This window comes from Rhizobium sp. BT03 (assembly GCF_030053155.1).
Classification (GTDB): Bacteria; Pseudomonadota; Alphaproteobacteria; order Rhizobiales; family Rhizobiaceae; genus Rhizobium.
In genome coordinates, this window is sequence record NZ_CP125640.1 from 3180001 (window position 1) to 3237671 (window position 57671).

A 57671-nucleotide genomic window follows, 5' to 3' on the forward strand; every position below is an offset into this window, starting at 1 on the left:
TCAAAAACACAGGGCTCTGCGAAGTCGCAAGACGACGTATAGGGTCTGACGCCTGCCCGGTGCTGGAAGGTTAAGAGGAGAGGTGCAAGCTTTGAATCGAAGCCCCAGTAAACGGCGGCCGTAACTATAACGGTCCTAAGGTAGCGAAATTCCTTGTCGGGTAAGTTCCGACCTGCACGAATGGCGTAACGACTTCCCCGCTGTCTCCAACATAGACTCAGTGAAATTGAATTCCCCGTGAAGATGCGGGGTTCCTGCGGTCAGACGGAAAGACCCCGTGCACCTTTACTATAGCTTTACACTGGCATTCGTGTCGGCATGTGTAGGATAGGTGGTAGGCTTTGAAGCGGGGACGCCAGTTTCCGTGGAGCCATCCTTGAAATACCACCCTTATCGTCATGGATGTCTAACCGCGGCCCGTCATCCGGGTCCGGGACAGTGTATGGTGGGTAGTTTGACTGGGGCGGTCGCCTCCGAAAGAGTAACGGAGGCGCGCGATGGTGGGCTCAGACCGGTCGGAAATCGGTCGTCGAGTGCAATGGCATAAGCCCGCCTGACTGCGAGACTGACAAGTCGAGCAGAGACGAAAGTCGGTCATAGTGATCCGGTGGTCCCGCGTGGAAGGGCCATCGCTCAACGGATAAAAGGTACGCCGGGGATAACAGGCTGATGACCCCCAAGAGTCCATATCGACGGGGTTGTTTGGCACCTCGATGTCGGCTCATCGCATCCTGGGGCTGGAGCAGGTCCCAAGGGTTTGGCTGTTCGCCAATTAAAGCGGTACGTGAGCTGGGTTCAGAACGTCGTGAGACAGTTCGGTCCCTATCTGCCGTGGGTGTAGGAATATTGACAGGATCTGTCCCTAGTACGAGAGGACCGGGATGGACATATCTCTGGTGGACCTGTTGTCCTGCCAAGGGCATAGCAGGGTAGCTATATATGGACGGGATAACCGCTGAAGGCATCTAAGCGGGAAACCCACCTGAAAACGAGTATTCCCTATCAGAGCCGTGGAAGACGACCACGTTGATAGGCCGGGTGTGGAAGTGCGGCAACGCATGAAGCTTACCGGTACTAATAGCTCGATCGGCTTGATCGTTCTCATTGACTGTGCTCATCTCAAGGCGACCGCAAAGCGGTCGTCCTGACAAGGCGAAGGCGCCAGCCTTTGCCCGGTCCCGGCGAACACGAAGTGTTCGTCCGGTTGGAGCTCTAAAACGTGTTCAAAACGAAGTCATAGGACTTCACCAGCTTCTCAAACATAAAGTTGCGCTTTGCCGACCTGGTGGTTATGGCGGGGTGGCTGCACCCGTTCCCTTTCCGAACACGGCCGTGAAACGCCCCTGCGCCCATGGTACTTCGTCTTAAGACGCGGGAGAGTAGGTCGCTGCCAGGTCTGCAAAACGCAACTTTAAATCTTCTCACAATGAAACTGACTAACGGCAAACGCCGGAACAAAAGGCCGCTCACAAAGCGGCCTTTCGTGTTATAATACTCAGCAAGTCAATCAGACTTGCCATGGCGCGGGGTGGAGCAGCCCGGTAGCTCGTCAGGCTCATAACCTGAAGGCCGCAGGTTCAAATCCTGCCCCCGCAACCAAACAAATAGCCCGCCTCAGCGCGGGCTTTTTGTTTGGTAACGGGTCGAGGATTTAACGCCTAATCAGGGGCCCGCAAGCAGGCAAAGCCGACGCAGCGGGACAGAAAAATCACAAAGCCTGCCCCCGAAACCAAATTCCATAAACACAACTCGCAAAAACCCGCCTCTCGGCGGGTTTTTGCGTTTGGGTGGTGATTATCGCCGTCATGCACGCGCAAGCGATGGCCATCGCAGTTCTAGTCCGCAAGGGAGGCGCTCATGGCTCCATCGATTTTCGAGCGATGACTAGATAGTTGCTAAAGAGATAATATTCTAATATACGTAGTTCAGGCGCCTCTTATATTTCCATGACAGTAAGCAACGTCCGTCCATTCGGCGGCGCCTATTATTCTATTCAGAGGGCAGTTCGATTTCATGAAGTAGATCAGAGATTTATAGGGGGGAATCATGCGAAAATGGGGAGCTTCTCTATTGGCGTCTTCGGATCGGAGGCGTCGTCTTCTGCCTGCAATTTCCACATTATCGGCGTTCTGCGCGGTGATGTTCTTCGCCGGCATTGCGTCTGCGCAGGCGCCGACCGAAGAGCAGCGCGAGGCGATCAGGGCGGAGTGCCGTTCCGATTTCATGGCCAAATGCTCCGGGGTGACGCCGGGTGGGATCGAGGCGCTGACCTGCCTGCAGCAGCATAGCGCTGCGCTTTCGGAAGGCTGCCGGAAGGCGGTTTCTGCGGTGAACGTCAAACCCAAATCGACATCCGCGGAACCAACGCCGGCGGCACCTGCAAATGCCGCGACGGCCACCCCGGCGCCTGCGACCGGCGCGCCGGCCCATCAGCCGACGCAGGCGCAGCGCAATGCGGTCAAATCGGCCTGTCAGCGCGATTTCATGGCGCAATGTTCCGGCGTCACGCCGGGCGGTGCGGCGGCCCTCAACTGTCTGCAGCAGCATAATGCCGCTCTATCGGCGCCATGTCAGCAAGCCGTCGCGGCATTGGGGGGATCGGGGGCACCGCCGGCCGCCGGCGATGCGGCGGCCACCGGTGCGGTCACGCCGGCCCCTCCGGCAATGATGCCGGCCTTTTCCCCGCGTGAGGAAGTGATGATCCTGCGGGAAACCTGCGGAGCGGACTTCCGGGCCTTGTGCCGCATGGTGCCTTTGGGAGGAGGTCGGGGCATTGCCTGTCTGCGCGACAATCTGCAGCGCGTATCTCCGGCGTGCCATCGCGTGCTGACCTCGGGATTGTAGCGCCCGTTCGAAACTTGCTCTCAGAAATAAGGTCGTCGCGCACCAGCCAGAAATTCGGTGCGCGGTCCCGCAGAGGCCGGCAGCACACATTGCCCGCCCGCATGCATTGCATCTTTCACATTATATGTCCGGCTGCGGCGGGTCCGTCAGCTGCCATCTGCAATTCGATGAAATCAATGACGACACGAACGAAAGGCATTGCCATGTCATCGACTTTCCCTTTCCCGCGATTGAAGCGGATCCTCCTCTATGCCTCGCTTGCCGTCAGCCTCGCACCGCCGACGAGCGCGTGGGCGGACGATGCGAAGGCCCTTTTAAAGACGATGTCCGATTTTCTGGCGGCGCAGAAGACGATATCCTTCACCTACCAATCGTCGCTCGAAGCGGTAACGCCCGACTTCGAGAAGCTCCAGTTCGTAAGCTCGGGAACAGCCAACCTGACCCGCCCCGACAAGCTGCGCGTCACCAGGACCGGCGGTTTCGCCGACCTCGACGTGAGTTTCGATGGCTCGTCGCTGACGGTTCACGGCAAGAATCTCGACGCCTATGCCAAGATCGACGGCAAGGGTTCGCTCGACGAGCTGATCGACAGGCTGATGACCGCGGGCGTCGAAGCGCCGGGCGCCGATCTCCTATCCTCCAACGTCTATGACGTGCTGATGTCCGATGTGACGGAGGCCAAGCATATTTCCAGCGCCTTCGTCGATGGCGTCGAATGCGAATATCTGGCCTTCCGGACGCCTGACATCGACTGGCAGATCTGGATACAGAGCGGCCCGCAGCCGATACCCCGCCGTTACGTCATCACCAGCAAGCATGTCGTCCAGGCGCCACAATACATGCTCGAAATCAGCGATTTCAAAAGCGGGGCGGATGTCGCGGCCGTTTCCTACACCATCGAAGTTCCAGCCAGTGCGAAGACGGTCGATCTCAGCGAGATGCAATCGCTTGACGAACTGCCCGAGGCCGCCGCTGTGGGAGAGGTAAAATGACCTATAAGAAGCTGTTCTTCGCCCTCGGCCTGGCCGGCGTTCTGACATTCACCGGCTTTCACATCGAGGAGCAGGGATCCATGCCGTTGTCGGTCGGCCTAGCCACGCCGGCGGGCGCCGTCATCGGCAGGCCGTTGACGCCGCTCTCTTATGCTGGTGTGGCACGCCGGACGACGCGGCGGGTCGTCACACGCACGACGACGACCATCGCCGTGCTTCCGGCAGGCTGCCGTTACGGTCCCTATTACGGCGGCTATTATTATCGATGCGGCGGGTATTATTACGCCAAGAGCGGCAACGTCTATGTGCAGGTGATCGTGCAATAATTGCTGCGATCGCCTTACCTGATGTTCGATATCTCCGCTTCCGCCACTGGTGCGGCCGTGCTTACGGTCGCGCCGCGCCGCTTCCAGTGCTCCTCGAGGCGCTGCAGCAGCACATAGAAGGACGGAACAAAGAGGATGGCGAGGCAGGTCGAGGCGATCATGCCGCTGAAAACCGATATGCCGATCGACTTGCGGGCCGATGCGCCGGCGCCCGTTGCCAGCACCAGCGGCAGGACACCGAGGATAAAGGCGAAGGATGTCATCAGGATCGGCCGGAAACGCAGGCGAGCGGCCTCGACGGCGGCGTCGAGAATTTCCATGCCCTCCGCCCGTTTTTCCCTGGCATATTCGACGATGAGGATGGCATTCTTGGCTGCGAGCGCAATCAACAGAATAAGGCCGATCTGCGTATAGAGATTGTTGGCGACGCCGGCTGCCATGAGTGCCGCCACCGTGCCGAGCAGGGCGAGCGGCACGGCTGATATGACCGCCAACGGCAGGATCCAGCTTTCATATTGGCCGGCGAGCACGAAATAGACGAGCAGCATGGCGAGTGCGAAGATGAAGTAGATCTGCCCGCCGACGGCCTTCTCCTGATAGGAGAGCGCCGTCCATTCGAAGCCGGCACCCGCCGGCAATGTGTGGTCGGCGATCTGCTCCATGACCTCGAGCGACTGGCCGGAGCTGAAGCCGGCGGCCGGTCCGCCGACGATGGTCGCGGTGGGATAGAGATTGTAGAGGCTGATCAGCGAGGGCCCTTGCGTCATGGTGACATCGACGACCGTGCCGAGCGGCACCATCGTCCCGTCGCCGGCCTTGACCTTCAGGTTGCGGATATCGTCGGGGCTGACGCGGAAATCGGAAGCGGCCTGCGCATAGACCTGGAAGGTGCGGCCGAATTTGTTGAACTGGGTGACATAGCTCGATCCGACATAGCCGGAGAGAGCCGAGAAGACCTGCCCCACGGTAATTCCCAGCGTCTCCGCCTTGATGCGGTCGACGGAGACCGCAAGCTGCGGCACATTCGAGCGGAAAGGCGTGCTCAGCCTCTGCAGCGATGATTGCGCATTGCCGTTCCTGACGATCGTATCGGCAAGCGATTGCAGCAGCGGATAGTCGGATACGCCATTGCGGAGCTCGACCTGCATGGTAAAGCCGTTGGCGTTGCCGACGCCCTGGATCGGCGGCGGCACGACCACCAGCGTTTTGGCGCTCAGCACATGCTGCAGCGCGTCGTTCAGATGCTGATAGATCGACAGCAGGTCCTGCCCCTTCTGCTTGCCGCGCTCGTCCCAATCCTTGAGAACGACATAGGCGACGCCGGCATTCTGCAGGCTGGCATTGTTGTCGAGAACGGAAAGACCGCTGATGGTCAGCACCTGATCGACACCAGGAGTGGCTTCGGCGATCTTGCCGACCTCTTCCATGACGGCATCGGTTCGCTCCTTCGATGCGCCGTCGGGCAATTGCGTACTGATCAGCACATAGCCCTGATCCTCGATGGGCAGGAATGCGGTCGGCAGGCGCGTAAGCCCCCAGACGGCGAGGCCGATCAGCGCGAGCGCCGCGATGGCCATGATGCCGCTGTGACGGGTCATCGATCCGATCAGTCCGGCATAGTGGCGCTCGCCCCAATCATAGCACCTGTTGAAGCCGCGATAGAAGACGTTGCGCTTCTCAAAGGGCACCGGCGCGCGCAGCCAGAGGGCGCATTGCGTCGGTTTCAGCGTCACGGCGTTGATGGCGCTGATCAGCGCTGTCGCGGCGATGACGAGCGCGAACTGCCGGTAGAGCTGGCCGGTCAGGCCGGGCAGGAAGGCGGCCGGAATGAAAACCGCCATCAGCACCAGCGTGATGCCGATGACGGGGCCGAGCAGTTCCTCCATGGCCCTCTCGGCCGCCTTTCGGCCCGACATGCCGGCCTCGATGTGCCGGGCGACACCTTCGACGATGACGATGGCATCATCGACGACGATGCCGATCGCGAGAACGATGGCAAAGAGCGTCGACAGGTTGACGGTGAATCCCAAGGCCGCCATGGCGGCGAAGGCGCCGATGATGGTGACGGGAACGGTTGTCGCCGGCACCAGCATTGCCCGCCAATCCTGCAGGAAAACCAGAATGACGATGAGAACGAGCACACCCGCTTCGATCAGGGTGACGTAAACCTCGTCGATGGAGGCCTTGACGAATTTCGTCGTGTCGAACGGCAGATGATATTCGAGGCCCGGCGGGAAGCTTTTCGAGAGCGCCTCCATCTTTGCGTTCACCGCCTGCGCCACCGCAATGGCGTTCGCCTCAGGCAGCTGGAAAATGCCGATGCCGGCCGCCGGCCGGCCGTTCTGCGTGAAGGACTGGCTGTAGGTCTGGGCGCCGAGTTCGACACGGCCGATATCGCGGACGCGCGTGATGCGGCCGCCCTGTCCGCTTTCGACCTTGACGATGATGTTCTCGTAGTCGGCGGCCTCGTTCAGCCGGCCATTGACGTTCAGCGTGTATTGGAAGACCTGCCCTTGCGGCACCGGCGGAATGCCGATCTGGCCGGCGGCGACCTCCTGGCTCTGCTGCTGCACGACGCTGACGACATCCTGCGGCGTCAGGCCGCGTGCCTGCAGCAGGTTCGGATCCATCCAGATCCGCATTGCATATTGGCCGGCGCCGAACACCGTCACGTTGCCGACTCCAGGCAGGCGGGCGAGTTCGTTCTGCAGATTGATGACGGCGTAGTTCGACAGGAACAGGCTGTCATAGCGGCTGTCTGACGAGGTCAGGCTGACGAAGCCGAGGATCGCCGTCGATTTCTTCTGCGTCGTCACGCCCTGAAGCTGCACCGCTTCGGGAAGCGACGACATCGCAATGGCGACGCGGTTCTGCACCAGAACCTGGGCCTGATCCGGATCCGTTCCGATGGCAAAGGTTACGATCAGCGAATAGGTGCCGTCGCTGGCGCTGGTCGACTGCATGTAGAGCATGTCCTGCACGCCGTTGACCTGCTGCTCGATCGGCAGCGCGACGGTGTCGACGAGGGTCTGGGCGCTGGCGCCGGGGAAGCGCGTCGTCACCTGCACCGTCGGCGGGACGACATTCGGATATTGCGCCACAGGCAGCTGGAACAGGGCGACCGCGCCGACCAGCACGAAGACCAATGCCAGGACGTTGGCAAGTACCGGTCGCTCGATGAAGAAACGCGAGATCATGCTGTTGCCTCAGACGTTCAGAGGAAGCGTGGTGGCGAATTCATTGCGTGGTGGTATTGGCCTTGGCATCGCCGGCGGCATTGGCCGTCGGGTTCATGTCGATCTTGTCGGGCGTGACCTTGCTGCCGGGAATGGCCTGCTGAATCCCTTGAGTCACCACCCAGTCGGCCGGATCGAGACCGGATTGAATGACCCGCAGCGCACCTTCCCGCTGGCCGGTCTTGACCTGCTTCTGCTCGACGACATCGTCCTTGCCGAGAACAAGCAGGTAGCTGCCCAGCTGGTTCGTTCCGATCGTATCGTCGCGCACCAGCAGCGCCTTGTCGTTATGGCCGACCGGCACCCGAACGCGCACGAAGAGGCCGGGCAGCATGGCGTGATCCTTGTTGTCGAACAGGGCACGGACCTGGAGCGTGCCCGTGGAGGCATCGAGCTGAGGTGATACGTAATCGAGATGTCCCTTGTGCGGGTAGCCTTCTTCCGTCTGCAGACCGATCTCCGCCGGTATGCTCGGAAGCTCCGTCTGCCTGAAGGTATGTCCCTGCTTTGCCAGGGTTTCCTTGATCATCAGCACCTGCGTTTCGCTGACGTTGAAATAGGCATATAGCGGATCGGTCTGGACGATGCTGGCGAGTTTGGTGGGGCCGGACACGCCGACCAGCGTGCCGATATCGACGAGGTGATCCGTGACGATCCCGTCGAAGGGAGCGAGCACCTCGGTATAGCCGAGATTGATCGTCGCGAGTTCGACATTGGCCTGGGCGTTGAGGATGGCCGCATTCGCCTCGTCGAGCGTCGCCTTGGCGCTGTCGACCGCGGTCTGGGTGGTCACCTGCTGCTTCATGAGATTGAGCTGCCGGTCATATTCCTGCTTTGCGCCGACCTGGGAGGCCTGCTGCGAGGCAAGCGATGCCTTCGCCTGATCCAGCTGCGCCTGGTAGGTATCGCGCTCGATGCCGAAGAGCTTGGTGCCCTTCTTCACCATCATGCCGTCCTGGTAGTCGATGGATTGGATATAGCCCTGGACGCGCGCCTCGATATCGACGGCATTCAGCGGCGCGGTATTGCCGGTGAGTTCGAAATAGAGCGTGACCGGTTGCTGAACCGGCTGCGCGACACGAACCGGCGGCGGAGGAGGGGGAACATAGGTGTTGCCGCTCTCCTCGCAGCCGGCGAGCATTGCCATGCCGGCAAATGTCAGAAAAAATCGCAGACCCTGATGCAATCTCCCACGCATTGCCGCCGCCCCGACATTGTACGAGCCCAGTCCTCATGCGTGCCTCGACGTCGACCCCCACCTGTCTGCCGAAGGTTCAAGGCATGCGATATTATGTCGCGGCATTGCTAAAAATTGCAATAGCCCTTGGTGCACAATTGAACCCTGGTGAAGCGGGAAGCCCGATAATGGGGCGCCTGCCGGGTTTCGACGACTGCCGTGAGCCGGCTACGGCTTTCCAAGCCGCTCGATGGCGGATTGTAAGGGTGCATCGGAAACGCGCACCAGCCCGATATAGGGATTGGCCATATCCGAGATCAGGAAGACCGCCCCGGCGACGGAAAGCGCGCAGACAAAGAGAATGGACAGCACCGTCGGGTTGGCCGGCGCCTGCAGCCCGAAGGTCGCAAAAAGCAGCGACAGCCAACAGACGAGAACGGCGAGGAAGGCCCAGGGCAGGCCCTCGCTGCCGGATTCGACTAGCAGCCAGTGGGTTTCCGCCACCATGCCGCTGACATCAAGAGCGCGCGTCTGGAGAGAATGCTGGACGGCATCCTTCGGCGACAGGGATCGAAGGTCGCCCTGAACCGCCTCGATATCCTGATATTCTCCAAGCGCCTTGCCGGATGCCGCGTCGGTGGTCTCGGCAGTCCAGCCGCGGCTCAGCCGTTTTTCGATGAGTTGGCGCAGCAGTCGACGCGCATCGCCGGTTTCCGGGCCGTATTGCGCCATGACGCGGTCCAGCAGAAGGACTCGAGCCGCCGCCGTTCGCATTTCAACCTCGGCATTGTCATAGGTCGATTTGGCGGATGCAATCAGCAGGCCGAGCGCCAAGGCCGAGAGCGTCCCCACCACCGCGGTTGCAAGCCTGATGACATCCTTGGACTCCGAACTGAGATGATGGTCCGGCAAGCGGCCGCGCACCATCATTCCTATCGATGTTGCCGCCGACAGAAAAACAAATACAAGTCCGCCAAGCAACAGTGAGATCAAGTCCGGTCTCCCTATCGTCACGTGCATGCCGAAAGTGCTGCGATGCTTGCAAACTGTGCAATATATGCCGTTATCATAGCGGAAGACAGGCGGAGCGTGGAACTCTTTACTTTACTATTCTCGTGCGGATCATTGCTGGAAAATGAGCAGCACGTAAGCCAGGAAAAGCACCAGATGGACCGCACCTTGCATGAGATGCGTGCGGCCGCTGGCGAAGGTGATGATGCTGACGGCAAGAGTGAGCAGGAGCATCACCAGATCGCCGCGTTCCAGGCCGAGTGTCACGGGGTGTCCGTAGAGCTGGCTGACAACAAGCATCGCCGGCACCGTCAGCCCGATCGTCGACAATACCGAACCAAGGAAGATGTTGACGGAGCGCTGAAGATTATTGGCGACAGACGCGCGCACAGCGCTGATCGCCTCAGGCGTCGCGACAAGGATGGCCATGACAACACCGCCAAATGCGGTTGGCGCATGCAGGGTTTCGATAATGTAATCGATCGGCCGTGCAAGCTGTTCGACCAGGAAGACGACGGGAGCCATATAGGCGACCAGCAAGATGGCGTGAGGCCAGACGGGTCCGTGGCGAGGGATATGTTCGCCGCGAGGTTCCTGACGGTTGCCGTCGTCCGCGAAATAGTCCCGATGACGGCCGGCCTGAAGAAACAGAAACGTGGAATAAAGGCCGACCGATATGATGCCCAGTATCAGCTGTCTCGGTGCCGATGGATGCTGTCCGTCGGGGCCTGCCAGAAATGTCGGCATAACCAGGCTCAAGGTCGCCAGCGGCACGATCACCCCGAGATAGGCGTTGGCACCCTGCAGGTTATGCTGCTGTTCCGGCCGCCGCCACGCGCCGAGCAGCAATGACAGGCCGACCATGCCGTTCAGGATGATCATGACGACTGCAAACAGCGTGTCGCGGGCAAGCGTGGGATTGTTTTCGCCGTGAAGCATGACGGCCGATATCGCCATCACCTCGATCGAAGTGATGGCAAGCGTTAGAATGAGTGTGCCGTAAGGCTCCTTCAGCCGCTCGGCCAGGTGGTCCGCGTGCCGCACGACCGACAGAGCGGAGCCGAGCACGACGGCAAACAGCCACCCGAAAATGACCGTGAACCAAAGCAGGTCGGAAAGCTGCCCGAAGAGCTGCTCCTGGAAAGCAAGAAATGCCAGGCTCGTCGCGACGCTGACGCCGAGGAACCATTCCTCGCGCAGCAGGCCGGTAGCGCCGACGGCGCGCAATGCGGGACCCTCCGTCATCGAAACCACCCGCCTTCTGGCAAATGCCGCCGCAATGCGATCATCAACACCATCGCGCCCCGCCCGCTACCCGCGCACCCTATGAGGAGGAATCGTACCTCAAGCCGAGCGGCATGCAACCGTCTAAAGCGGAGTAGCCCTGGTCTTATTCGCGGCCGGTGGCCGGGATTGCTGCGCCGGTAACGACGGCTGCGGCCGGTGAAATCAGGAAGGCGATGAGGCGGGCGATCGATTGCGGCGATACCCAGCCGTCCGTTTTCGCATTGGGCATGGCGGCGCGGTTCTCGGGTGTGTCGATCGTCCCGGGCAGAATGCAGTTGGCGGTAATGCGGTGGTCGCGGTTTTCCGCAGCGATCGCCTCGGTCAGGCGGATGACGGCGGCTTTCGAAGCGGCGTAAGCGGCCTGGTTGGCGCCGGCCTTCAGGCCGGGTGCGGCAGCGATATGAACGATGCGGCCGTAGCCCGCGGCCTTCATCGCTGGAAGAACCGCGGCGCTGATCGTCAGCGCCGTGCGGGCGTTGGTGTTCATCATCGTCTCCCATTGCGCAGGCGCATCCGGACCTACCGGCCCCATCTGGAAGCCGCCGACCGTATTGATCAGGGCACTGACGCCGCCGAAGCGCTTGACGGCTCGGGCGACTGCGGCGGCGCAGGAGGCATAATCGGTGAGATCCGTTCCGGCGATCGACAGAAACTCGGTGGAGGCTGGAAGCTCGCCGGCCAAGGCCTCCAGCTCCTGGCTCGAACGGTTCATGCAGACGAGTTTTGCACCGCCGCCGGCGAGCTCACGGACAACGGCGCTGCCGAGGTTGCCGCCGGCTCCCGTAACGATCACGGCTTTCTGGTCGTTCATGGCAATCGATCTCCTGGCTGTGCCCCTATTGGACAATGTCGCGCATTGATGATCCAGGTTGCACGGCAAGGCAAGCACAGGCAGAAGCGATCGGGGAAGTGCAGGCGAAATCCTTGTCCTAAATCACCCGCCTGCCGCTCACATCGGGGACGACGCAGGCCTCGCCACCGCCAAAGAGACGCGAGCGAGTGAGGAAGCGTTTCTCACGGCCGTTATCCAGCGAGAACATGCCGCCGCGGCCGGGCACGACATCGATAATGAGCTGCGTATGTTTCCACGCCTCGAACTGGCTGGCGCTGATATAAACCGGCACGCCGCCGATCTCGCCAAGTTTGACGTCGCTGTCACCGGTCATGAATTCATTGGCGGGATAACACATCGGCGAGGAGCCGTCGCAGCAGCCGCCGGACTGGTGGAAGAGGATATCGGGATGATCACGCTTGATCTCGGCGATCAGGTCGAGGGCCGCATCCGTTGCGAGCACACGCGGTTCGCCGTTGACGGTGGTTTCCATCGGTCTTCCTCCAAGGTTTCGGGAGGAAGAAGTCCCCTCCCCAACCCCTCCCCACAAGGGGAGGGGCTTAACTTGTTGAACTGCTTCACCCTAAGACCAACGCATCTTCCTGCTGAGGCCTTGGCGAGGAACATGGTCGGGGCGGCATTCTAAGCCCCTCCCCCTTGTGGGGAGGGGTTGGGGAGGGGTTTTTCCCTCCTCATACCTCAGAAGAAGCCGAGCGCTTTCGGGCTGTAGCTCACCAGCATGTTCTTGGTCTGCTGGTAGTGTTCGAGCATCATCTTGTGGGTTTCACGTCCGATGCCGGACTGCTTGTAGCCGCCGAAGGCGGCATGGGCGGGGTAGGCGTGGTAGCAGTTGGTCCAGACGCGGCCGGCCTGGATCTCGCGGCCGAAACGGTAGCAGCGATTGGCGTCGCGGCTCCAGACACCGGCGCCGAGACCGTAGAGCGTGTCATTGGCGATTTCGAGCGCTTCCTTTTCGGTCTTGAAGGTCGTGACCGCAACAACCGGCCCGAAGATCTCCTCCTGGAACACCCGCATCTTGTTGTGACCCTTGAAGATCGTCGGCTTGACGTAATAGCCGTTCGCCAGCTCGCCGCCGAGATCGTTGCGGGAGCCGCCAGCCAGGACCTCGGCGCCTTCCTGCTTGCCGATGTCGAGATAGGCGAGGATCTTTTCCAACTGCTCGGTCGAGGCCTGGGCGCCGATCATCGTCGCGCTGTCGAGCGGGTTGCCCTGCTTGATCGCCTCGACGCGCTTGACCGCCTTTTCCATGAAGCGGTCATAGATCGATTCCTGGACGAGGGCGCGGCTCGGGCAGGTGCAGACTTCGCCCTGATTGAGGGCAAACATCGCAAAGCCTTCGAGCGCCTTGTCGAGGAAATCGTCGTCCTCGGCCATCACATCGGCGAAGAAGATATTGGGCGACTTGCCGCCGAGCTCCAGCGTCACCGGAATGAGGTTCTGGCTGGCATATTGCATGATCAGCCGGCCGGTCGTCGTCTCGCCGGTGAAGGCGATCTTAGCGATACGGGGGCTGGTCGCCAGCGGCTTGCCGGCTTCGATGCCGAAGCCGTTGACGATGTTGAGCACGCCGGGCGGCAAGAGATCGCCGACCAGTTCGGCCCAGAGCAGGATCGAGGCCGGCGTCTGCTCGGCAGGTTTCAAGACGACGCAGTTGCCGGCGGCAAGCGCCGGAGCGAGTTTCCACGTGGCCATCAGGATCGGGAAGTTCCAGGGAATGATCTGGCCCACGACGCCGAGCGGCTCGTGGAAGTGGTAGGCGATGGTATCGTTGTCGATCTCGCCGATCGAACCTTCCTGGGCGCGGATGCAGGAGGCGAAATAGCGGAAGTGGTCGATCGCCAGCGGAATGTCGGCCGCCATCGTCTCGCGGATCGGTTTGCCATTGTCCCAGGTCTCGGCCTGGGCGAGCAATTCCAGCTTGTCTTCCATGCGCTGGGCGATCTTCATGAGGATATTGGAGCGCTCGGCAGCGGAGGTGCGGCCCCATTTTTCCTTGGCCGCGTGAGCGGCGTCGAGCGCGAGATTGATGTCCTTTTCATCGGAGCGGGGAATGTCGCAAAGCTTGCCGCCGGTGACGGGTGTCAGGTTTTCGAAATATTTGCCTGCGACCGGCTCGCGCCATTCGCCGCCGATATAGTTGCCGTATTTCAGCTTGAACGGCGACTCGACGATTTTCTGATGAAGCATGTCATCCTCCCGTGATGAGCCAGGTTCCCAAGTGAACCAGTGGAGGCAAAATGGGCGTGTTTTGATGAACGGAACAGGGGAGGGCTTCGATACCGCAGTGCACACTGTCGCAGGCATGCGACAGGGCAGCGTCACGATAAGCCGTGTTTGAGATATATTCGGGATGGGCCTAATGCAGGTCGAACTTCTTCATCTTCCGGTGCAGCGTGGCGCGGCTGATACCGAGCGCGATTGCCGCCTGCGAGACGTTGCCGCTGGTGCGCGACAGCGCCCGTAGCAAGGCCGCCTTTTCCGCCTCGACTATCTCTTCCTGCTGCGAGACGCTCGCCTCGCGCAGAGCATCGGCGGCCGGAATGCCGGCCGCAATTCGCCTGTCGTCCAGCTGCAGCGCGATGCGGGCGGCGCGGGTTGCGCCAAGCACCAGATCATGCCTGTCGACGGCAAGCAGGGCGGCAGCCGAATTGGCGCCGGCCGGGACCATCAGGAAGCGGGCGCTGGGAAAGGCCGAACGGAAGAGGTTGAGCTCGATGCGCATCGCCGCATCGCGCACAGTCTGCGTCAGGATCGCCAGGGTCATCTCGTTGACGTCTTCGCGGCAGGTGGAGATGTCGAGGGCCGCAGCCAGCCGGCCACGGTGATCGCGGATCGGCGCCGTCGTGCAGCTGAGGCTGATATTGGCGCAGAAGAAATGCTGATCGCGGAAGATGGCGACGGCGCGTTCATCGGCAAGCGCGGTGCCGATGCCGTTGGTGCCGATGCTCGCCTCGGTCCAGACGGAGCCGGTCCAGAGGCCGAGTTCGCGAAATTCCTTGTCGTCGCCGGCCGCTCCCCGGCGCTCCAGCGCAATGCCGTTCCTGTCGGTCAGAAGCAGGCAGCAGCCGGCTTTGCCGACGGTGGTGAAGAGGCGATCGAGTTCCTCAGTCGCGCTGGCGATCAGCTGCCCAGACTGTTCGCGGGCGCGCCGAAATTCCTCATCGGTCAGGCGTAGCGGCGCCCGTTCATCCTCGGGGGCGAGTTGGTGCATGGTCATGCATCGCCGCCAGGAGGCGACCACCGGAGAGCTGGCCGCGGCGGAATCGCGCTGGGCAGAGGTATAGACATGCTCCGCGTGCGCTGACTGTTCGTGCATCTGCTCCTCCCACGGAACTTCAGCACAGTCTGATGGAAAAGCGGCCGGTTTGCAATCAGGCGGCATTTGACGGGCGCCAGCGTCGGCTCCTTTCGCCGAAAGGGGCAGCATCACATTTCGGTGTTTGGGCGCGGAGAGTGTAACAAAAGAACGCTTTCGCCCGTAGTTCCGCGGAGAAACAGATTTGCAAGGACGAGGAGATCCTGCCATGTTTAACAGACGATTGTTGCTGATGGGTGCCGCTTTCGGAGCGCTTGCAGTTCGCTTGGGGGCGGGCAAGGCGATCACCGACGAAACGTTTCCGGTGACCCACACCGATGAGGAATGGCATAAGCTGCTGATGCCGGATCAATTCGTCATCCTGCGTCAGGCGGGGACGGAAAATCCCTTCAGCAGCCCGTTGCTGCATGAGGAGCGGAAGGGCACTTTCGCCTGCGTCGGCTGCGAGCAAAAGCTCTTTTCCTCGGCGACCAAATTCGATAGCGGCACCGGCTGGCCGAGCTTTTGGGCGCCGCTCGACCATGCCGTCGGCACCACACACGACACCAGTTTCGGGATGGCGCGCACGGCGGTCCATTGTAGCCGCTGTGGCGGCCATCTCGGACATGTCTTCGATGATGGCCCGAAGCCAACTGGACTTCGCTACTGCATGAATGGTCTTGTCATGACGTTTCGTGCAGCCTCGGCCTGATCGAAGGAAGTTCTTGTTCGCTGTCCAGCCTGCGAGCGCCGGCGCTTATCCGCGCAGCCAGGCTTCTATGCCGCGCGCGGCGGCGCGGCCGGTCGCAAGGCAGGCGGTGAGGAGATAACCGCCGGTCGGCGCCTCCCAGTCGAGCATTTCGCCGGCGACAAAGGTGCCCGGCAGCGCCTTTAGCATGAAGCCGTCGTCGATACTGCTCCAGCGGATGCCGCCGGCCGAGGAGATGGCCTCGCCGATCGGCCTCGTTTCGAGAACCGGCACCGGCAGGGCCTTGATCATGCCGGCGAGACGTCCGGGATCGGCTCGGTCGCGCTCGGGTGCGAATTCCCGCAGCAAGGCCGCCTTGACGCCGTCGAGGCCGGCGCCCTTGCGCAGGCGGTTCGAGAAGCTCGATTTGGCGTCCTGCCGTGTAAGGTCGCGGGTCAGCCGTTCGACCGTGCGGCCAGGGGCGAGGTCGAGCGTCAGGGCAGCGCTGCCCTGGCTCCGCAGCCGGTCGCGGAGGCTCGCCGCATGAGCGTAGACCAGGCTGCCCTCTATGCCGCTTGCGGTGATGACGAATTCGCCGGGAAAGGTTCCGGCTTCGGAGGTGGCGGTGACCGATTTCACCGGCTCGCCGGCGAAGCGTTCGCGGAAGCTCTCGCTCCAGCCGACGACGAAGCCGCAATTGGCGGGCCGGAAGGCGTCGATCTCGACACCTTTCTCGGCCAGCCAGGGCAGCCAGCGGGCATCGGAGCCGAGGCGTGGCCAGCTTGCGCCGCCGAGCGCCAGCAGCGCCGCGTCACAATGGACGAGTCTGCGTCCTTCGGGCGTTTCGAAAACAAAGCCCTCGTCAGCAAAACCGATCCAGCGGTGGCGGGTGCGCAGCGTGACGCCCTGCGCCTCCAGCCGTCTGAGCCAGGCGCGCAGCAAGGGCGAGGCTTTCATCACATCAGGGAAGACCCTTCCGGACGAGCCGATGAAGGTTTCTGTTCCCAGCCCTGCGGCCCAATGCCTGATATCGTCAGGCGTAAAGGCATCGAGCGATGGGCGTAGACGGGCGGAGGCCGGGCCGAAGCGCGTGACGAAACTGACATAGTCCTCGGAATGGGTGATGTTGAGCCCCGACTTGCCGGCCAGCAGAAACTTGCGGGCGAAGGTCGGCATGGCGTCGTAGACCGTCACCAGACGGCCGGAGAGCGAAAGCAGTTCGGCAGCCGCAAGGCCCGCCGGGCCGCCGCCGATGATCGCAACCCGCTTCTGGTTCATGGATGTCTTCGCCCGATTCTTTCTGATGCAGTTTTGGCGTGAGGGCGGATCACCTGCAAGGGCGCTGGCTGATCAATGGTGCGAATGTGTGCATTGACCGTGGTCGGCGAGAACCTCGATGACACGGCATTGGTCGACGCGGCCGTGGCCGCAGCCTTCCACCATGGTTTCCAGCTCCGCCTTCAAAGCCATCAGGCTGCGGATGCGCTGTTCGACCTCGACGAGGCGCGCCTTGGCGATGGCATCGGCCGAGGCGCAGGATTGATGCGGATCGTCCTGCAGGGTGAGCAGCGTGCGGATCGCCTCGATCTCGAAGCCGAGTTCGCGGGTATGGCGGATGAAGGTGAGGCGACTGATATCGGCAGGTTCGAAGGAGCGCTGGTTGCTCTCGCTGCGGCTCGGCGCTGCGAGCAGGCCGATGCTCTCGTAGTAACGCACCGTCGGCACCTTGACCCCGCTCCGGCGGGCGGCTTCGCCGATCGTGATCTTTTTCATGATTTTCCTCTTGCACCTCTAGTCGCTAGAGGATGTAGGAGGGGTGCTTCTGTTTGACAAGGAAGCGGATCATGGCTGAGACGAACGAGACACGATACCGGGTCGGCGGCATGGATTGCGCCGCCTGCGCGAGCAAGATCGACGCGGCGGTCAGGCGCGTGGCTGGAGTCGCCGATGTTTCCGTCTCGGTAATGGCGGGCACGATGACCGTCCGGCATGACGGCAGCAGCGACCTCAAGGCGATCGAGAAGAGGGTGACGGGGCTCGGTTATTCGGTCTCGCCCTTTGCCGGAAGCGCGGCGCCGGCGCAGGACCACGGCGCGCACGATCATCGCCACCACGACCATGGCGATCACGATCATGATGGCCATGATCATGCCGGCCATGACCATGATCATGGCGAGAAGGAAATCGAAGGCCTGCATGGGCACGATCATGGGCCGATGACCGGTCCCTGGTGGCAGAGCAGGAAGGGCCGGCTGACCATCCTCTCGGGTGCGGCGCTGATTGCCGCCTATGCCGTGGGCCATCTCATACCCGCGATCGGGTCCTATGCCTTCATCGTCGCCATGCTCATCGGTCTTGTGCCGATCGCGCGGCGCGCCGTCATGGCGGCGTTCTCAGGCACGCCGTTTTCGATCGAAATGCTGATGGCGATCGCCGCCGTCGGCGCCGTCATCATCAATGCGGGGGAGGAGGCGGCCACCGTCGTGTTCCTGTTCCTCGTCGGCGAGCTGCTGGAGGGTGTCGCGGCCGGCAAGGCGCGCGAAAGCATCCAGTCGCTGACGTCGCTGGTGCCGAAGAGCGCGCTGCTCGAAGATAATGGTCAGATGCGGGAGGTGCCGGCGGAAAGCCTCGCCGTCGGCGCCATCATCATGGTGCGTCCGGGCGACCGCATCTCGGCTGATGGCATCATCGTCTCGGGCGAGAGCGCGATCGACGAGGCGCCGGTGACGGGCGAGAGCACGCCGGTGCGCAAGGGCGTCGATGCCGTCGTCTTTGCCGGAACGGTGAATGGCGATGCGGTGCTCAGGGTTCGCGTCACCGCGGCCGCTGCCGACAATACCATCGCCCGCGTCGTCAAGCTGGTGGAAGAGGCACAGGAATCGAAGGCGCCGACGGAACGCTTCATCGACCGCTTTTCGCGCTATTACACGCCCGGCGTGGTGGTGGTCGCCGCACTCGTCGCGGTCGTTCCGCCGCTCTTCCTTGCCGGCGCGTGGGACGAATGGATCTACAAGGGCCTTGCCATCCTGCTGATCGGCTGCCCCTGCGCGCTCGTCATCTCGACGCCGGCGGCGATCGCCGCCTCGCTGTCCGCAGGCGCGCGGCGCGGGCTGCTGATGAAGGGCGGCGCGGTGCTGGAAAGCCTCGGCAAGGTGACGATGGTCGCCTTCGACAAGACGGGCACGCTGACGGAAGGCAAGCCTCAAGTGACCGATATCGTTGCCTTCGGATTGAGTGAGGCGCAGATCTTGTCGCGCGCGGCAGTGCTGGAGCAAGGCTCCAGCCACCCCTTGGCGCTGGCGATCCTCAAACGCGCCAAGGCTGACGGCGTCCCCATGCCGCCGGCTTTCGAACTGAAAGCGCTGCCGGGCAAGGGTGTCAGCGGCAAAGTCGGCGGCGAGACTCTCGATTTGCTGTCGTCGTCCGCTGCCCGCGAACGCGGGGCCCTCGACGGCGACAAGGATGCACGCATCACTGTTCTGAATGACGAGGGCAAGAGCGTGTCGGTGCTGCTCGTCAATGGCGCGGCAGCCGGCCTGATCGCCATGCGCGACGAGCCGCGCGAGGATGCCGAAGCCGGGCTCTCGGCGCTTAAATCGGCCGGTATCAAGGCGATGATGCTGACGGGCGACAACAAGCGGACGGCGGCAGCCGTTGCCGGCATGCTCGGCATCGACTGGCGCGGCGAGATGATGCCCGAGGACAAACAGCGGGTTGTCGGCGAATTGAAGCGCCAGGGCTTCGTCGTCGCCAAGGTCGGCGACGGCATCAACGACGCTCCGGCGCTGGCCGCCGCCGACATCGGCATCGCCATGGGCGGCGGCACCGATGTGGCGCTGGAGACGGCCGATGCCGCCGTGCTGCACGGGCGCGTCGGCGACGTGGCGCGGATGATCGCGCTGTCGCAGCGGACGACGCGCAATATCCTGGAGAATATCACCATCGCGCTCGGGCTGAAGGCGGTGTTCCTGGTCACGACCATCGCCGGCATCACCGGGCTCTGGCCGGCGATTCTGGCCGATACCGGCGCCACGGTGCTGGTGACGATCAATGCCCTCCGGCTGCTTCGCGTAAAGGGATGAATGTTTTTCCGGTGGCGGCGTGAAGACTGCTGCCGGTTCGGGCCTGATCGAGAATTGAAAATAGCGGAGCCGATCCTCAGTCAGGCGGGCTCTCGGTTTGCCGACAAAGTCTCCTCCGTCATGCTCGGCCTTGTGCCGAGCATCTAACCACGGCAATTTCCTGACAGGAAAACGTTTATTTTCAAATACTTAATTGACCGTGTGTAGATCCTCGGCACAAGGCCGAGGATGACGTCACGGGTTTTGCCGTGGTTTGTCAGCAGCCTGAGCCGACCAGGCTGGCCTACTCATCACGGCCTTCTCCGCAGTTCGTTTTGTTTAAGCCTTTATTATCCATGTTTTCACAGGAACGCAGCGATTTCAAACCTGTCGTAACGCAAGGCGAAAACCATCCGTTGACATGATTTTTGATTGGCATACTATATATAGTGTTCAAGGTTCCTTCGATTCGTGAGGATCGCGGGCTAAGACGGGAATACGGTGCGTTCCACCATGAGGGCGGGACAAGGCCGGAGCTGCCCCCGCAACTGTAAGCGGCGAGCAACTGTCCGATTTCAGGTCACTGAGGCATGATGCCTTGGGAAGGCTGGGGGCAGGGTGCTTCGACCCGCAAGCCAGGAGACCTGCCTTGAACGAGATGTCCACGGGCGGGGTGTCCGGAAGGTCGCGTGCATGAAGCGGAATGATCCGCGCCTGCTGCGCTGCCCCGAACGTCCGCATGAGCACTTCGGGGTTGAAGTCATGTCGAGAATATCCAGGCCGCCGCCCGCGCAAATCCCGAGAGGGACCATATCGGGCGTTTAAGACGCCAACTTTGCCAGATCATTATCAAACGTTGCCCCGGACGCCGCAAAGCGCCCGATCCCAGTTCTGCGTCCTGAATTCATTGAGATCACGAGGAAGATGATGAGCGTTACCGTCTACAGCAAACCCGCCTGCGTCCAATGCACCGCCACCTATCGCGCCCTCGACCGCCTGGGCGTCGATTATGACATCGTCGATATCTCCGAAGATGCCGAGGCGCTCGATCGTGTGCGCGGCATGGGCTACATGCAGGTTCCCGTCGTCGTTGCCGGCGAGCAGCATTGGGCGGGGTTCCGCCCCGATATGATCAGCGCGCTCTCCTGACCGAGGAAAGGCGATGGGGCTGATCGTTTATTATTCCAGCCGATCCGAGAATACCCATCGCTTCGTCGCCAGGCTCGGACTGCGCGCGGCGCGTATTCCGGCGGGCGGTGCGGATGCGTTCCATATCCGCGAACCTTTCGTGCTCGTCGTGCCGACCTATAGCGGCGACGGCGGCCCAGGGATCGTAAAGGGCGCCGTTCCCAAGCAGGTGATCCGTTTCTTGAACGATGCGGAGAACCGAGGACACATTCGCGGCGTGATTGCCGCGGGCAACAGCAATTTCGGCGAGACATACGGGCTCGCCGGCGACGTGATCTCGCAGAAATGCCGGGTGCCTTACCTCTACAGGTTCGAGCTCATGGGCACGGAGGAGGATGTCGCCAACGTCAAACACGGAATGGAACGATTTTGGACACGGGAACACCTCTGACGCGGGATGCGGGCGCAAAACCGCATAACACTTTTGCTCATCCCGCCGGCGAACGCCCTTTGAAAGCGGCGGAAACGCTCGACTATCACGCGCTGAACGCCATGCTGAACCTCTATGACGATGAGGGCAGGATCCAGCTCGACAAGGACCGGATGGCGGCGAAGCAGTATTTTCTGCAGCATGTGAACCAGAACACGGTGTTCTTTCACAATCTCCGCGAAAAGCTCGATTATCTCGTCACCGAGGGCTATTACGAGCAGGAGGTTCTCGACCAATATTCCTTCAATTTCGTGCGCGACCTGTTCGACCAGGCCTATGCCAGGAAATTCCGGTTCCCGACTTTCCTCGGCGCCTTCAAATATTACACCAGCTATACGCTGAAGACCTTCGACGGAAAGCGCTATCTCGAGCGCTACGAGGATCGAATCTGCATGGTGGCGCTGACCTTGGCGCGCGGCGACGAGGCCCTTGCCCGCGACATGGTCGACGAGATTATTTCCGGCCGTTTTCAGCCGGCGACGCCGACTTTCCTCAACGCCGGCAAGAAACAGCGCGGCGAACTCGTCTCCTGCTTCCTGCTGCGGGTCGAGGACAATATGGAATCGATCGGCCGCTCGATCAATTCTGCGCTGCAGCTGTCGAAGCGCGGCGGCGGCGTGGCGCTGTCGCTGACGAACATCCGTGAGGCCGGCGCGCCGATCAAGCAGATCGAGAACCAGTCATCGGGCATCATCCCGGTCATGAAGCTGCTCGAAGACAGCTTCTCCTATGCCAACCAGCTCGGGGCCCGCCAAGGTGCGGGTGCTGTCTATCTCAACGCCCATCACCCCGACATCATGCGTTTCCTCGATACCAAGCGCGAAAATGCCGACGAGAAGATCCGTATCAAGACGCTGTCGCTGGGCGTCGTCGTGCCCGACATTACCTTCGAACTCGCGAGGAACAATGAGGACATGTATCTGTTCTCGCCCTATGACGTGGAGCGGGTCTACGGCGTGCCCTTCACCGAAATTTCGGTGACGGAAAAATATCGGGAGATGGTGGCGGACGCGCGCATCTCGAAGAAGAAGATCAAGGCGCGTGAATTCTTCCAGGTGCTCGCCGAGATCCAGTTCGAGAGCGGTTATCCCTACATCATGTTCGAGGACACGGTGAACCGGGCAAACCCGGTTGCGGGTCGCATCTCCATGAGCAATCTCTGCTCGGAGATTTTGCAGGTCAGCGAGGCGAGCGAATACAACGACGACCTCTCCTACAAGCATCTCGGCAAGGATATTTCCTGCAATCTCGGCTCGCTGAATATCGCCGCGGCCATGGATTCCGCCGATTTCGGCAAGACGATCGAGACCTCGATCCGGGCGCTGACGGCGGTCTCCGACATGAGCCATATCGCCTCGGTGCCCTCGATCGAGAAAGGCAATGACGAAAGCCATGCGATCGGCCTCGGCCAGATGAACCTGCACGGCTATCTCGCCCGCGAACACATCTTCTACGGCTCTAGGGAAGGCGTCGATTTCACCAACATCTATTTCTATACGGTGACTTATCACGCGATCCGCGCCTCGAACCTTCTGGCGGTCGAACGCGGCACGAGCTTCAAGGGGTTCGAGAACTCCAAATATGCCTCCGGCGAATATTTCGACAAATATACCGAGCAGGAATGGAAGCCGGCGACGGAGAAGGTGCAGGCGCTGTTCGACGATGCCGGCATCCCTGTTCCGACACAGGAGGATTGGGCGGCGTTGAAGACGGCTGTCATGACCTCCGGCCTGTATAACCAGAACCTGCAGGCTGTACCGCCGACGGGCTCGATCTCCTACATCAACCACTCGACTTCCTCGATCCATCCGATCGTCTCGAAAATCGAAATCCGCAAGGAAGGCAAGATCGGCCGCGTCTATTATCCGGCGCCGTTCATGACCAACGACAATCTCGATTATTATCAGGACGCCTACGAGATCGGGCCGGAGAAGATCATCGATACCTATGCGGCGGCGACCCAGCATGTCGACCAGGGCCTGTCGCTGACCCTGTTCTTCCGTGACACGGCGACGACGCGCGACATCAACAAGGCGCAGATCTACGCCTGGAGGAAGGGTATCAAGACGATCTACTACATCCGGCTTCGCCAGATGGCGCTTTCCGGCACCGAGGTGCAGGGGTGTGTGTCTTGTACGCTTTGAGTTGATTTCGCTCCGGACTGCAAGATGCCCCTCACCCTAACCCTCTCCCCGTAAAAACGGGGAGAGGGGACGTGCCCTGCGAGAGGTTGTGGGGAACGGAGAGCTTGCGGCTTGCTCCCTTCGCCCCGCAAGCGGGGAGAAGGTGCCGGCAAGCGGATGAGGGGCAAACCCAGGCAAATTCCTCAAGAGGGACCACCCAATGAACATGCAATTAAAACCCGTTTCCCGCGTGCGCGCCATCAACTGGAACCGCATCGAGGACGATAAGGATCTCGAAGTCTGGAACCGGCTGACCGGCAATTTCTGGCTGCCGGAGAAAGTGCCGCTGTCCAACGACATTCCTTCCTGGGCGACGCTGACGCCGGCCGAGCAGCAGTTGACCATCCGCGTCTTCACCGGGCTGACGCTGCTCGACACGATCCAGAACGGCGTCGGCTCCATCAGGCTGATGGAGGATGCGGTGACGCCGCATGAGGAGGCGGTGCTTTCCAACATCTCCTTCATGGAGGCGGTGCATGCGCGCTCCTATTCGTCGATCTTCTCGACGCTGTGCCTCACGCCCGATGTCGACGATGCCTATCGCTGGTCTGAAGAAAACGAGTTCCTGCAGCGGAAATCGGCGCTGATCATGGAGCAGTATGCCTCCGGCGATCCCTTGAAGAAGAAGGTCGCGAGCGTCTTCCTGGAAAGCTTCCTGTTCTATTCCGGCTTCTATCTGCCGATGTACTGGTCGAGCCGGGCCAAGCTGACCAACACGGCCGACATGATCCGCCTGATCATCCGCGACGAGGCGGTGCATGGTTATTATATCGGCTACAAGTTCCAGCGCGGGCTGGAGCGGCTTTCCGAGGAGAGGCGGCAGGAGATCAAGGATTTCGCCTTCGATCTGCTGCTCGAACTCTACGACAACGAGGCCAGATATACCGAGGCGCTCTATGACGGCGTCGGCCTGACCGAGGACGTCAAGAAATTCCTGCATTACAACGCCAACAAGGCGCTGATGAACCTCGGCTACGAGGCGCTTTTCCCGGCCGAGGCCTGCAAGGTCAATCCGGCGATCCTGTCTGCGCTTTCGCCGAATGCCGACGAGAACCACGACTTCTTCTCCGGCTCCGGCTCGTCCTATGTCATCGGCAAGGCCGTGGCGACCGAGGACGAGGATTGGGATTTCTGAGGTTTAATCGATGCCTCCCCTTATCATTTGCTCTCCCATCGACCACATTCAGCGGGAAATTGAGTTCGGCACTTGCCAGTGAAGTGACGTAGCGGGAGTTTTAGATGTCGTCTTTTTTGAACAAGGTCGGGACCTCGGTCGAGGCGGACGAAGGCGTCTGGCCGATTCGCCGGAGACGGATTCTCGACTGGCTGGTGAATGAGACGCGGGGCGAGCGTTTCATCGACAACATCCTGGTGGACATGTGTGAGAAGCTGCTTGCGGCCGGCGTGCCGGTGGCGCGGGCGACGCTGCATTTCAGGGTGAACCACCCGCAATGGATCGGTGCCCGCATCCTCTGGAAGGAAGGGCTCACCGAGGCGAAGATCGACACATTCGCCTATGGCGTCGAAAACACGCCGGAGTTCCTGACCAGTCCGGTCAACGCGATCCATCAGGGTGCGGAGGAGGTGCGCAGGCAGCTGGAAGGCGCAGCCGACGGCGATCTGGATTCATTCTATCAGGACCTGCGTGACGACGGCTTGACCGAGTATATCGCCTGGCCGCTCGAACACACCTTCGGCAAACGGCATGTGGCGACATTTTCCACCAGCCGGCCGGGCGGTTTTACGAGCGAACATGTCGATTTCCTGCGCGATCTCCTGCCGGCGCTGACCCTCGTCAGCGAAATCCGGCTGAAGAACATCATGGCGCGCACGCTGCTGCAGACCTATGTCGGGCCGCATGCGAGCGAGCAGATCCTGTCGGGTGTGACGACGCGCGGCAGCGGCGCCACCGTCGGTGCGGCGATCATGATCTGCGACCTGCGCGACTTTACGGCGATCTCCGATCTCTGGCCGCGCGACGATGTCATTCATCTGCTCAACGATTATTTCGACGCCATGTCGGACCCGATCGAACGGTATGGCGGCGAAATCCTGAAGTTTATGGGCGACGGATTGCTGGCGATCTTCCCGCTGAGCAAGGAAACGGCCTGCGCCGATCTGCTGCAGGCGATCCGCGAGGGCCAGGCATCGATGGCCGAGCTGAACGAGGAGCATGTGCGCATGGGGCGCGATCCGCTGCGCTACGGCGTCGGCGTGCATGTCGGCGACGTCATGTACGGCAATATCGGCTCGCGCCGGCGGCTGGATTTCACCGTCATCGGCCCCGCCGTCAATGTCGCCTCGCGGCTGGAAAGCCTGACCAAGGAGGTCAAGCGCCCGGTGCTCCTGTCGCGGGCCTTCGTCGAAATGGCGGGCTGCGCGAAAGACATGGACAGCCTCGGCACCTTCCCGCTGCGCGGGCTCGGCGAGCCTGTCGATGTCTTCGCTTTCCAGGAGGGGTAGGTTCAGACGCCGCGTTTGTTTCCCCACAGCAGCACGTGCAGCTGCGGCAGCACGCGCGGGGCAAACCATCCATCAACAGTCACCTTCTCGACGAGCCAGTGCATCCGGTCCATCACGCCGTCGATATCGATTCGGGCGTCGTCGTCATCGGGCGGCGGCGGCGTATGGTTGCCCGGCTGAAGGTACAAGGGAATATAGGGGTAGCGTCGGCCCGCCTGTTGGGCGAAGGCGTAGTCGTCATCGTCGAACACGACGATTTTCAAGGCGATCTCGGGACCGCCGGCGGCGAGCCGGAGACAATTGTCGACCTCTTCCCAATCCGTCAGCATTCCGCTTGACGGCGGCTTGGGGCTCAAGACCAGGATGTCGAGATCGCGAAACCAGTTCCGGGCGACGCTCCCCTGCGTTTCCAGCGCGAAGCGGTATCCTTGGGAATGGCCGAATTCGATCAGCGGCCCCAGCGGCTGGATCGCCGGATTGCCTCCGGAAAGCGAAACCGTCATCGGCCGACCTCGGGAAAGCTTGCTGACCTCCTGCCAGATCGCCTCGGTGGACATGGGAAGCCATTGATTGCGGAAGGCGCTGTCGACGGCGTGAAGGCTGTCGCACCAGGAACAGCGATAGTCACAGCCGCCTGTCCGGACGAACACCGTCGGCAGGCCGATCAAAGCGCCTTCGCCCTGGATGGTCGGGCCGAAGATCTCGCTGACGCGAATGGTCTCTCCGCTCATGGCCGGTACTCCGCCCAGGTCTTCGGCGTCTCGCTGACGCGGACCGACGAAGTCTCCGGGAAGCGCTCTCTGCACCAGTCGTAAAAGTGCTTTGCCAGAAACTCGGAGGTGACTTTCGAATGACCGAAGACCTCGTTCAGGTGACGATGATCGAGGGTTTCGTCGATATAGCGCTTCAGCGGCGAGAGGTCGTGATAGTCGCGAACGAAGCCGTCGTCATTCAGGCTTTCGGCGCAGAGTTCGACGACCACGATATAGTTGTGTCCGTGGAGCCTGGCGCATTGATGCTCGGCCGGCAGATGATCCAGCTGGTGCGAAGCGGAGAGATGGAACTCCTTGGTGATGCGGTACATCAACGCACCTCCGCCGCGGAATATTGCGACACGGCCGCTTTCCAGAAATCCCGGTCTTCATATTCCGTCGGATCGGAAATCCCGGCGAGATGGAAAGCCTCGCGGCGTTCGACGCAGGTTCCGCAGCGCCCGCAGTGAAGCCTGCCGCCCTTGTAGCATGACCAAGTCTCGGCAAACGGCGTCGCGTGTTTTTCGCCGTCCGCGACGATCGCCGCCTTGGAAACATCGACATAGGGCGCAAGCAATCGGACGCTGGCATAACCGTCCAGCGCTTCGTTCTGCATGCGTTGGAAGGCGTCGATGAAGCCCGGCCGGCAGTCGGGATAGATGAAGTGATCGCCGCCATGCACGGCGACGGCGACGGCATCGGCCTTTTGCGCGGCGGCCAGGCCGAATGCAATCGCCAGCATGATGGCATTGCGGTTCGGCACCACAGTGGCCTTCATGGTCTCCTCGGCATAATGGCCGTCCGGGACCTCGACATTGTCGGTTAACGCCGATCCGCTGAGATGGCTGCCGATGGCGGCGATGTCGATGATATGATGAGGAACGGCGAGGCGCGCGGCGCACCGGGCGGCGAAGTCGAGTTCCTTGCGGTGCCGCTGGCCGTAGTCGAAGGAGACGAGGCCGATAAGCTGTTGTTCCGCTGCCATTTTGTGGGCAAGCGAAACGGAGTCGAGTCCGCCAGAGCAGACGACGATGGTTCTCATATTTTGGATTCCCTTGTTTTGACCGGGTGGGCTGCGACCGGATTACGGCGTGCTTCTAGGCGAAATCCCGCGCGATGCAAACAGTTTTAAGATGTCGGCCTCGAAAGTTGTTCGGTTTCATTGATCGGCAAATTCAGTTGCGGCGGCGGCAGGGGGCGCAGATCCGCAGCGTCAGGATTGTTGATGCGCTGAAGCAGCATGCGTTCCTGATCCTCGTCGGCCACCGTCGCCTCCTCTTGCATCGTGTCGACTTTCGGCGGTTGTTGTTGATGTGTGGAAATATACAAGTAATTCAATATGATGATGGAATAACCATATTTTTCTCGGGAGTCGAGAAAGGACTTGACGATCCGTGGCTTATGACGTTTTAAATTAGCAACCGCGCGGAGGAGCGCGGCCGTATGTCGACCGCTGCAACGGCGGAAAACATCGGGCGGCAGGGAGGGCCCGCCGCCGATTTTCAAATGGGAGGAATTTCATGCGCAAGTTTTTGAGCTCGGCGGCGATTGCCGTCGTGATGATGGCTGGCCTTAGTGCTGCCCGCGCCGCCGACGTTAAGGAAGTGCAGATGCTGCACTGGTGGACGTCAGGCGGCGAGGCGGCGGCTTTGAACGTTTTGAAGCAGGATCTGTCGAAGGAAGGTTTTGCCTGGAAGGACGTTCCGGTTGCCGGCGGCGGCGGTGATGCGGCGATGACGGCGCTGAAGGCGATGGTGGCGGCGGGCACTTATCCGACGGCCTCGCAGATGCTGGGTTATACCGTGCTGGATTATGCCCAGGCCGGCGTCATGGGCGACCTGACCGAGACGGCCAAGAAGGAAGGCTGGGACAAGTCGGTGCCGGCGGCGCTGCAGAAGTTCTCCGTCTATGACGGCAAGTGGGTCGCAGCCCCCGTCAACGTCCACTCGGTCAACTGGCTGTGGATCAACAAGGCGGTGATGGACAAGATCGGCGGCACTGAGCCGAAGAGCTTCGACGAGCTGATCGCCCTGCTCGACAAGGCCAAGGCTGCCGGCGTCATCCCCTTGGCGCTCGGCGGCCAGAACTGGCAGGAAGCCACGATGTTCGATTCCATCGTGCTGTCGACCGGCGGCCCGGAATTCTACAAGAAGGCCTTCAACGACCTCGACGAGGCGTCGCTGAAGTCGGACACGATGAAGACGTCCTTCGACAATCTGGCGAAGATCGTCAAATACGTCGATCCGAACTTCTCCGGCCGCGACTGGAATCTCGCGACCGCCATGGTCATCAAGGGTGACGCGCTGGTGCAGGTGATGGGCGACTGGGCCAAGGGCGAATTCGTCGCCGCCAAGAAGACGCCGGACACCGACTTCCTGTGCTACCGCTTCCCCGGCACCGACGGCAGCGTCATCTACAACTCCGACATGTTCGGCATGTTCAACGTCCCCGACGACCGCAAGGCGGCGCAGGTCGCTCTCGCAACGGCGACGCTGTCGAAGAGCTTCCAGTCGGCCTTCAACGTCGTCAAGGGGTCGGTGCCGGCCCGCACCGACGTTCCCGACACCGACTTCGACGCCTGCGGCAAGAAGGGTATTGCCGACCTGAAGGCGGCCAACGAGGGCGGCACGCTGTTCGGTTCGCTGGCGCAGGGCTATGGCGCCCCGCCGGCCATCGCCAATGCCTATAAGGACGTCGTCTCGAAGTTCGTCCACGGCCAGATCAAGAGCTCCGACGAAGCCGTCAAGCAGCTCGTCCAGGCAATCGACGACGCCCGCTAAGGGTCGTCGATGACAAATGCTTCCCCGCGCCTGTCTCGCGGGGAAGCTTCAGGCTCCGCAGCGATAAATGCCGAGCGATCCTGCGGGAAGGGAGAGGATATCCATGAGCACAGTTGCCACAACCGATCCGGTTCTGACCCCCGGCCAAGCGACGCCGATCTCGCTCAGGGGCCGGCTGCAGGATGCGCTGCCGAAGATCGTGCTGGCGCCGAGCTTCGTCATCACCATCATCTTCGTCTACGGCTTCATCGTCTGGACGGCCTATCTGTCGTTCACCAATTCCAAGACCTTCCCGTCTTATGCGCTGACGGGGCCACGCGCCTATCAGCGGCTGTGGCGCTGGACCTTCGAGAGCGACCCGCCGTCCTCCTGGTACACCTCGATCACCAACATGGCGATCTTCGGCTTTCTCTATGTCGGCATCTGCCTGGCGCTCGGCCTGCTGCTGGCCATCCTGCTCGACCAGAAGATCCGCGGCGAGGGGTTGCTCAGGCCGATCTTCCTCTATCCGATGGCGCTCTCCTTCATCGTGACAGGCGTTGCGTGGAAATGGTTCCTCGATCCCGGCCTCGGGCTCGAACAGACGCTGCACCACTTCGGCTGGACGAGCTTCCACTTCGACTGGATCAAGAACAAGGACTTCGTCATCTACACCGTCGTCATTGCCGGTGTCTGGCAGGCGTCGGGCTTCGTCATGGCGATGTTCCTGGCAGGCCTTCGCGGCATCGACGGCGAGATCATGAAGGCGGCGCAGATCGACGGCGCTTCGCCCTTCCAGCTTTATCGCCGCATCGTCATTCCGCTCTTGCGGCCGATCTTTCTCTCCGCCTTCATCGTGCTCGCCCATATGGCGATCAAGTCCTACGACCTTGTCGTGGCGCTGACCTCGGGCGGGCCGGGCGGCTCGGCCTGGCTGCCGTCCAACTTCATGTATGAATACACCTTCAAGCGCAACGAGATGGCCGTCGGCTCGGCCAGCGCCATCATCATGCTGATGACCATCTCGGCGATCATCGTGCCCTATCTCTATTCCGAACTGAAGGAGAAGGCGCGATGAGCATCTCGGCTTCCTCTTCGGCCGCTTCCGGCAACAACACCCGCTTTCTCGGCCGGCTGGTCATCTACGGCCTGCTGGTGATCTTCGCCATCCTCTACCTGATGCCGCTCTTCGTCATGCTCGTGACCTCGTTCAAGACGATGGACGAGATCCAGGGCGGCAACATGCTGGCGCTGCCTGAGGCGCCGACCTTCGATCCCTGGATCAAGGCCTGGGGCGAGACCTGTGTCGGGCTGACCTGCGCCGGCATCAAGGGCTACTTCTGGAACTCGATCAAGATGGTGGTGCCGGCGGTGGCCATCTCCACCATCATGGGGGCGCTGAACGGTTATATCCTGACCAAATGGCGCTTCCCCGGCCATACGCTGGTGTTCGGGCTGATGCTGTTTGCCTGCTTCATCCCGTTCCAGTCGGTGCTTCTGCCGATGGCGACCATCCTCGGCTCGCTCGGCCGCTTCGGGGTGACGCTGCAGAACGCCACCGGCTGGAACTTCGGCTTCGGCAATTCGACCGTCAACCTGGTCTTCGTCCATGTCGTCTATGGCTTGGGCTTCACCACGCTGTTCTTCCGCAATTTCTACGAGGCCTTTCCGACCGAGCTGGTGAGGGCCGCCCAGGTCGACGGCGCCAGCTTCTTCCAGATCTTCCGCCGCATCATGCTGCCGAATTCGCTGCCGATCATCGTCGTCACGGTGATCTACCAGTTCACCAATATCTGGAACGACTTCCTGTTTGCCTCGGCCTATGCCGGCACCGGTGACTCCATGCCGATGACGGTGGCGCTCAACAATGTCGTCAACACCTCGACCGGGGTGGTCGAATACAATGTCAACATGGCGGCGGCGATGATCGCGGCCGTTCCGACGCTCATCGTCTATATCCTCGCCGGCCGCTACTTCGTGCGCGGTCTGATGGCGGGCGCAGTCAAAGGGTAAGTCATGGCCTTCCTGGAAATCTCCGGTCTCAGAAAACGCTTCGGCGCCGTCGACATTCTCAAGGGCATCGACCTCGAACTCGAAAAGGGCGGCTTTCTCGTGCTGGTCGGCCCGTCCGGCTGCGGCAAGTCGACCCTGCTCAACACCATTGCCGGGCTGGAGACGATCACGTCAGGCGATATCAGGATCGACGGGCGCGCCATCAACGGCCTGCATCCGTCCAAGCGCGACATCGCCATGGTGTTCCAGTCCTATGCGCTCTATCCGAATATGACGGTGGCGGGCAATATCGCCTTCGGCATGGAGATCCGCGGCGTGCCGAAGGAGGAGCGGGCCAAGGCGATCAAGCAGGTCTCCGACATGCTGCAGATCGGCCATCTGCTCGACCGCAAGCCGAGCCAGTTGTCCGGCGGCCAGCGCCAGCGCGTCGCCATGGGCCGGGCTTTGGTGCGCAATCCGCAGGTCTTCCTGTTCGACGAGCCGCTTTCCAATCTCGACGCCAAGCTGCGCGTCGACATGCGCACCGAGATCAAGCGGCTGCATCAGCGCATGGGCACCACCTTCGTCTATGTCACCCATGACCAGATCGAGGCGATGACGCTGGCGACCAAGATCGCGGTGCTGAAGGACGGGGTGCTGCAGCAGTTCGGCACGCCGGCCGAGATCTATAACAGCCCGGCCAATCTCTTCGTCGCCGACTTCATGGGATCGCCGGCGATGAACCTGCTCAACGCCACCGTCGAGACCGGCACCAGTGGGCTCGCCGTCGCGCTCGAACGGCCGAACGGCGCGCCGCTCAGACTGCCGATCGCCTCAGGCGCCAACGGCCTCTCCTCCTATGCCGGCAAGCAGGTGATCTTCGGCATCCGCCCGGAAGCCCTGACCGATCCTGACGGCGCCGACCGCAAGGCGCGTTCGCTGACCGAGGATGATTGCCTGATCGAAGTCGTCGAACCGGCCGGCTCCGACACCTTCGCCGTCACCAAGCTCGGCGGCAAATCCGTCGTCGCCCGCCTGCGCGCCGATGCCGGCATCGCCCCAGGCCAGACCACCCGCCTCGCCTTCAATCTCGACAAGGCCGTCTTCTTCGATCCAGACAGCCAGATGCGGATCGTGTGATGGCCATCGGAGCGCCGCGCGCCCGAGAAGACGCGCGGGTTATGGGCTGAATTAGGCGGCCGCCGTCACGCTGAGGGTTACCGGCGCGAACCGTGAGGAGACGGCTTCGACGGTGATTTCACCCACCAGCCCCGTCGCCTCCAGCCAGAAGCCGGCGGTGCCGCCCTGCAGGGGCACATTGGCCGGGCCGACGATCTTCGCGGGGCCATGCACCTTCAGCGAAATGCTGTCGTTCATGAAAGGCAGGCGCTGGCCGCACTGATCCAGCGCACGGATGATGACGCGGGTGCTGTCGCGTTCGCGGGCCTTCAGCGTCGAGCTGTCGGCGACGATTTCCAGCGTCGTCGGCAAGGGATCGGCGGCAAACGTCAGGCTCGCCACCGGCTCGCCGCCGATATAGCCGGTCAAGGTGCCGTCGATCCATTCGAGACCCCAGGTGCCGAGCTCATCTGCCGTGAAGTGGCGATGGTCGAGCACGACGGGCGGATGCGGCAGGTGTGGATAGTTCTCCCGGTCCGGACCGATGCGCTTGCTCAGCCCGCCATATTGCAGTTCCACCTCGTCGCAATTGGTCAGGATGATCAGCGGCAGCACGCCACCGATATTGCGCTCGCCGCGCGCCCAGAAGGTTGCCGGCTTCATGACGATCTCCTCGGACGGGTCGCACTGGCTGATATAGGCATAGGCCGCGAATTTCGGCTCGCGGAATATGTCCATGACGCCGTGATAGCAGATGCGATCACCGGAGCCGAAATCCTTGTGGGTGTTGTAATCGAACATGCACCAGCCGATCGCGCCCGAAATGTCGGGGTCGCCATAGGCGGCGTTCAGCACCTCGAGGTGGCGGCGCACATGCTCGGCCTGGCGCTGCTCCTGATCATAGATCTTCGTCGGGTGCATGTGGCCGTTGAACTCTGTGATGAGGTACGGCACCTTGCGGGACAGGCCGGTATTTTCCTGCTGGCCGCGCAGCACCGTGCGCGGGCGGTTGGCGCCCGGCAATTCCTCATTGCCGAGGATGAAATCGTTCATCGTGTAGACGTCCTCGAGCAGCTCGCTCTCGGTGATATAACGCACGCCGCCGGTCTGGCGGGTGCTGTCGAGTTCGCGGGCGAGGCGATTGGTCTCGACGTAGAAATCGTGACTATCCTGGGACTCGTTGATGCGCACGCCCCAGATGATAATCGAAGGATGGTTCCAGTCGCGCTCGATCATGCGGCGGACGTTTTCGATCGATTCCTTCTGCCAGTCGGCATCGCCGATATGCTGCCAGCCGGGAATCTCCTCGAAAACCAGCAGGCCGATCGCGTCGCAGCGGTCGAGGAACCATTTCGACTGCGGATAATGCGAGGTGCGGACGATATTGCACTTCAGCACGCTCTTCATGATATCGGCGTCGCGCTCCTGGGCGGAGCGGCCGGCGGCATAACCGACATAGGGGAAGGACTGGTGGCGGTTGAGGCCCCGCAGCTTCAGCGGCCTGCCGTTGAGCAGGAAACCTTCCGGCGTGAATTCAGCGGTGCGAAAGCCGAAGCGGGTGGAGACGCGGTCGGAGCCGTGTTCGGTTCTGAGTTCGACGGTGACTTCGTAGAGCGTGGGATTGGTGATATCCCAGAGGGCGATGCCGGCAAGGCCGCCGAAGGAAAGCCGGGTGCGGTCGCCGATCGTTTCGGTCGCCGCGGTTGCGATCACCGTGCCGTCCGCCTGCTTCAGCGTGGCGGTGACGGTTGCCGAGAAGCTGCGGCCCTCGGGATTGGCGATATCGACGCGGATGGTCGCCGACTTTTCCGGGGCAAGCACGTCGGTGGTTTCGATCTTGAGATTGCGGATCGAGACGGGGTCGGTGACCTTCAGCCAGACGTCGCGATAGATGCCGGCATAGGTGAGATAATCGATGCGGCCGCCGAAAGGGGGGATGGCAGGGTTCTCGCTGCCGTCGATCTTGACGGTCACGAGGTTCTCGCCCTTGAGCAGCTTACCGGTGAGGCGGGCCTCGAAGGGGGTGTAGCCGTCCTTATGGGCGATGATTTCTTCGCCGTTCAGATAGACGACACTATCGGCCATGGCGGCGTCGAAGACGAGCGAGACTTCACGGCCCTCGAATTCCGGCAGCCATCGCAGCACTTTCTGATAGGTGAAGGCACGCTGATAGCTTTTCTCGTCGAAATAGTTGAACGGCAATTCGACGGCGGTATGGGGCAGGCTGACCGACTTGGCGGCATCGAAGCTTTCGAGCAGGCGCTGGCCGAAGCCCTCGTGGAAACTCCAGCCTTCGTTGAAGGAAACGACGGAACGCATCTCAGGCTCTCCCGGTCATGGCATCAGAAGTGGTGCGGCGCCCTTCGGCGCGTGAAAATCGGGTCATCGGGACATCCCTTCTTGATGCAATGGATCTGCGGGCTGCCAGAACAGGATGTTGTCCGAAACCGCTCACAGGTTTCGGCCTCATGCTCTGAAGCACGCACATCGAATCTCATTCGTGTGACGCGCTTTAGCTTTTTTTATGCAAGTCGTCATCCCGGAACGGCGATCTTCAAGCCGGTGCCTGATCCTCACGGATATTGGGCGCCGTTGGTCTTCGTATAGATCGAATAGACCGAGCGCGTCGCGGTGATGAAGAGCCGGTTTTTCTTGGGACCGCCGAAGGTGAGGTTGGAGACCGTCTGCGGCACCCTGATCTTGCCGAGCAGCGTGCCGTCGGGCGAAAAGCAATGAACGCCGTCGCCGGCACTCGTCCAGAGATTGCCGCTCATATCGAAGCGGAAGCCGTCGGGATTGCCGACATCGAGGCTGCAGAAATAGCGGCTGTTTGCGAGCTTCCTGCCGTCGACGACGTCGAAAACTCTTATATGGCGTGGCACGTCATGCTTGGCCGAGCCGGAATCGGCGATGTAGAGTTTCGTCTCGTCGGGCGAGAAGGCAAGGCCGTTCGGCTGGATGAAATCCTCGACGACGGCCTCGATTGCGCCGCTTGAAGGGTCGATCCGGTAAACGTTTCGGGTTGGCTGCTGGGGCTCGGCCTTGTGGCCCTCGTAATCGGACAGGATGCCGTAGGTCGGATCGGTGAACCAGATCCCGCTATCGGAATGGACGACGACATCGTTCGGCGAGTTCAGCCGTTTGCCCCTGTAGCTGTCGGCGAGAACGGTGATGCTGCCGTCGAGTTCGGTGCGGGTGACGCGGCGGCCGCCATGTTCGCAGGAGATAAGTCGGCCCTGCCGGTCGCGGGTGTTGCCGTTGACGTAATTGGAGGGCGAGCGGAAGACCGAGACCGTGCCGTCGGGCGTCCAGCGCATCATGCGTTCGTTCGGGATATCGCTCCAGAGCAGGCAGTTGAGGTCGGAAAACCAGACCGGGCCTTCCGTCCAGCGGCAGCCGCAATAGAGTTCCTCGAGCGCGGCGCTGCCGATGACCAGGGCGCCGAAACGTTCATCGCGGATGTCATAAAGCGGATTGTCGGCCACGCCAGTTCCTCCCTGAATGCTGCCGCCCTTTTCCTAGCGACAAATGCTGGGAGGTGCCAGAGCCCGGCGAGCGGAAATGCTGCGCTCCGGTTTTTCAGAGGGCGGCGACCGGATGCGGCGAGCCGTCGTAAGCCCCCCAGATCGACTGGTCGAAGCAGATGACCGAGCCGGTCATCAGTCCGGATTCGGCCGACGACAGGTAAGCGCAGGCGCGCGCCACCTCATGCGGATCGACGAGGCGGCCGAAGGGCTGGTTGGCTGCCGCCTTCTCCAGCCAGTCGGCGGGTGCATCGTGATATTCGCGCTGGATGCGGTCCTCGCCCTCGGAAGCCATCCAGCCGATGTTGAGGCCGTTGACGCGGATGCGATTGCGCAAGAGCGCATAGGCGGTGTTCTTCGTCAGCGTTTCCAACGCGCCCTTGGAGGCGCAATAGGCAGCGATGAAGGGCTGACCTGCCTTGGCCGACATCGAGCCGATATTGACGATCGTGCCTTCGGTCTTTTCGCGGCGCATGACCTTCACCGTCTCCTGCATCAGGAAAACGGCGCGCGCACATTGACGGCGAACATGGCGTCGAAGAGTTCAGGACTGGTATCGAGGATGGTGCCGCGATCGGTGATGGCGGCGGCATTGACCAGCGCGTCGACGCGGCCGAAGGCCTCGTCGCAGGCGTGCACGACATTCCGCGCGTCTTCGACCTTGCCGAGGTCGGCCTTGACGTAGACGACCCTGGTGCCGGTTGCAGCGGATATCTCCGCTGCCTTCGCCTCGCCCTTGGCTTCGTTGCGGCCGCAAATGACGATGCCTTTCGCACCGCGCTCGGCGAAGAGACGGGCAATGGTCGCGCCCAGCCCTTGCGTGCCGCCGGTGACGATGGCAATCTTGCCGTCAAGGCGGCCGGGGTCTGTGCTCATGTGGTTCCTCCTCGGTGGTGATGCGCGAATGGCCTCCCGCGGGTACGGGAGGCGGTTATGTCAACGTGTGTGGCTCCAGTCTCCAAGTTCAGCTCAACTTCTTCCTCGCCTGCTCGGCAAGCGCTGCCGTAAAAGCCTCGTCGCTCCAGCCTTCCCGCAACGCCTCGTGCATCAGCTGTGCCTGCGTCTTCGGCGCCAGCCCGCCGAGCGGCGGGTCGCGGTCGAGATTGGTCGGGAAGGAATAGCCTTCGGCGCAAGCGGCGACGGCGTTGGTGATTTCATCGGGTGGAAGCCTGCCCTGCAAGGTTTTCAACGCGGGAAAGAGCCTGGCGCTCATCCTCTCGCGATTGACGGTTTCCATTGCGCGGCCGAAGGCGGAAGAAACCTGCAGGAGGTTGGCGACGCGTTTGATGTCGGCCGAGCGGTTGGTGCCGGCGGCGTGAAAGAGGGCGGGATTGAAGAAGACGACGTCGCCTTTGTCGAGCGGCAGCTGCACGTGGTTGGCTTCGAAATAATCGCGGAACTCCTGGCGCTTCAGCGCGAGATAACCCGGCACATAGGTCTGGCTGTGCGGCAGGAACAGCGTCGGGCCGCTTTCGAGCGGCATGTCGCAATGGGCGACCGCGCCCTGCAGCGTCAGCACCGGCGAGAGCCGGTGCACATGAACCGGAAACTGCTCGATCACCTGAGACGATTGGAAGCCGAGATGGTAGTCGCGATGGGCCGACTGCGCCGCACCGCCCGGGTTGACGCGGTTGACCTGCGCCGTCATCTGGTAGCTCGGGCCGAGCCAGGCTTGGCTTGCGAGCGCGACGATGGCATTGCCGTAATATTCGGCGAAATTTGCCGGATCTGCGAGGCAATGTTTCTCCAGCGAGTTCCAGATGCGGTCGTTGGCGCCCGGCTTGGCGAAGTGATCGCCGCCGCCGGTCGAGCTGCGGTGCTGCTCCTCGATGATCTCGTCGAAGATCGCGCTGGCGCGGTCGATGATGCCGGTATCCGCGTAAGCATGCTTGAAGACGACGACGCCGGGACCTTCGCCGAAGGCCTCGCAGATCTCGGCCAGGACGGCGCGCCGGCCTTCCGGCGTCGCGGCAGCCGCCGTCACCTTGCGGCTGTCATAGATCAGCACGTTCTTTTCGACTGCAGACGCCGAGGGATAATCGGCAAGCGCGGTGGTCTTTTCCGCCAGGCGGCGAAAGTCGTCGAGATCGCAGCTGTCTTCGCTCAGCCAGACACGGTCGGCGCGCATTTTCTGCTGGTTGTCTGTCTTCATGATGGCTCCTCCTCTTTCGAATGGAGGCACTATACGCCGTGATGAGAGGTGATATAGATCAGGAATCCATCAAAAAGCCATCAAGCGGATTCCATGGCCCATCTCTTCCTCGTCAAGGATATCGCTTTTCAGGCGGGCCTCAGCACCGCGACCGTCGACCGGGTGCTGAACGGCCGGCCGGGTGTGCGCCAACAGACGGAAATGCGGGTGAAGGCGGCGATCTCTGAGCTGGAAAAGCAGCAGGCCGGGGCGGTGTCGAGCGGGCGAACGCTGGCGATCGATATCGTCATGGAGACGCCGCAGCGTTTCAGCGATGCCGTGCGCGCTGCCTTCGAGGCGGAGATGGCCGCCTTCCTGCCCGGCGTCTTTCGTTGCCGGTTCCACTTGGCCGAGGTGATGAAGCCGGCCGAAATGGTGCAGCTTCTCGATCGCATCCGGCTGCGAGGCACGGATGGTATCGTGCTCAAGGCGCCCGATGTCGCCGAGGTGGCGGCCGCCGTCGCGCGGGCGGATGCGGCCGGCATTCCTGTCGTGACGCTGGTGACCGACGTGCCGAATTCGGCGCGCATTGCCTATGCCGGCGCCGACAACCGCGCTGCTGGGGAGACTGCAGCCTATCTGATCGGCGAGGTGCTCGGCAGCTGCGGCGGCAAGGTGCTGGTGACGCTGTCGAGCGGACGCTTCCGCGGCGAGGAGGAACGCGAAATCGGTTTTCGCCGCGTCATCCGCGCCCATTATCCTGGGATCGGCATCACCGAAATCAGCGACGGGCACGGCAGCGATGCGGCGACGGGAACGCTTGCGACGGCAGCCTTGGTCGCCGATCCCGTCATCAACGCCGTCTATTCGATCGGCGGCGGCAACCGGGCGGTGCTGGCGGCCTTCGATGCGGCCAGCCGCCCGGTCCGTGTCTTCGTCGCCCATGATCTCGATGCCGACAACCGTGCGCTGCTTGCCGCGCGCCGCATCGGCTTCGTGCTGCATCATGATCTCCGAACCGACGCACGTTCGGCCTTCAGGGCGATCATGGGGCGGGCGACGTCACCGGGGCGGGCGGTTCCGGCCTCGCTTTCTTCAGTCGAAATCGTCACGCCCTACAACATGCCTGCCGGCGATTGAGGCAATTGGCTTCCTTCCATGCCGAATTCGGACTACAGCTTGGGCAGGAGCGAAGGTGAGCGCCATGGATTACAGCGACGTCAGCACGATTGCGGCCTGGGTTACGGAGCAGGGACTGAAGGGCGCTTCCGAGGTCGAGCTCATGACCGGCTTTTGCGCCGCTTGCCGCAATGCCGGCCTGCCGCTGGACCGCGGCCTGGCGGTGATGGATACACTGCACCCGGTGCATGAAGGCCGTGCCTTCCGCTGGGACAGTGTGGAGGAGATCGAAACCGAATTCGAATATGGTCCGACGAGCTCGGGCGAAGCGGCGTCGAACTGGCAGCGCTCGGCCTTCTACCATCTTTGGTCGGGCAATGAGCGGGAGGTGCGCCGACGCCTGGGCTTCGGCGATCCGATCGATTTCGCCATGCTCGACAAGATCGCGGAAGCCGGCCACACGGATTTCGTGGCGCTGATGCATCGTTTCAGCGAAGCCGGCACGATCGGCGAAATGGATTGTTTCTTTTCGCATTTCGCGACCAAACATCCTGAAGGTTTTTCCGATCACGACCTTGCCATCCTGCGCAAGCTGGTGCCGGTGCTGGGGCTGGCGATCAAGTGCATCGCGCTCGGGCGCATCGCCCGCACCATTGCCGAAGTTTATCTCGGCGAGGATGCGGCGCGCCAGGTGATGGAAGGCAAGATCAGCCGCGGCAAATCGGAACGGATTTCGGCGGCGCTCTGGTTTTCCGATCTGTTGAACTACACCAAGATTTCCGATCGCGTGCCGCCGGAGGAAATCATCCCGCTGCTCAACGATTACAGCGAGGTGGCGATCTCGGCGATCCACGAGGCGGGCGGCAACGTGCTGAAACTGATCGGCGACGGGGTGCTCGCCATCTTCAAGGGCGAGGTGCCGGCCGAGACCTGCCGCGCGGCGCTCCATGCCGAATCGCTGTTACGGGAAAAGCTCTCCAAGCTGAACGCCGCGCGCGCGGCCGACGGCCGGCCAACGACGGATGTCTATATCGGCCTGCATATCGGCGACGTCTTCTACGGCAATATCGGCAGCCAGGACCGGCTGGACTTCACGGTGATCGGCCCTGCCGTCAACGAGGTCAGCCGCATCGCCTCGATGTGCCGATCGGTCGATCTCAACCTGCTGATCTCCTCCGATTTCGTCGCTGCGATACCGGAGGAGCAGCGCGCGGCAATCGCCTGCGTCGGGCGCTATACATTGCGCGGCGTGCAGCGCGCGCAGGAACTCTATACGCTGGACGGTGCACGCCTCAACACCTGATCGTCACAGATCGGGCGCTATCGCAGCAGCCCCTGGCCGCCGTCGATCCAGATCGGCGTCCCGGTGATGTGCCGGGCCCTTTCGGAGGAGAGGAAGAGAATGGTTTCTGCTACATCCTCGCTCTTGCCCGCTCTGCCGCCGGCGATTGGGATATCTCCCTGCGGCCAGATGACCGGAACCTCCGTCTCCTGGCGATGGCGGCTATCTGTGTTGGCGCCGATATTGGTTTCGATCTCGCCGGGGCAGACTGCATTGACGCGGATGCCGTGCCGGCCGAGTTCGAGGGCGAGCTGCTGAACCATGGCAACCTGGCCGGCCTTGGTTGCGGTATAGGCGGTGGCGCCCGGCGTGGTGAAGGTCCTGGTGCCGTTGATCGAGGAGACGACGACAATCGAACCGCCGCGGCGCTTCAGATGCGGGACCGTCAGATGCAGGGTCAGATAGGTGCCGCGCAGATTGACGGCGATGGTCTTGTCCCATTCATCCGGCCTCAGATCGTCGATCGGCGCCCAGACGCCGTTGATGCCGGCATTGGCGACAACAATGTCGAGGCCGCCGAAGGCGGTGGTCATTTGCTCCACGGCGGCGCGCATTTGCGCTTCGTCGCTGGTATCGGCCGCCAGTGCGATCGAGCCGCCGCCGGCCGCTTTGATCTCGGCGCAGGTCTTTTCGACCTCGCCGGCGGTTCGGCTCAAGACGGCGACCCCTGCTCCCTCGGCGGCAAGCCTCAGCGCGGCCGCCTTGCCGATGCCGGAACCAGCGCCTGTCACCAACGCGATCTTTCCCTTCAGCTCCATGATTGGGTTCTCCTTGCCGTTTTCCGGTAAGCCAATGTTCGGCATGGCTGTTGGTTCCGGCGGAGAGTGCCTCATGAGCTATCTGAGGAGGCTGTGTCTCAACGCCCATTTCTCCGGCCCATGGATGGCGGCAAAGAGCAGGCCGGCAAGGAAGGTGAAGTGATCGACGAAGAAGCCGAACTCGGCCTGGTTCTGTTGCCAATGGGATGGGCCGTGGAAGGCAAAGGCAAGGAAGATCACATAGATGCCCGCCAGCAGGCTGGCCTCGGTGAAGAAGGCGCCTGTTATGAAGGCGAGCGCCAGGGCGATCTCGAAAAAGGCTGCGACCCAGGCAAGGAATGTCGCCATCGGGAAACCGGCGGCAGTGATATAGCCCGCCGTCGCGCCGATATCGGCGAATTTGAAGCCGGCGGCCATGAAGAAGATGAAACTGAAAATAATGCGCGCGACAATGATTGCGATTGCTCTGGCCATCTGAAATCTCCCGTTTGAATTTCCATTATGACGGATGAGACGCGCGATATCCGACACGGCGAATGAAAAAGGGCCGCTTGCGCGACCCTATCATTTCTCTCACCACTCGGCGAAGCTGCCATCGGCATGGCGCCAGATCGGGTTGCGCCAGCGATGGCCCTCCTTGGCGCGCTCGATGACATAGGCCTCGTCGACCTCGATGCCGAGACCAGGGCCTTGCGGGATCGACACGAACCCATCGGCATAGTGGAACACCTCCTTGTTGGAGATGTAGTCGAGGATGTCGTTGCCTTTGTTGTAGTGGATGCCGAGGCTCTGTTCCTGGATGAAGGCGTTGTAGCTGACGGCATCGACCTGCAGGCAGGCGGCAAGCGCGATCGGGCCGAGCGGGCAATGCGGCGCCAGCGCCACGTCGTAGGCTTCGGCCATGGCCGCGATCTTGCGGCATTCGGTGATGCCGCCGGCATGCGAAAGATCCGGCTGGATGATATCGACATAGCCGTCCGAAAGCACCTGCTTGAAGTCCCAGCGCGAAAAGAGCCGCTCGCCGAGTGCGATCGGCGTCGAGGTGTGGTTGACGATATCGCGCAGCGCTTCCTTGTTTTCGGAGAGCACCGGCTCCTCGATGAACATCAGCTTGTAGGGCTCTAGCTCCTTGGCGAGAACTTTCGCCATCGGCTTGTGGACGCGGCCATGGAAATCGACGCCGATGCCGATATGCGGGCCGATCGCCTCGCGGATGGCGGCAATGGTTTCGACCGCCTTTTCCACCTTCTCATTGGTGTCGACGATCTGCATTTCCTCGCAGCCGTTGAGCTTGATCGCCTTGAAGCCGCGCGCGACCACCTCCCTGGCATTGTTGGCGACATCGGCGGGACGGTCGCCGCCGATCCAGGAATAGACCTTGATGCGGTCGCGCAGCTGGCCGCCGAGCAGGGAATGGATCGGCTGGCCGAGGGCCTTGCCCTTGATGTCCCACAGCGCCTGGTCGATGCCGGAGATCGCGCTCATGTGGGCAGCGCCGCCGCGATAGAAGCCGCCGCGATACATCACGGTCCAGTGGTCCTCGATCAGGAAGGGGTCCTTGCCGATCAGGTAGTCTTCCAGTTCGTGGACGGCGGCCTCGACGGTGAGCGCGCGGCCTTCGACGACCGGTTCGCCCCAGCCGACAATGCCCTCGTCGGTCTCGATCTTCAAAAACAGCCAGCGCGGCGGAACGATATAGGTGGTGAGTTTGGTGATCTTCATCGCGGTTCTTCAGTTTCTTTTTTGGGGTTGCGATCGGCGGCAAGTCCGGTGTGGCATCGATTATTTCGTTCTGCCGATCGCCTTTTCAGCGGCGGCAAGATCGCGCACCGCAAGATCGAGCATGCGGTTGGCGCAGTCGCGGGCGCCAGCCTTGTCGCGCATGCGCAGGGCCTCGACCAGCTGGCCGTGAACGAGCACCGCATCCTCGCGATTCTCGACGCCGATGTTGGAGGCATGCAGCGCATATTTCAGCGCCGCGTGAATGGCGCTCGACAGGCGGCGGAAGACCTGGTTGTGGCTGGCGGTGAGCAGCACCGTATGGAACATGACGTCGGCATCGGTGAAGCTTTCCGGATCGCCGGCACTGTCGCGCATCTGCCGCCAGGCCTTGTCGAGATCGGCGATCTCCTGGGCGCTGGCGCGCTCGGCGGCATATTCGGCCGCTGCCGGCTCGATGGTGCGGCGGGCTTCGAGAATGCAGCCGAGCAGGTCGAAGTCCTTGATATAAGGACCTATCCAATCGAGCACGTCGGCATCGAGGATATTCCAGTCGTCTCTGTCGCAGACGGTGGTTCCGATGCGCGGCTTGCCGCGGACGAGACCCTTGGATTCCAGCACTTTCAGCGATTCGCGAATGACGGTGCGGCTGACGCCGTAGAGTTCGCAGAGATCGTTTTCGCGGGGCAGCGGCGAGCCCGAGGGATAACGCTCCGCGCAGATATCCTGAGCGATCGCCGCTGTGACGTTGCGGCGTACACGCGGGCGGCGCTCGATGCCGGGGCTTTCGGCTCCGCCCTGTCGCTCGTTTGTTTCCAACTTACCTCTCCGCTCTACCTGTGGCGCCAGGCAGTCGAACCTCATTATCCGAATTCGATCCGCTTTGCGACGCTTCCTCCGGCCGCTTGCCGATTCTCGTATTATTACAATCATCATACATTGGCAATTGACTGGTATGATGATTTATCTTAATTCAAAGACGCTGCCCGGGAGGCGGCTGCATGATTTTTTGGGATTTTGGGAGAGAGACATGCGCTTGTTCAAAGCAGCCATCCTGGCTGGCACTTTCGCCATCCTGACAGCCGGCTCGGCATTTTCCGCAGACGTCAAGATCGGGTTCATCGTCAAGCAGCCCGAAGAGCCGTGGTTCCAGGACGAATGGAAATTTGCCGACCAGGCGGCGAAGGAAAAAGGCTTTACCGTCGTCAAGATCGGCGCGGAAGACGGCGAGAAGGTTCAGTCGGCGATCGACAATCTCGGCGCCCAAGGCGCGCAGGGCTTCATCATCTGCACGCCCGACGTCAAGCTCGGTCCCGGCATCGTCGCCAAGGCCGAAGCCAACCAGCTGAAGCTGATGACGGTCGACGACCGTCTCGTCAGCGCCGACGGCAAACCGCTGGAAGACGTGCCGCATATGGGTATCTCGGCCACCAAGATCGGCGAGACCGTCGGCCAGGCGATCGTCGACGAAATCAAGACGCGCGGCTGGGACATGAAGAATGTCGGCGCGATCCGGGTCTCCTACGATCAGCTGCCAACCGCCGTCGACCGCGTCGAGGGCGCCATCGCGGTGCTGAAGTCTGCCGGCTTCCCGGCCGAAAACATCTATGACGCGCCGCAGGCAAAGACCGATACGGAGGCAGCGCTGAATGCGGCAACCACCGTTCTCAACAAACATGCCGACGTCAAATACTGGGTCGCCTTCGGCCTCAACGATGAAGCCGTCCTCGGCGCTGTGCGTGCCTCCGAATCGGTCGGCATTCCGGCTACCAATGTCATCGGCGTCGGCATCGGCGGCGCGGATTCGGCGATCAACGAGTTCAAGAAGCCGGCCGCGACCGGCTTCTTCGGCACGGTCATCATCTCGCCAAAGCGCCACGGCTACGAGACGGCGCTGAACATGTACGACTGGATCGCCAACGGTAAGGAGCCGGCAAAGCTGACGCTGACCTCCGGTTCGCTGGCGCTGCGCGGCGATTACGACAAGGTCCGCAAGGATCTTGGCATCGAGTGATTGTCCCCGGATGATCCAATCCGGCGGCCGCCCAGCGTGCCGCCGGATCCTTCTCGGCGGAGCGGCGATGGCTTTTCTCGAATTCAACAATATCTCCAAGGGATATCCCGGCGTGCAGGCGCTCGCGGATGTTTCCTTCTCCGTCGAGAAGGGCGGCGTGCATGGCCTGATGGGCGAGAACGGCGCCGGCAAATCGACGCTGATCCGCGTGCTGTCAGGCGATCAGGCCGCCGATGGCGGCCGCATCCTGATCGACGGCGAGGAGCAAAAGTATAGCTCCGTGCGCGATGCCTTTCATGCCGGCATCGTCGTCATCCATCAGGAACTGCAGCTCGTCCCGGAGTTGACGGTGGCCGAAAACCTCTGGCTTGGGCGCTTTCCGGCCAAGGGCGGCGTCATCCATTCGACGAGGCTGATCGAGACGGTGCGGGCGAAGCTTAAGGAAATCGGCATCGATGTCGACCCGTCGGCCAAGGTCGCCTCGCTTTCGATCGGCGCGCGGCAGATGGTCGAGATCGCCAAGGCCGTCATGCTCGACGCGCGGGTGATCGCTCTCGATGAGCCGACCTCCTCGCTTTCGTCGCGCGAGAGCGAAATCCTGTTTTCCCTCATCGGCAAGCTGAAGGCGAAGGGAACGGTCATTCTCTATGTCTCGCATCGTCTCGATGAGATTTTTCGGCTTTGCGACAGCCTGACGGTGCTGCGCGACGGCAAGCTCGCCGCCCACCATCCCGATATCGCCGAGACGACACGCGAGCAGATCATCTCGGAAATGGTCGGGCGCGAGATCAGCAATGTCTGGGGATGGCGCGAGCGCCCGCTCGGCGACATCAGGCTGGAGGTCAAAGGCCTGTCGGGACCGAAGCTGCGCAACCCGATCGGTTTTTCCGTCCGCCAGGGCGAGATTGTCGGCTTCTTCGGCCTGATCGGCGCCGGCCGCAGCGAGATGGCGCGGCTGCTCTACGGCGCCGACGTCAGGCATCAGGGCCAGGTCGCCATCGACGGCGTTGCCGTCCCGCCGAACAATCCGAAGGCGGCGATCAATGCCGGCATGGTGCTCTGCCCCGAGGACCGCAAATTCGACGGCATCGTCCAGGGCCGATCGATCGAAGAGAATATCGCGATTTCGTCGCGCCGGCATTTCTCGCCCTTCGGCATCCTGAGCCCGAAAAAAGAGGCGGCGCTGGCCGATCGGTTCATTGCCCGGCTTCGGGTGCGAACCCCGTCGCGCAAGCAGGACATCATCAATCTCTCCGGCGGCAACCAGCAGAAGGTCATTCTCGGCCGCTGGCTTTCCGAGCAGGGCATCAAGGTGCTGGTCATCGACGAGCCGACGCGCGGCATCGATGTCGGGGCGAAATCGGAAATCTACGAGATCCTCTATGAGTTGGCGGCCGGCGGCATGGCGATCGTGGTGATATCAAGCGAATTGCCCGAAGTGATGGGCATCTGCGATCGCATCATGGTGATGTGCCAGGGCAGGGTGGCGGCCAATGTCGCCCGCCAGGATTTCGACGAGCGCGCCATCCTCACCGCTGCGCTCCCCGACAAGAATGCCGCAGGCAGCATTTAGCACCAGGAATACGGATAATGAATTCGTTGAAAAAAATCCTTCTCGGCGAACAGGGGCTGGTGGTGATCTTCGCTGCCGCCTTCGTGATCGTCTCGCTCTTCGTTCCGAACTTCCTGACCGAGCGAAACATGCTGGGGCTGCTGCAGTCGGTGGTGACGATCGGAATCGTCGCCTGCACGATGATGTTCTGCCTGGCGTCGCGCGATTTCGACCTTTCGGTCGGGTCGATCGTCGCCTTCTCCGGCATGATCGCCGTGATGGTCTCGAACGCCACGGGCTCCATTCCGCTCGGGTTGCTGGCCGCCCTGCTGTGCGGCGCCGTCGTCGGCTTCGTCAACGGCATCGTCATCGCCCGGTTCCGCATCAATGCGCTGATCACCACGCTTGCGACCATGCAGATCGTGCGCGGACTGGCGCTGATCGCCTCGGATGGCCGTGCGGTCGGCATCAACGATCCGGCTTTCTATCAACTGGCCCTGTCGCGCTTCCTGACCGTGCCGACGCCGATCTGGATCATGCTGATGCTTTTCCTCCTCTTCGGTTTCGTGCTCAACCGCACCGTCTTCGGCAAGAACACGCTGGCGATCGGCGGCAATCCCGAGGCCTCGCGGCTTGCCGGCGTCAACGTCGTCAACATGCGCATCTGGATCTTTGCGCTGCAGGGCTTCGTCTGCGGCATTGCCGGCATCCTGCTGGCCTCGCGCATCACCTCCGGCCAGCCGAATGCGGCGACGGGACTTGAGCTTTCGGTGATTTCGGCCTGCGTTCTCGGCGGCGTTTCGCTGGCCGGCGGACGGGCGGCCATGAGCGGCGTCATCGTCGGCGTGCTGATCATGGGCATTGCCGAAAACGTTATGAATCTGCTGAATATCCAGGCATTCTATCAGTATGTCGTGCGCGGGCTGATCCTGCTGATCGCCGTGCTGCTCGACAATTTGCGATCTTCGGCCGCGGGACGACGTGGATGAACCAAGAACGAGCGGTAGGCGACATCGAACTGAGGCACGGCGAGCTCGCCGTCCGGGTCAGCGCCCGGGGTGCTGCGGTCGCTGCCGCGACGTTTCGAGGCATGCCCTTTCTCGTTGCGGCCGGCGGGCCTGATGGCGCGATGGCGAATTTTGCGATGGTGCCGTTCGGCAATCGCGTCGAAGGCAACGCCATGTCCTTCGCCGGGCGCGACTATGCCTTCCAGCCGAATACCTCAGATCCGCTCTATCGTCACGGCGACGGCTGGCTCGGCCTCTGGCAGCTTGAAGACTCCAGTTCAGAGCATGCGCAATTTTCCTTTTCCCGTAGCGCCGACAGGGTTTCACCCTATGCCTATCTGACCCGGCAGGAGATCCGTCTCGCCGGCGATGCGCTGGTGCTGACGCTGTCCGTCGAAAACCGAGGCGCGGCGGCGCTTCCGTTCGGGCTCGGGCAACACCCTTTCTTCGTACGGACGCCACAGACGAGACTGACGATTGCGGCCGATCGCTATTGGAGCGAGCGGGCGGACCATTTGCCTGATGTGCCCGGTCCTGTGCCCGAGTATTTCGATTTCAGATCGGAAAAGCTCTTGCCGCAGAGATGGATGAACAATGCCTTCGAGGGGTGGAACGGGCGGGCGGCCATCGCCTGGCCGGAGCTTGGAATTCAGGCGGCGCTTGACGCCGACGGCGCGCTTGAGCGCTTCATGCTCTATATGCCGGTCGACCGGAACGACTTCTTCTGCCTCGAGCCGATGAGCCACCTGCCGAATGGCCACCACCTGCCTGATTTTGGCGGGCTCGCGCCGCTTGCGCCCGGTGAAATTCTTGCCGGCACGGTGACGATCCGGATGTCGGGGTTGCCGGCTCAATCGGAGGGGAGATAGATGGGCAGCCGCCTGCAGGGCAAGCACATCCTGATAACAGGTGCCGCGCAGGGTATCGGTCTTGCGATGGCGAAGGCCTTTCTGAGGGAGGATGCCGCCGTCTTTCTTGTCGACCGCGACGCCGCACTGCTGGCGAAGTCGGCCAAAGAGCTCAAAGGCATCGGTGGGCGGCTTGGTTATTTGCCGGCCGACATTACCGATGCCGGAACGATCACGACGTTGGTCGCGCAGGCGAATGAAGAGATCGGGCAGTTGAACGCGCTCGTCAACAATGCCGGTGTCAACGTCTTTTCCGAACCGCTCGCGACGACGGACGAGATGTGGAACCGCTGCTTCGATATCAATCTCAAGGGCGCGTGGAACTGCTGCAAGGCGGTGCTGCCTGGGCTGATCGAACAGGGCGGCGGGGTCATCCTCAACATCGCTTCGACACATGCCTTCACCATCATCCCGCACACATTTCCCTATCCGCTGGCAAAACATGCGCTGCTGGGGATGACGAAATCGCTCGGGCTCGAATATGCTGCCCGCAATATCCGGGTCAACGCGCTGGCACCGGGTTATGTCTCGACGCAGAAGGTGATCGATTACTGGAACGGCTTCCCCGATCCGGAAGCCGCCAAAGCCGAGACGATGAGGCTGCATCCCGGCGGGCGCATCGCCACACCTGAGGAGATCGCCATGGCGGCCGTGTTCATGATCTCCGACGAGTGCCCGTTCATGAATGCCACCTGCCTGACGATCGACGGCGGCCTCGGCGTCTTGCAGCATCCCGCCTGAAAGCGCTTCGATTCCCGCCGATTTTTACAGGCCTGTCGTCTTCTCGGGATAGAGCATTATATTGTCCATCGGGAAGGCTCTCAGATCTCCCGCAGGCATGGAGCGGCGCCCTGCCGCTTCCTGGAAACAGTTGGAGCATTATGTTGTCCGAAAACCGCGCACACTTTTCGGCATCATGCTCTGAAAGCACAATCGAAACAGGAGGACGGCATGCAGATCAATCGCACGGCTTCGGCTCATTGGACCGGTGGCCTCAAAGACGGCAAAGGCCTGATCTCGACGCAGAGCGGCGCCCTGAAGGACTATCCCTACGGCTTTGCCAGCCGCTTCGAAGGCATTCCCGGCACCAACCCGGAAGAACTGATCGGCGCTGCCCATGCCGGCTGCTTCACCATGGCGCTGTCCTTGATCCTCGGTGAAGCCGGCTTTACCGCCGAGCATATGGAAACCTCCGCCAAAGTGACGCTCGAAAGCGTCGAGGGCGGCTTTGCCATCACCGCTATCCATCTTTCGCTCACTGGCCGTATTCCCGGCGCCGACGAAGCGACCTTCACCGAACTCGCCAACAAGGCCAAGGCCGGCTGCCCGATTTCCAAGGCGCTTGCCGCCGTTCCGATTACGCTCGACGTCAAGCTCGGCTGATTCCCGCGCTGCCGCCGACGATGTGCCGCGTGCTTCCGAGACGCGGCACTTTCAATTTTACCGGGTGTTCATCATCTCCATATAAATCCTGGTTGTCTATCGGTGCGATCGGTTGACGGCGCCCGTTGTCCCGTTCGAGTATTGACAAATGACACCTGATATTTTACGACTGACGAAATTCAAAATTCGTCAGTCGTAATTCGGGCATCGAAACTATGGACGACATCGCGGAAAATACACTCGAGGTCACCCGGCAGGAGAATGTCACCCGCATTCTCGATGCCGCCGAGCGGCTGTTTCGCCACTATGGCTACAGCAAGACGACCGTGGCCGACATTGCCCGCGATCTCGGCATGTCGCCGGCCAATATCTATCGGTTCTTCGCCTCCAAGGTGGAAATCCACCAGGCGCTCTGCGGGCGTATGCTCGCCACCGCCTATCAGATCGCCTACGACATCCGCCATCAGCCGATCAGCGCCAGCGAGCGGTTGCGCCGCTATGTCGAGACCCAGCATCAGCTGACGCTCGATCTGATGCTCGACGAGATGAAGGTGCATGAGATGATCATCGTCGCGATTGAGCGCGACTGGCATGTCATCGAAAAACATATCGACCGCGTCCATGATTTGATTGCCGAAATCATTGCCGAAGGGATCGCTGCCGGCGAATTCGCCGAGCAGGACCCGGTCGTCGCGTCACGTTGCTTCGGCGCGGCGACGATCAATCTCTGCCATCCGCAAATGGTGGCGCAATGTCTTGCCAAAACCAACCGCGCGAGCGTCGACGAACTGATCGATTACGTGATCAGGGCGCTGAAGAAATAATGGACGGCAGCCGCCGCCGAGACCCCCCAAACGATCCAGGAGTGCGGAAGATGTTTTCGCTCAAGACCCTCAGCCATCGCATGCCGTCCGCCCTGAGCCTCGCGCTCGTCGGCGCCATAGGCATTGGCCTTTCCGCCTGCTCGGAAGAAAAAGCTGAGGTCAAGGAGGTTATCCGGCCGGTAAAGGTCGTCGAGATCGCCAAGGCCGGCGACACCCGCAAGCTCGACTATTCGGGTTCGGTCAAGGCACGCACGGAGATGAATCTCGGGTTTCGGGTCGCCGGCAAGATCACCGAGCGCCTCGTCGATATCGGCGACCGGGTGACGCCGGGCGACGTTCTCGCCCGCATCGACGCCACCGATTACCAGCTGGCGGTCAGAACGGCGGAAGCCAATCTCGCGGCGGCCGAAAGAAGCGTCGAAACCGCCGATCTCGCCAACAGACGCGCCGAGCAGCTTTTCGACAAGAGCGTCGCTCCGAAGTCGCAGGTCGAGCAGGCGGCGCTGAGCCACGACCAGGCGATTTCGCAGCGCGATGCAGCCCTGTCGGCGCTCGATCAGGCGAAGAACCAGGTGAGCTACACCGAGCTCAAGGCCGGCCAGAACGGCATCGTCACGTCAATCAATGCCGATACCGGTCAGGTCGTCGGTTCCGGTGCCGCCGTCGTCACCGTTGCCGTCGACGGCGAGAAGGAAGTGCAGATCGCGGTTCCGGAAAACGACATTGCCGAATTCAAGCCGGGCAAAACCGTCAAGACAAGCTTCTGGGCCGATAACAAGCTGCTGCTCGACGGCAAGGTGCGCGAGGTTTCCGGCAGCGCCGACCAGCAGTCGCGCACCTTCGCGGTGCGGGTCAGCCTGCCGAACGATCCGCGCGTGTTGCTCGGCATGACGGCGACGATCGAGGCCGATATCAGCAACGGCACCAGCTATGTCTCGATCCCGCTCAGTGCGCTGGCTGAAAAGGACGGCAAGCAGATGGTCTGGACCGTCGACCGCGACACCGCGACCGTGCATGGCCGCGACATCAAGGTCGCCGATTTCACCGGCGACGGCGTGCATGTGACCGAGGGCCTCGACACCGGCGATCTCGTCGTTGCCGCCGGCACGCAGTTCATGAGCGAAAATCTGAAGGTGAAGGTGCCCAACCAGCAGTCGGCGCTCGCCGATACGGACCAGACCGTCCGCTGATCGCGTCGTAAAAGGGAAGAAAACCATGGACGCCACCACCACCGAAAAGCGACCCTTCAACCTGTCGCGCTGGGCGATCGGCCATCCGAGCATCGCCCGCTTCCTCTTCGGGCTGATCATCATCACCGGCGTGCTCGGCCTGATGCGTATGGGCCAGCGCGAGGACCCCGAATTCACCTTCCGCGTCATGGTCGTTCAGGCGATCTGGCCCGGCGCTTCCATCCAGGAGATGGAAGACCAGGTCGTCAACAAGATCGAGCGCAAGCTGCAGGAAACGCCGCATATAGACTGGGTCAAGTCCTATACCCGGGCCGGCAGCGCGATCATCACCCTGCAGGTCAAGGGCGACACGAATTCGAAGGACGTGGCGGATGCCTTCTATCAGGTGCGCAAGAAGGTCGGCGACATCTCCAGCGAGCTGCCGCAGGGTCTGCTCGGCCCCTATTTCAACGACGAATTCGGCGACACTTTCATCACCCTGCATTCGATCAGCGGCGAGGGCTATTCCTACCCGGAACTGAAGAAATTCGCGATCCAGGCGCGCGATATGCTGCTGACGACACCGGGTGTCGAGAAGGCCGTGATCATCGGCGATCAACCTGAGAAGATCTATATCGACGTCTCCTCCAAGGCGCTCGCCGAGCGCGGCCTGACCATCCTTGACCTGCAGAACGCCATCAAGGGCCAGAACAACGTCGATCCGGCCGGCTCCGTCGATACCGGGCTGCGCTCGGTGCGCATCTCCGTGGAAGGCGACGTGAAGAAGGCGGCCGATATCCGCGAGCTGCGGCTTCGCGCCGGCGGCCAGGTGACGCGCCTCGGCGATATCGCCACCGTCAGTTCCGGTCTCGAAGACCCCTATCAGCGCAAGTACCGTTTCAACGGTCATGACAGCGTCCAGGTCGGCGTCGTCATGGCCAAGGGCTTCAACGTCACCGATGTCGGCAAGGGCGTCGAGGCGACCTATCAGCGCTTCGAGGAGGCTCTGCCTTACGGCGTTGCCGTCGATCAGATCGCCAACCAGCCCGACGTGGTGACGGATGCGATCAGTGAATTCATGCATGCGCTCGGCGAAGCCCTCGTCATCGTGCTTGTTGTTTCGTTCCTGTCGATCGGCTGGCGCTCGGGCCTCGTCATCGCCATTGCCATTCCGCTGGTGCTCGCCGCCACCTTCGCGCTGATGTACGAACTCGGCATCGACCTGCAGCGCATCTCGCTGGGCGCGCTGATCATCGCGCTCGGCTTGCTCGTCGACGATGCGATGATCGTCGTCGAGATGATGGAGCGAAAGCTGGAGGAGGGGCTGGTCAAGATCGAAGCGGCGAGCTTTGCCTATTCCTCGACCGCCTTCCCGATGCTGACGGGCACGCTGATCACCACGGCCGGCTTCATTCCGGTCGGCTTCGCCGCATCGACGGCCGGCGAATATGTGCGTTCGCTGTTCTATGTGGTGGGCATTGCGCTCGTCACCTCGTGGTTCGTCGCGGTCTATTTCACGCCATGGCTCGGCTACATGATCCTCAAGCAGCGCCATCATGCCGGCGAGCATCACGATGCCTTCGACACAGGCTTCTATCGGCGTCTGCGCGGCACGGTCGGCTGGGCGGTTCGCCACCGGGTCATCGTGCTGCTGTTGACGCTCGGCACCTTCGTCACCAGCCTCTGGGCCTTCCAGTTCATTCCGCAGAATTTCTTCCCGCAATCGTCGCGGCCGGAAATCCTCGTCGATCTCTGGCTGCCCGAGGGCACCAGCATCAAGGAGGTCGAGGTCCAGGCGAAGGCGCTCGAAGCCAAGATGATGGATGATCCCGACAAGAAGTTCATCGCCACCTATATCGGCGAAGGCGCACCGCGCTTCTTCCTGCCGCTCGACCAGCAACTGCGCAATCCGAACTTCGCCCAGCTTCTCGTCATGGCCAATGACGAACCGGCGCGCGAGCGGCTGATCGTCAAGCTGCGCACGATCCTTGCGGAAGATTTCCCGGAGATCCGTGGCAAGGTCGACCGGCTCTTCCTCGGGCCGCCGACCGGCTGGCCGGTGCAGATGCGCGTCATGGGGCCTGATCGTCAGGAGGTGCGAGCGATCGCCGATCAGGTGAAGGCGCGCTTTGCGGCCAACCCGATGCTCGGCGCCATCCATGACGACTGGCTGGAACAGGTGCCGGCGATGAAGCTGGTGATCGATCAGGACCGCGCCCGGGCGTTGGGTGTGACCTCGCAGCGCGTGCGCCAGATGCTGCAGACGGCCATGTCGGGAGCGGCCCTCGACGATTTCCGCGACGGCGAGGAGACGGTCTCGATCGTCGCCCGCGAGCCGGATGCCAGCCGCTCGCTGCTGTCGGCGGTCAACTCGGTCTATGTCCCGACGGATTTCGGCGGCTTCGTGCCGGTCTCGCAGGTCGCCAAGGTCGTGCCTGTCATGGAGCAGGGCATCGAATGGCGGCGCGACAGGCTGCCGACGATCACCGTGCGGGCGACGCTGCCCGACGGCGTGCAGCCGAACGACGTGGTGATGAAGATGTATGCCGACATGAAGGATATGCGCGACAGCCTGCCGGCCGGCTACAAGGTCGAAATCCAGGGCGGCGCCGAGGATGCGGCGGAAAGCCAGATGTCGATCGCCGCCAAGGCGCCGATCATGCTCGCCGTCATCATCGTGCTGCTGATGGTGCAGCTGCAGCATTTCGGCAAGGCGATGCTGGTGCTCGCCACCGGTCCGCTCGGCATCATCGGTGCCGCGGCCGCCCTGCTGATCAGCGGTGCCCCCTTCGGCTTCGTAGCGATCCTCGGCGTCATCGCGCTGCTCGGCATCATCATGCGCAACTCGATCATCCTGGTCGATCAGATCGACCAGGATATCAAGGCCGGCATGCACCGGCAGGAGGCGATCGTCGGTGCTGCCGTGCGGCGTTTCCGGCCGATCATGCTGACGGCGCTGACCGCCGTCCTGGCGTTGATCCCGATCTCGCGCGGCGTCTTCTGGGGTCCGCTCGCCTACGCGATGATGGGCGGCATCCTGGTTGCAACCGTGCTCACCATTCTGGTTCTGCCCGCCGGTTACGCGCTTTTCTTCGGCCGGGAGCCGAAGACGAAGGACGAGCCGGGCCGGGATGCCGACGCCATCCAGGAAGAGGCGGATGACAGACATCCGCCGGCGTTGGCAGCCGAGTGAGGACGGCGCGGCGAAAGCCGCGCCGTTTTCCCTCACGAGCGCTGCGCTTCTCGCTCGACGTTAAAGCGCGTCGCGTCAAATCTGATTCATGCGACGCGCTTTAACCCTTTGTTTTGATGCATATCGTTGTCCCGGAACCGCTGCACACTTCCGGGCGACATGCATTAGTTTCGCTCACCGACGTCAATCCGGTTGCCATCAAGATCGGCAAGAACGAAAGCCCGTTGGCCGTAATCCTTGTCTTTCAACGACTTGACGATACGCACGCCAGCCTTTTCGCAAAGCTCGTAGAGTGTGGTGACGTCATCAACAAACATATGAAAGACATTGACGGTGGTCGGAACGTGATCCCGATTTTGGCTGAGGTGTATCTCTGCGGCATCCTTCTTCAGAACCATGAAGCCCACAGGATTGCCGTTCTCGAAGACTTTCTCGAAGCCGAGAACTTCGGAGTAAAAAGTGTATGCCGCCTGGATGTCGCGAACCGCAAGGCCTGGGGCGACCCGGCCGAAGGTGATCGTATAAATAGAGGATGAACTCATCGCCTGCTCCTAACAATGAATAGCAGAGGCGGCGATGCGCATGCTTGATCAGGAGCGGTGTCCCTTCGAGTAAACTCGCACAGAATTCTGCGGAACGGAAGTCTGCCGATCAGGAGAAACGGGATCGTTCCGACGGGGTCCTCACCTCGATTTCTGTGGATGCCTCGAAAAATCAGGCTGCGAAAGCATGCGGAGAGATCGCTGGGGCAATCCATGTTATGTTTTGCTGCGGATCATTTCGGGGCGAACATGACCATCATCGATTACCGTCTGGATGCGAGCTGGCACCCCATCGAGGGCAGTTTCGGGCGCTTGACCTTTACGCTCCACAATCTTTCGGCCGAGCCGCTGTCCGGCTTCTCGCTTGTCTATACGTCGGAGACGCGGGTTGCCGACAAGCATGTCTGCGACGGCGGCAGCCTCAAGCGGCAGCTCGCGCATTTCCATGAGTTCCTGCCGTCCGAGGAGTTGACGGTGCCGCCGGGTGGGCGCTGGCGGTTCACAGTCGAGGGGCTGAGCAGAGAGCCGAAACATGTCACGGCTGGCGTCAAATCCGCTTATCTGACACTTGCCGACGGCCGTCACCTTCCCGTCGATTTCGGGGATCTGATGCTCGAAGGCCGGGATGGCGGTGTGTCGCCGCCGCTCTTGCCGCCTGGTAAAGCCGATGAACCCTATGCGTTGCTGCCCTGGCCGCTGGCGCTCGGGCTGAAGGCGGGTGACTTGCCGGCCACCCTCTATCCGGCCGAGAGGACGCGGCCTGATGCGATCGAGGCCCTCTCCCAGGTTCTTTCTCTTTACCAGCGCCTCTACCCAGCCGAAGACGCGCCGTTTTCGCTGAGTGCCGTCGGAGGCGGACGGCGCATTCGTTTCGTCGCCGAATCGTCGATCGCCGCCTTCGCCTACGAGCTGCGTTTCACCGCGCATGAGATCGTGCTGTCGAGTGCGGATGAAGCGGGGCGGCGCTACGGCCTGATCAGCTTGGCGCAGCTGCTGCACGGCGCCCGCGCCGATCGCGAGCGCTTCAAGTTCCCCAATTTCGGCTCGATCGCCGACCAGCCGCGTTATGACTGGCGCGGCTGCCATCTCGACGTGTCCAGGCAGTTCTATCCGGTCGCCGACATCCTGCGGCTGATCGATATCCTCGCCTGGAACAAGCTCAATATCTTTCATTGGCACCTGACCGACGACGAAGCCTGGCGGCTGGAGATCAAGGCCTATCCGGCGCTGACGGAGATCGGCGCGCGGCGCGGGCCGGATGAGGTGCTCGTGCCGCAACTCGGCGACGGAGCGGAGACACGCGCCGGCCATTACACCCAGGATGATATCCGGCAGGTCGTTGCGCATGCCGCCTCGCTTGGTGTCGAGGTCGTGCCGGAAGTCGACATTCCGGGCCACAGCACCGCAGCCTTGCTCTCGCTGCCCGAACTCGTCGACGGGCAGGAGGCGCCGGACAGCTATCGCGCGGCGCAGGGTTATCCCAACAATGCCCTCAACCCCGCGGTCGAATTCACCTATGAATTTCTCGGCAAGGTGTTCGACGAGATCGTGGCGCTGTTTCCAAGCGAATATATCCACATCGGCGGCGACGAGGTGGCGCAGGGCGCCTGGCTCTCTTCGCCGCTCTGCCAGGCGCTGATGACGCGGGAGAAGCTTGCCGGCACCGCCGAACTGCAGTCCTATTTCCTGAACCGCATCAAGACCATGCTGTCGGAGCGCGGCAGGAGGCTCGCCGGCTGGAACGAGGTCTCGCATGGCGGCGGCGTCGACCGCGACGGCACGCTGCTGATGGCCTGGGAAAAGCCCGCCGTCGGTATCGAGCTGGCGCAG

At 61.9% G+C, this 57671-nt stretch carries 48 protein-coding genes, 1 tRNA gene, 2 rRNA genes, 1 pseudogene and 1 riboswitch (2 of these 53 only partly in view); of the genes and pseudogenes, 29 read left to right on the forward strand and 23 right to left on the reverse strand.

The genetic code is table 11. The annotated features are described in order from the left end of the window. From QMO80_RS15610 to QMO80_RS15635, 6 genes are all read left to right on the forward strand, one after another. A 23S ribosomal RNA gene (locus tag QMO80_RS15610) occupies window positions 1-1099 on the forward strand (it extends 1699 nt beyond the left edge of the window). A gap of 182 nt (window positions 1100-1281) precedes the next feature. Next, window positions 1282-1396: ribosomal RNA gene (gene rrf / locus QMO80_RS15615) — 5S ribosomal RNA — on the forward strand. A 126-nt stretch (window positions 1397-1522) separates the two neighbouring features. Next, a tRNA-Met gene (locus QMO80_RS15620) sits at window positions 1523-1599 on the forward strand. Between the two features lie 447 nt (window positions 1600-2046). After that, complete coding sequence (locus QMO80_RS15625) at window positions 2047-2844, forward strand: hypothetical protein (protein ID WP_283197368.1); 798 nt, start codon at window positions 2047-2049, stop codon at window positions 2842-2844. Between the two features lie 203 nt (window positions 2845-3047). Further along, window positions 3048-3836, forward strand: coding sequence for a DUF2092 domain-containing protein (locus QMO80_RS15630; RefSeq protein WP_283197369.1), 789 nt, complete (start codon window positions 3048-3050; stop codon window positions 3834-3836). Further along, window positions 3833-4162 (forward strand): hypothetical protein, encoded by a 330-nt coding sequence (locus QMO80_RS15635; protein ID WP_283197370.1) that lies wholly within the window; start codon window positions 3833-3835, stop codon window positions 4160-4162. The genes QMO80_RS15630 and QMO80_RS15635 overlap by 4 nt, the downstream gene beginning before the upstream one ends. 14 nt (window positions 4163-4176) lie before the next feature. Here the strand turns inward: QMO80_RS15635 and QMO80_RS15640 are convergent, their stop codons facing one another. The 8 genes from QMO80_RS15640 to QMO80_RS15675 form a co-directional block, all read right to left on the reverse strand. Then, entirely contained in the window at window positions 4177-7359 is a 3183-nt protein-coding gene (locus QMO80_RS15640; RefSeq protein ID WP_283197371.1) for an efflux RND transporter permease subunit, read from the reverse strand. Window positions 7360-7399: 40 nt separating this feature from the next. Next, complete coding sequence (locus tag QMO80_RS15645; RefSeq protein WP_283197372.1) at window positions 7400-8596, reverse strand: efflux RND transporter periplasmic adaptor subunit; 1197 nt, start codon at window positions 8594-8596, stop codon at window positions 7400-7402. Window positions 8597-8803: 207 nt separating this feature from the next. Next, window positions 8804-9568, reverse strand: a complete 765-nt coding sequence (locus tag QMO80_RS15650; protein ID WP_283197373.1) for a DUF4239 domain-containing protein — start codon at window positions 9566-9568, stop codon at window positions 8804-8806. A 129-nt stretch (window positions 9569-9697) separates the two neighbouring features. After that, window positions 9698-10831, reverse strand: coding sequence for a calcium:proton antiporter (locus QMO80_RS15655; protein WP_283197374.1), 1134 nt, complete (start codon window positions 10829-10831; stop codon window positions 9698-9700). A 145-nt stretch (window positions 10832-10976) separates the two neighbouring features. Next, window positions 10977-11684 carry an SDR family NAD(P)-dependent oxidoreductase gene (locus QMO80_RS15660; RefSeq protein ID WP_283197375.1) on the reverse strand — a complete coding sequence of 236 codons (708 nt, stop codon included), beginning with the start codon at window positions 11682-11684 and terminating at the stop codon, window positions 10977-10979. 118 nt (window positions 11685-11802) lie between these two features. After that, window positions 11803-12198, reverse strand: a complete 396-nt coding sequence (locus QMO80_RS15665; protein ID WP_283197376.1) for a DUF779 domain-containing protein — start codon at window positions 12196-12198, stop codon at window positions 11803-11805. A 206-nt stretch (window positions 12199-12404) separates the two neighbouring features. Beyond that, the gene (adh, locus tag QMO80_RS15670; protein WP_283197377.1) at window positions 12405-13913 is read right to left on the reverse strand and encodes an aldehyde dehydrogenase; all 1509 of its coding nucleotides are present in this window, start codon (window positions 13911-13913) and stop codon (window positions 12405-12407) included. Between the two features lie 169 nt (window positions 13914-14082). Beyond that, window positions 14083-15042, reverse strand: a complete 960-nt coding sequence (locus QMO80_RS15675; protein ID WP_283197378.1) for a helix-turn-helix domain-containing protein — start codon at window positions 15040-15042, stop codon at window positions 14083-14085. A gap of 208 nt (window positions 15043-15250) precedes the next feature. Between QMO80_RS15675 and msrB the strand changes: the two genes are divergently transcribed. Then, window positions 15251-15733, forward strand: a complete 483-nt coding sequence (gene msrB, locus QMO80_RS15680) for a peptide-methionine (R)-S-oxide reductase MsrB (RefSeq protein WP_283197379.1) — start codon at window positions 15251-15253, stop codon at window positions 15731-15733. Between the two features lie 45 nt (window positions 15734-15778). On the opposite strand, the gene QMO80_RS15685 is transcribed toward msrB, so the two are convergent. Both QMO80_RS15685 and QMO80_RS15690 read right to left on the reverse strand, forming a co-directional pair. Continuing rightward, complete coding sequence (locus tag QMO80_RS15685; protein ID WP_283197380.1) at window positions 15779-16987, reverse strand: TIGR03862 family flavoprotein; 1209 nt, start codon at window positions 16985-16987, stop codon at window positions 15779-15781. Window positions 16988-17059: 72 nt separating this feature from the next. After that, window positions 17060-17482, reverse strand: a complete 423-nt coding sequence (locus QMO80_RS15690; RefSeq protein ID WP_283197381.1) for a helix-turn-helix domain-containing protein — start codon at window positions 17480-17482, stop codon at window positions 17060-17062. A 71-nt stretch (window positions 17483-17553) separates the two neighbouring features. Here QMO80_RS15690 and QMO80_RS15695 point away from each other — a divergent pair, with 71 nt between their 5' ends. From QMO80_RS15695 to QMO80_RS15720, 6 genes are all read left to right on the forward strand, one after another. After that, on the forward strand, window positions 17554-19791 hold the full coding sequence (locus QMO80_RS15695) for a heavy metal translocating P-type ATPase (protein WP_283197382.1): 2238 nt from the start codon (window positions 17554-17556) through the stop codon (window positions 19789-19791). 418 nt (window positions 19792-20209) lie between these two features. Next, window positions 20210-20437: riboswitch (cobalamin riboswitch) on the forward strand. Between the two features lie 260 nt (window positions 20438-20697). Beyond that, window positions 20698-20919, forward strand: coding sequence for a glutaredoxin-like protein NrdH (gene nrdH, locus QMO80_RS15700; protein WP_088676289.1), 222 nt, complete (start codon window positions 20698-20700; stop codon window positions 20917-20919). A gap of 13 nt (window positions 20920-20932) precedes the next feature. Continuing rightward, window positions 20933-21349, forward strand: coding sequence for a class Ib ribonucleoside-diphosphate reductase assembly flavoprotein NrdI (nrdI, locus tag QMO80_RS15705; RefSeq protein ID WP_283197383.1), 417 nt, complete (start codon window positions 20933-20935; stop codon window positions 21347-21349). Beyond that, complete coding sequence (gene nrdE / locus QMO80_RS15710; protein WP_283197384.1) at window positions 21328-23532, forward strand: class 1b ribonucleoside-diphosphate reductase subunit alpha; 2205 nt, start codon at window positions 21328-21330, stop codon at window positions 23530-23532. The genes nrdI and nrdE overlap by 22 nt, the downstream gene beginning before the upstream one ends. 199 nt (window positions 23533-23731) lie before the next feature. Further along, window positions 23732-24706: a class 1b ribonucleoside-diphosphate reductase subunit beta gene (nrdF, locus tag QMO80_RS15715; RefSeq protein ID WP_283197385.1), complete on the forward strand. Its 975-nt coding sequence runs from the start codon at window positions 23732-23734 to the stop codon at window positions 24704-24706. Window positions 24707-24810: 104 nt separating this feature from the next. Next, window positions 24811-26034 (forward strand): adenylate/guanylate cyclase domain-containing protein, encoded by a 1224-nt coding sequence (locus QMO80_RS15720; RefSeq protein WP_283197386.1) that lies wholly within the window; start codon window positions 24811-24813, stop codon window positions 26032-26034. Window positions 26035-26036: 2 nt separating this feature from the next. Here the strand turns inward: QMO80_RS15720 and queE are convergent, their stop codons facing one another. The 4 genes from queE to QMO80_RS15740 form a co-directional block, all read right to left on the reverse strand. Further along, entirely contained in the window at window positions 26037-26765 is a 729-nt protein-coding gene (queE, locus tag QMO80_RS15725; protein WP_283197387.1) for a 7-carboxy-7-deazaguanine synthase QueE, read from the reverse strand. After that, window positions 26762-27118 (reverse strand): 6-carboxytetrahydropterin synthase QueD, encoded by a 357-nt coding sequence (gene queD, locus QMO80_RS15730; protein WP_283197388.1) that lies wholly within the window; start codon window positions 27116-27118, stop codon window positions 26762-26764. The genes queE and queD overlap by 4 nt, the downstream gene beginning before the upstream one ends. After that, on the reverse strand, window positions 27118-27828 hold the full coding sequence (queC, locus tag QMO80_RS15735) for a 7-cyano-7-deazaguanine synthase QueC (protein WP_283197389.1): 711 nt from the start codon (window positions 27826-27828) through the stop codon (window positions 27118-27120). The genes queD and queC overlap by 1 nt, the downstream gene beginning before the upstream one ends. Before the next feature lie 86 nt (window positions 27829-27914). Continuing rightward, a complete protein-coding gene (locus QMO80_RS15740) occupies window positions 27915-28292 on the reverse strand; it encodes a hypothetical protein (protein ID WP_283197390.1) in 378 nt (125 codons plus the stop codon). Between the two features lie 14 nt (window positions 28293-28306). On the opposite strand from QMO80_RS15740, the gene QMO80_RS15745 reads away from it, so the two are divergent. The 4 genes from QMO80_RS15745 (at window position 28307) to QMO80_RS15760 (ending at window position 32677) form a co-directional block, all read left to right on the forward strand. Further along, window positions 28307-29566, forward strand: coding sequence for an ABC transporter substrate-binding protein (locus tag QMO80_RS15745; protein ID WP_283197391.1), 1260 nt, complete (start codon window positions 28307-28309; stop codon window positions 29564-29566). A gap of 103 nt (window positions 29567-29669) precedes the next feature. Beyond that, the gene (locus QMO80_RS15750; protein ID WP_283197392.1) at window positions 29670-30623 is read left to right on the forward strand and encodes a carbohydrate ABC transporter permease; all 954 of its coding nucleotides are present in this window, start codon (window positions 29670-29672) and stop codon (window positions 30621-30623) included. Continuing rightward, entirely contained in the window at window positions 30620-31558 is a 939-nt protein-coding gene (locus tag QMO80_RS15755) for a carbohydrate ABC transporter permease (RefSeq protein ID WP_283197393.1), read from the forward strand. The genes QMO80_RS15750 and QMO80_RS15755 overlap by 4 nt, the downstream gene beginning before the upstream one ends. Window positions 31559-31561: 3 nt before the next feature. Then, entirely contained in the window at window positions 31562-32677 is a 1116-nt protein-coding gene (locus QMO80_RS15760; protein ID WP_283197394.1) for an ABC transporter ATP-binding protein, read from the forward strand. A 51-nt stretch (window positions 32678-32728) separates the two neighbouring features. On the opposite strand, the gene QMO80_RS15765 is transcribed toward QMO80_RS15760, so the two are convergent. The 4 genes and pseudogenes from QMO80_RS15765 to QMO80_RS15780 form a co-directional block, all read right to left on the reverse strand. Then, window positions 32729-34975 (reverse strand): glycoside hydrolase family 2 protein, encoded by a 2247-nt coding sequence (locus QMO80_RS15765; protein WP_283197395.1) that lies wholly within the window; start codon window positions 34973-34975, stop codon window positions 32729-32731. Window positions 34976-35229: 254 nt separating this feature from the next. After that, window positions 35230-36141: an SMP-30/gluconolactonase/LRE family protein gene (locus QMO80_RS15770; RefSeq protein WP_283197396.1), complete on the reverse strand. Its 912-nt coding sequence runs from the start codon at window positions 36139-36141 to the stop codon at window positions 35230-35232. Between the two features lie 94 nt (window positions 36142-36235). Further along, window positions 36236-37056 (reverse strand): annotated as a pseudogene (locus QMO80_RS15775) (SDR family oxidoreductase). Between the two features lie 88 nt (window positions 37057-37144). Next, window positions 37145-38332, reverse strand: coding sequence for a phytanoyl-CoA dioxygenase family protein (locus tag QMO80_RS15780; protein WP_283197397.1), 1188 nt, complete (start codon window positions 38330-38332; stop codon window positions 37145-37147). Between the two features lie 93 nt (window positions 38333-38425). On the opposite strand from QMO80_RS15780, the gene QMO80_RS15785 reads away from it, so the two are divergent. Both QMO80_RS15785 and QMO80_RS15790 read left to right on the forward strand, forming a co-directional pair. Next, window positions 38426-39451: a LacI family DNA-binding transcriptional regulator gene (locus QMO80_RS15785; RefSeq protein WP_283197398.1), complete on the forward strand. Its 1026-nt coding sequence runs from the start codon at window positions 38426-38428 to the stop codon at window positions 39449-39451. A gap of 64 nt (window positions 39452-39515) precedes the next feature. Continuing rightward, entirely contained in the window at window positions 39516-40733 is a 1218-nt protein-coding gene (locus QMO80_RS15790) for an adenylate/guanylate cyclase domain-containing protein (protein WP_283197399.1), read from the forward strand. 17 nt (window positions 40734-40750) lie between these two features. Here QMO80_RS15790 and QMO80_RS15795 read toward each other — a convergent pair whose 3' ends face one another. The 4 genes from QMO80_RS15795 to QMO80_RS15810 form a co-directional block, all read right to left on the reverse strand. Beyond that, on the reverse strand, window positions 40751-41530 hold the full coding sequence (locus QMO80_RS15795; RefSeq protein ID WP_283200198.1) for an SDR family NAD(P)-dependent oxidoreductase: 780 nt from the start codon (window positions 41528-41530) through the stop codon (window positions 40751-40753). Window positions 41531-41608: 78 nt separating this feature from the next. Continuing rightward, window positions 41609-42004 (reverse strand): DoxX family protein, encoded by a 396-nt coding sequence (locus QMO80_RS15800; protein WP_283197400.1) that lies wholly within the window; start codon window positions 42002-42004, stop codon window positions 41609-41611. 99 nt (window positions 42005-42103) lie between these two features. Continuing rightward, window positions 42104-43252: a galactonate dehydratase gene (gene dgoD / locus QMO80_RS15805; RefSeq protein ID WP_283197401.1), complete on the reverse strand. Its 1149-nt coding sequence runs from the start codon at window positions 43250-43252 to the stop codon at window positions 42104-42106. Between the two features lie 60 nt (window positions 43253-43312). Then, complete coding sequence (locus tag QMO80_RS15810) at window positions 43313-44068, reverse strand: FadR/GntR family transcriptional regulator (RefSeq protein WP_283197402.1); 756 nt, start codon at window positions 44066-44068, stop codon at window positions 43313-43315. 211 nt (window positions 44069-44279) lie between these two features. Between QMO80_RS15810 and QMO80_RS15815 the strand changes: the two genes are divergently transcribed. The 9 genes from QMO80_RS15815 (at window position 44280) to QMO80_RS15855 (ending at window position 55299) form a co-directional block, all read left to right on the forward strand. Further along, a complete protein-coding gene (locus QMO80_RS15815) occupies window positions 44280-45263 on the forward strand; it encodes an arabinose ABC transporter substrate-binding protein (protein ID WP_283197403.1) in 984 nt (327 codons plus the stop codon). A 67-nt stretch (window positions 45264-45330) separates the two neighbouring features. Continuing rightward, on the forward strand, window positions 45331-46836 hold the full coding sequence (araG, locus tag QMO80_RS15820) for an L-arabinose ABC transporter ATP-binding protein AraG (protein ID WP_283197404.1): 1506 nt from the start codon (window positions 45331-45333) through the stop codon (window positions 46834-46836). Between the two features lie 17 nt (window positions 46837-46853). Then, window positions 46854-47804 (forward strand): L-arabinose ABC transporter permease AraH, encoded by a 951-nt coding sequence (gene araH / locus QMO80_RS15825; protein WP_283197405.1) that lies wholly within the window; start codon window positions 46854-46856, stop codon window positions 47802-47804. Next, the gene (locus QMO80_RS15830) at window positions 47801-48691 is read left to right on the forward strand and encodes an aldose 1-epimerase (RefSeq protein WP_283197406.1); all 891 of its coding nucleotides are present in this window, start codon (window positions 47801-47803) and stop codon (window positions 48689-48691) included. Before araH ends, QMO80_RS15830 begins: the two co-directional genes overlap by 4 nt. After that, the gene (locus QMO80_RS15835) at window positions 48692-49471 is read left to right on the forward strand and encodes an SDR family oxidoreductase (RefSeq protein ID WP_283197407.1); all 780 of its coding nucleotides are present in this window, start codon (window positions 48692-48694) and stop codon (window positions 49469-49471) included. It begins immediately after the preceding gene. A 210-nt stretch (window positions 49472-49681) separates the two neighbouring features. Further along, on the forward strand, window positions 49682-50113 hold the full coding sequence (locus QMO80_RS15840; RefSeq protein WP_088937500.1) for an OsmC family protein: 432 nt from the start codon (window positions 49682-49684) through the stop codon (window positions 50111-50113). Between the two features lie 215 nt (window positions 50114-50328). Further along, window positions 50329-50937: a TetR family transcriptional regulator gene (locus QMO80_RS15845; protein ID WP_283197408.1), complete on the forward strand. Its 609-nt coding sequence runs from the start codon at window positions 50329-50331 to the stop codon at window positions 50935-50937. Window positions 50938-50987: 50 nt separating this feature from the next. Further along, a complete protein-coding gene (locus tag QMO80_RS15850) occupies window positions 50988-52127 on the forward strand; it encodes an efflux RND transporter periplasmic adaptor subunit (protein WP_283197409.1) in 1140 nt (379 codons plus the stop codon). A gap of 25 nt (window positions 52128-52152) precedes the next feature. Then, window positions 52153-55299, forward strand: a complete 3147-nt coding sequence (locus tag QMO80_RS15855; protein WP_283197410.1) for an efflux RND transporter permease subunit — start codon at window positions 52153-52155, stop codon at window positions 55297-55299. Window positions 55300-55463: 164 nt separating this feature from the next. Here the strand turns inward: QMO80_RS15855 and QMO80_RS15860 are convergent, their stop codons facing one another. Then, window positions 55464-55841 (reverse strand): glyoxalase superfamily protein, encoded by a 378-nt coding sequence (locus QMO80_RS15860; RefSeq protein ID WP_283197411.1) that lies wholly within the window; start codon window positions 55839-55841, stop codon window positions 55464-55466. 255 nt (window positions 55842-56096) lie between these two features. On the opposite strand from QMO80_RS15860, the gene QMO80_RS15865 reads away from it, so the two are divergent. Beyond that, on the forward strand, window positions 56097-57671 hold the 5' portion of the coding sequence (locus QMO80_RS15865) for a beta-N-acetylhexosaminidase (protein WP_283200199.1). It continues 336 nt past the right edge of the window; 1575 of the gene's 1911 nt are visible here — the first part of the coding sequence; it begins with the start codon at window positions 56097-56099; the stop codon falls past the right edge of the window.

What these genes read in the sequence shown, in the direction of transcription:
- QMO80_RS15625 (WP_283197368.1), top strand. Translation starts at nt 2,047, where the DNA reads ATGCGAAAATGGGGAGCTTCTCTATTGGCGTCTTCGGATCGGAGGCGT.
- QMO80_RS15630 (WP_283197369.1), top strand. Translation starts at nt 3,048, where the DNA reads ATGTCATCGACTTTCCCTTTCCCGCGATTGAAGCGGATCCTCCTCTAT.
- QMO80_RS15635 (WP_283197370.1), top strand. Translation starts at nt 3,833, where the DNA reads ATGACCTATAAGAAGCTGTTCTTCGCCCTCGGCCTGGCCGGCGTTCTG.
- QMO80_RS15640 (WP_283197371.1), bottom strand. Translation starts at nt 7,359, where the DNA reads ATGATCTCGCGTTTCTTCATCGAGCGACCGGTACTTGCCAACGTCCTG.
- QMO80_RS15645 (WP_283197372.1), bottom strand. Translation starts at nt 8,596, where the DNA reads ATGCGTGGGAGATTGCATCAGGGTCTGCGATTTTTTCTGACATTTGCC.
- QMO80_RS15655 (WP_283197374.1), bottom strand. Translation starts at nt 10,831, where the DNA reads ATGACGGAGGGTCCCGCATTGCGCGCCGTCGGCGCTACCGGCCTGCTG.
- QMO80_RS15660 (WP_283197375.1), bottom strand. Translation starts at nt 11,684, where the DNA reads ATGAACGACCAGAAAGCCGTGATCGTTACGGGAGCCGGCGGCAACCTC.
- QMO80_RS15665 (WP_283197376.1), bottom strand. Translation starts at nt 12,198, where the DNA reads ATGGAAACCACCGTCAACGGCGAACCGCGTGTGCTCGCAACGGATGCG.
- adh (WP_283197377.1), bottom strand. Translation starts at nt 13,913, where the DNA reads ATGCTTCATCAGAAAATCGTCGAGTCGCCGTTCAAGCTGAAATACGGC.
- QMO80_RS15675 (WP_283197378.1), bottom strand. Translation starts at nt 15,042, where the DNA reads ATGCACGAACAGTCAGCGCACGCGGAGCATGTCTATACCTCTGCCCAG.
- msrB (WP_283197379.1), top strand. Translation starts at nt 15,251, where the DNA reads ATGTTTAACAGACGATTGTTGCTGATGGGTGCCGCTTTCGGAGCGCTT.
- QMO80_RS15685 (WP_283197380.1), bottom strand. Translation starts at nt 16,987, where the DNA reads ATGAACCAGAAGCGGGTTGCGATCATCGGCGGCGGCCCGGCGGGCCTT.
- QMO80_RS15690 (WP_283197381.1), bottom strand. Translation starts at nt 17,482, where the DNA reads ATGAAAAAGATCACGATCGGCGAAGCCGCCCGCCGGAGCGGGGTCAAG.
- QMO80_RS15695 (WP_283197382.1), top strand. Translation starts at nt 17,554, where the DNA reads ATGGCTGAGACGAACGAGACACGATACCGGGTCGGCGGCATGGATTGC.
- nrdH (WP_088676289.1), top strand. Translation starts at nt 20,698, where the DNA reads ATGAGCGTTACCGTCTACAGCAAACCCGCCTGCGTCCAATGCACCGCC.
- nrdI (WP_283197383.1), top strand. Translation starts at nt 20,933, where the DNA reads ATGGGGCTGATCGTTTATTATTCCAGCCGATCCGAGAATACCCATCGC.
- nrdF (WP_283197385.1), top strand. Translation starts at nt 23,732, where the DNA reads ATGAACATGCAATTAAAACCCGTTTCCCGCGTGCGCGCCATCAACTGG.
- QMO80_RS15720 (WP_283197386.1), top strand. Translation starts at nt 24,811, where the DNA reads ATGTCGTCTTTTTTGAACAAGGTCGGGACCTCGGTCGAGGCGGACGAA.
- queE (WP_283197387.1), bottom strand. Translation starts at nt 26,765, where the DNA reads ATGAGCGGAGAGACCATTCGCGTCAGCGAGATCTTCGGCCCGACCATC.
- queD (WP_283197388.1), bottom strand. Translation starts at nt 27,118, where the DNA reads ATGTACCGCATCACCAAGGAGTTCCATCTCTCCGCTTCGCACCAGCTG.
- queC (WP_283197389.1), bottom strand. Translation starts at nt 27,828, where the DNA reads ATGAGAACCATCGTCGTCTGCTCTGGCGGACTCGACTCCGTTTCGCTT.
- QMO80_RS15745 (WP_283197391.1), top strand. Translation starts at nt 28,307, where the DNA reads ATGCGCAAGTTTTTGAGCTCGGCGGCGATTGCCGTCGTGATGATGGCT.
- QMO80_RS15750 (WP_283197392.1), top strand. Translation starts at nt 29,670, where the DNA reads ATGAGCACAGTTGCCACAACCGATCCGGTTCTGACCCCCGGCCAAGCG.
- QMO80_RS15755 (WP_283197393.1), top strand. Translation starts at nt 30,620, where the DNA reads ATGAGCATCTCGGCTTCCTCTTCGGCCGCTTCCGGCAACAACACCCGC.
- QMO80_RS15760 (WP_283197394.1), top strand. Translation starts at nt 31,562, where the DNA reads ATGGCCTTCCTGGAAATCTCCGGTCTCAGAAAACGCTTCGGCGCCGTC.
- QMO80_RS15765 (WP_283197395.1), bottom strand. Translation starts at nt 34,975, where the DNA reads ATGCGTTCCGTCGTTTCCTTCAACGAAGGCTGGAGTTTCCACGAGGGC.
- QMO80_RS15780 (WP_283197397.1), bottom strand. Translation starts at nt 38,332, where the DNA reads ATGAAGACAGACAACCAGCAGAAAATGCGCGCCGACCGTGTCTGGCTG.
- QMO80_RS15785 (WP_283197398.1), top strand. Translation starts at nt 38,426, where the DNA reads ATGGCCCATCTCTTCCTCGTCAAGGATATCGCTTTTCAGGCGGGCCTC.
- QMO80_RS15790 (WP_283197399.1), top strand. Translation starts at nt 39,516, where the DNA reads ATGGATTACAGCGACGTCAGCACGATTGCGGCCTGGGTTACGGAGCAG.
- QMO80_RS15795 (WP_283200198.1), bottom strand. Translation starts at nt 41,530, where the DNA reads ATGGAGCTGAAGGGAAAGATCGCGTTGGTGACAGGCGCTGGTTCCGGC.
- QMO80_RS15800 (WP_283197400.1), bottom strand. Translation starts at nt 42,004, where the DNA reads ATGGCCAGAGCAATCGCAATCATTGTCGCGCGCATTATTTTCAGTTTC.
- dgoD (WP_283197401.1), bottom strand. Translation starts at nt 43,252, where the DNA reads ATGAAGATCACCAAACTCACCACCTATATCGTTCCGCCGCGCTGGCTG.
- QMO80_RS15815 (WP_283197403.1), top strand. Translation starts at nt 44,280, where the DNA reads ATGCGCTTGTTCAAAGCAGCCATCCTGGCTGGCACTTTCGCCATCCTG.
- araG (WP_283197404.1), top strand. Translation starts at nt 45,331, where the DNA reads ATGGCTTTTCTCGAATTCAACAATATCTCCAAGGGATATCCCGGCGTG.
- araH (WP_283197405.1), top strand. Translation starts at nt 46,854, where the DNA reads ATGAATTCGTTGAAAAAAATCCTTCTCGGCGAACAGGGGCTGGTGGTG.
- QMO80_RS15830 (WP_283197406.1), top strand. Translation starts at nt 47,801, where the DNA reads ATGAACCAAGAACGAGCGGTAGGCGACATCGAACTGAGGCACGGCGAG.
- QMO80_RS15835 (WP_283197407.1), top strand. Translation starts at nt 48,692, where the DNA reads ATGGGCAGCCGCCTGCAGGGCAAGCACATCCTGATAACAGGTGCCGCG.
- QMO80_RS15840 (WP_088937500.1), top strand. Translation starts at nt 49,682, where the DNA reads ATGCAGATCAATCGCACGGCTTCGGCTCATTGGACCGGTGGCCTCAAA.
- QMO80_RS15845 (WP_283197408.1), top strand. Translation starts at nt 50,329, where the DNA reads ATGGACGACATCGCGGAAAATACACTCGAGGTCACCCGGCAGGAGAAT.
- QMO80_RS15850 (WP_283197409.1), top strand. Translation starts at nt 50,988, where the DNA reads ATGTTTTCGCTCAAGACCCTCAGCCATCGCATGCCGTCCGCCCTGAGC.
- QMO80_RS15855 (WP_283197410.1), top strand. Translation starts at nt 52,153, where the DNA reads ATGGACGCCACCACCACCGAAAAGCGACCCTTCAACCTGTCGCGCTGG.
- QMO80_RS15860 (WP_283197411.1), bottom strand. Translation starts at nt 55,841, where the DNA reads ATGAGTTCATCCTCTATTTATACGATCACCTTCGGCCGGGTCGCCCCA.